Raw genomic sequence first — 57,671 nt, 5'->3', positions numbered from 1 at the left:
GTCCGATAAGTCCCGGTACCACCAGTTGGTTGGGTTTGCCTTTTCGGCCGCATAGCGTGGTTGGTAACACGTTTTGAATGCCGACAGAAGCGATGCGTACCTAGCTTTATTGTCACCTTCCAGTAGATGGAACGTACGGCTCAATTTGGATTTCGACGTATACATCCTATTGACAACAGCCGGACGAGTAACGCGCTTTGTTTCCTGTAAAAGCGCCTGCTCAACGCGGGCCTCGTCGGGTTCAATCCGCCAAAGAAACGAGTGGAGTTCAAGCAGTTGGCCATACTGGCTAACCTCATCCACTTGCTCAAACAATTCGAGCAGGTGGGTTGCCGCATAAAGACCCTGCCCAAATTGACAGATGGTTATTTCCTCTTCCAGGCTCATGATGCTGTTGTTGACGTGACCTTATTAAATGTACAGCATTTATTGATCTTTACGAAGCCTACCTTGTAACTACGGCCGATAAGGTACGTTCTTTAACAACTTAAGGTTTTTTAGCTCGCGGCTAACAACCACATTCTGGCGGGGTACAATCTCGCGGTCAATCCAGTTTTGAACGCGGGAAAGTGTGTAATTATATAGCCGACTATTGTCGGCTATGGTGACCCAATCGCCAAAAATGTATTCTTTACCTTCGTACCTAATCTTACCTTTCAAGACCAGATTCGCCTTCTCAGAAAGAGTATCAAGTTGTTTTACCGTCTCGTCGATGGTAGGGCGTAGGCCAGCTTGCATAAACGCACGGGCCCTTTGGCGCTCTTCAGCGGTCAACGTTTCCAAAAAAGCCTGGTATTCGTTTCAGACCTGAGCCCGTTCTATTCGATCGGCCTGTTGGTAGCGCTCTAAATAATGTTTAACCTGTTCCATAATTTAGCACGTGAGTAAGCCTGAAGCAATATCCGGATAACTTTAACCCTACTCAAACCGTTAGCCTACTACATTGTCCTGCTGTAGTTGTGCGACGCATTCCGCCTTTTCTCCGCGTGGCCGCCAACGCGTTCACTAACCTGAAAGCGAACGACCCGATTCGCATGGCCGGCGCTACGGCGTTTTTTGCGTTCTTCGCCCTGCCGGCCATCGTCATCATCCTGACGCAGGTGTACGGTGAACTGCTGACCGGCGATGAGCGGTGGGTGCGCTGGCAGCTGTTTCGTCAGCTGGCGGACGTTTTCGGGCGGCCCGGTGCCCGCCAGCTTCGGGATATTTCCCGGAGTCTCCAGCAGGCCCGTTCGTCCGGTCTCTCCACGGTGCTGAGCGTGGTTGTGCTGCTGCTGGCCTCCACCACCATGTTTGTCATCATCAAAAATTCGATCAATCAGCTCTGGAACGTCCGGGCAACCCCGCAACGACGCGTGTGGAATGCCCTGGCCGATCGGCTGACCGCGCTGGGGGTCATCGTACTTACGGGGTTACTGTTCACGGCGTCGCTCACGCTGCAGCGCGCACTGGCCGCGCTTGCCCGTGAGGGGATGGGCGCGGGTTTCGGACTTACCCTGATCCAGTCGGTGCAGGAGCATGGGGTATCGGTGCTCATCCTGACGGTCTGGTTCGCCTTTGTTTTCAGGTACCTGCCCGACGTCCGTATTGACTGGCGGGCGGTGTGGGTCGGTGCGCTGGTAACGGGCGTACTGGTCGAGATCGGCAAGTACGTGCTGGCGCACCTGCTGATCGATAGTGCCGTTGGTTCGCTGTACGGGTCGGCCGGAGCCATTACGCTGGTCCTGCTGTTCGTATTCTATTGTTCGCTCATCTTCTATTACGGAGCCAGTTTCACCCGCCAGTATGCCCACTGGAAAAAGCTGGACGCCAGCCCGAAAGCCCATTCGGCCACGTACCAGATCCGGGAGGTGGATGAATAACGCGCGCAGGGCAGCGAACCGGACTTAGTCTTTTCGGGTGCTCAGCAGCGCCCAGGCGATCAGGACCGGCTGGAAAAACAGCCGGATAAACCGCTTCCGATCCGTATCCAGCCCAAATCCATCCCGTTTGTTGACGTACTGGGATATGTTGCCGGGAAACACCGCCGTGAAGAAACCCGCCGTGGTCCGGCCGACCGCCGGCTGGTGCGCTTCGTCGATCAGCAGCAGGCTGGTGCCCAGCGCGATTTCGGCCAGCCCCGAGTAAACGACCGTATCATCCTTGTCGAGGGGCACCCAGTCGGGTACCTGCGCCTGGAATTCCTGCCGGGCCGTGGTTAAATGACTGATGCCGGCGTAGAGCAAGGCTCCGCCCAGGGTAATTCTGGCTACGTTCTTGACAAGCGTACTCATGAGGGTTGCAGATCTGCCGGCTATCCGTTCAGCGGCTTAGTGAGTAACTCAGTTACCCAGGCCGGGGTTTTGGCCCAATCGGTTCGTCGGGTCGCCCCTACAGCACCTGAACCTGCGATTTGTCGTAGAGCCGCTCCCAGTCCCGGCGCAGGATGGCGTAGAGGTATTCGTCTTCAAACGCCCCCTGGTCGTTCAGGCCGGACTCGCGCATGATGCCCTCCAGCTGGAAGCCGGCCGTTTTTTCGATCGACCGTTTCGACGAGAGGTTCGACACGAAGCAGCCGGTTTCGACCCGGTTCAGGCCCAGCAGCTCAAACGCCAGGTAAAACAGATGGGGTTTGCTACGGGGCGCAACGCCTTTGCCGCGCATGTGGGTCAACGTATCGGCACCGGTGTAGCCCGTGGCGGGTTTTACACTGTCGATACCCAGCAGGCTCAGGCCCGCCAGTTCGTCGTTCAGCATGGCGTAGAATCCGTACTTGATCCGTTGGCCGTCTTCATAATCCGGCAGGTAACTTTCGGTAATTTCCATCAGCATGATGTCAGAGTCGGGATACCCCCGAAACAGGTCGTACACCTGCGCTACGTTGTCGTCGTTGATGAGGTGCAGCGTGATGGAGTCGGCATACAGTGCGGTGAACATGGCAGTCAGATTTACGGAAAGAAGCGTACAGTTGTCGCTAAAGTACCGAACGGCCGGGTTCAAAGCTATACGGAGTTAACGAATTAATAACAGACTGATTCGCAATGAATTGCCAAAACGCGTCCATATTGAGCGGTCAACTACCCGTAAACCATCATTCATGGAAGCAAATCAGAAACCAACCATTGTCTTTGTGCATGGCCTGTGGGCCGATGGGTCCAGCTGGAATGCCGTGATCGAACCCCTGCAGGATGCCGGCTATACCGTCGTATCGGTGCAGAACCCCACCACCTCATTTGACGACGACGTAACGGCCACCCGGCGGGCACTGGCCCGGATCGAAGGGCCGGTCGTACTGGTCGGTCACTCGTGGGGCGGGTTCGTCATCACCGAAGCGGGCAACGATCCCAGGGTGAAGGCGCTGGTCTACGTAGCGGCTTTTGCGCCGGATGCCGGTGAGTCGCTCATCGATCTGTTGAGTAAAGTGCCTCAGAATGCGCTCGGAAGTCACTTTGACGTAGCAGACGGGTTCATCAAGCTGACCTTCGAGGGCGTACAGCAATCCTTCGCCGGTGATCTGTCGGAGCCCGAACAACGACTGATTTTTGCTACTCAGACCCCCGCATCGGAAACGGTGTTCGGGGCGAAAAACACCACCCAGGCCTGGAAGGACCGGCCGAGCTTTTACATTGTTGCAGGGCAGGACGGGGCCATTCCGCCGGACCTGGAGCGGATGATGGCCAGCCATATCGGCGCTAAAACGATTGAAATCGACAGCAGCCACGTACCGATGATTTCTCAGCCCGAAGAGGTGCTGGACGTGATTCTGGAAGCGGCTGAGATTGAGTAGCACCAGCCAGTCACCTGCACGTTGTTACGGCGGCCTGTGGATGCACAGGCCGTTCGCTTTTGCCCATGGTCGTCGGTAGGGTAGTGGCTGCGGGCCAAACCTTTGCCTTCCCGGCCTGTTTATCAACCAGCGGGCCCGACAAACCCCACGCTCTGCTCTGTGCGCACCCTCTGGACGTATCTCAAACCGTACCGCTGGCTGACGGCCGGTGCCCTGTCCCTGATCGGCACGGCGCAGGTGCTGGCGCTCATCGATCCCATCATCTTCGGGCGGCTGATCGATGAGTTTGCCACTACCCCCCGGCCTCAACCGGAACCCGAACAGGTTCGCGGGGTGCTGCGCCTGCTGGGCCTGGCCCTCGGCATAGCCCTGCTGTCGAACCTGGCCAAAGCCGGGGGCGATTACCTGACGCGGCTGGTCGTCCAGCACTTTGGCATGGATATCTTCAACGATGGCCTGAAACAGACCCTGCGGCTCTCCTACGGGCAGTTCGGCGAACAGAGCAGCGGGGTTACGCTGTCTGTTCTGCAGAAAATACGCACCGACACCGAAAAGTTTGTCAACGTGTTCGTCAACGTCCTGTTTTCGTCGGTGGTGGGGCTGGGGTTTCTCATCTTCTACGCCATCACCAAGCACTGGGCGCTGGTGCCGGTCTTTCTGATCGGGGGGCTGGTACTGGGCGGGCTGACGGGGCGGCTCAGTCAGGCCATTAAAACCACCCAGCGCCGGATCAACCGCGAAACGGCCCAGCTGGCGGGCGTCATCACGGAATCCCTGCGCAACATCGAACTCATCAAAAGCCTGGGCCTGACCTTCCCTGAAATCCGGCGACTGCGGGGGCAAACGGGGCGGATCTTCGAGCTGGAGATGCAGAAAGTCCGGCGGGTGCGGGTCCTGACGTTCTGGCAAAGTACGACCCTGAACCTGTTGAAACAGTCGGTGCTGTTTACGCTGCTCTGGCTGATCTTCCGGAAGGTGCTCAGCCCGGGCGAGCTGATTTCGATGCAGTTTATTTCCGTCGCCATCTTCAACCCGCTCCAGGAAATCGGCAACATTATGCTGGCCTACCGCGAGGTAGAAGCCGGCCTGCACAGCTTCGACGAGCTGATGGGCAAACCCATCGAGCGAAATCCTGAATCGCCCCAGGAGGTAGGCCCCATTGAGCGCATTCGCTTTGCCGACGTCGTGTTTCGCCATTCGCCCGACGGCCCCAATGCCCTCGACGGCGTATCGTTCGAAGCCGGGCTGGGCGATACGCTGGCGTTCGTGGGGCCGTCGGGATCGGGCAAATCAACCCTGGTCAAACTGCTGGTCGGGCTATACCGGCCCGTCGACGGACAGATCTACTACAACGACATCGCTACGGTCGATCTGCGGTTCAACCCGATGCGCCGGCAAATCGGTTTTGTTACGCAGGACACCCACCTGTTTTCGGGCACCATCCGCGATAACCTGCGGCTGGTGCAGCCCGATGCCACCGACGAGGACATGCTCGACGCGCTGCGCAAAGCCGCCTGCCTGACCCTGCTGGACCGATCCGGGCTGGGTCTGGATACGCCCATCGGCGAAGGCGGCATGAAAATGTCGGGCGGGGAAAAGCAGCGGCTGGCCATAGCCCGGGCGCTGGTTCGTCGGCCGCGGCTGCTGATCTTCGACGAAGCGACCTCGGCGCTGGACTCCCTGACCGAAGAGGCCATCACCGCCACCATGCGCCGGCTGTCGACCCAGCAGGAGCAGATTACCATCCTGATTGCTCACCGGCTGTCCACTATTCTGCACGCAACCACCATCTGCGTCCTGGAAAAAGGCCGGATTGTCGAGATGGGGCGGCACGAGGAACTGGTCAGCGCCCGGGGGCTTTATTACGCCATGTGGCGGCAGCAGATCGGCGAGCGACGAACGGACGTGACGAACCCGATTCAGGAAGGCTGAGACGAGCGCGTCGACCAAAAACTCAATTAATTTACTGGCGTAACTGACCTTTTTTGTCGCTCCCCGGTTTTTATATAGACAGATTACACAAAACCGCCGAGCGATGATACGACAACTGACCTGCCTGCTCGTGCTGTGGCTGGGTCTGGTTTCGACCTGCCGCCACGGCGAACCATCGGAATCAGACCCCGACCGCAGCCCCGCAATCACCGAAACGGACCCGGTACAGGACGGGTTCGACTACCCAACCGAAGCAGCCGCGCAACTAATCCGGTCGTGGGTGGATTCGACCACCCTGGCCATTGATGTTCCGAGGATCAATGAGCCCCGGGTGGCCCGCGATCTGTTTGCCTTCTACAGCGGCCAGGCTTTTAAGCCGGCCTGGAACCCCCTGACGGCCGGGGCGCTGCTGGACCAGATTGACCGGCTTGACGAGGAAGGCCTCAATCCCGATGCGTTTCCGCACGGGGCACTGCGCCGGCTGATCGATGCCGTAACCGGTCAGGAAGCCGATGCCGAAACCGGCGCCCGGCTGGATGTGCTGCTGTCGGCTACGTACCTCAAACTGGCGGATATGATTGCTACCGGCAAGGTAAAGCCCGGTAAGCTGTCGGCTTCCTGGCACATCAGGCCCGCAAAACCCGATACGTTGTACACCCATCTTCAGCAGGCCGTTACGGGGCAGGTCGCATCGTCGCTGGACGCGTTTCGGCCCCGCTTCGGGCAGTACGCAAAACTGCAGAAGCACCTGAAAACGTACCGGGCCATCCTGGATCAGGGCGGCTGGACACCCATTGACGCGGGTAAGCCGGTCATGCCCGGCGATTCGGGCCGGCGGGTGATCGCGATCCGGAACCGGCTTCACCAAACCGGCGACCTCGACCCGGCCCCCGACCAGTGGGAGCGTCCGGCGGTGTATGATTCAACGTTGCTGGCGGCCGTAAACCGCTACCAGACCCGGAATGGCCTGACGGTCGAACCGGCCATAACCGACCGGATGATCGCGGCCATGAATGTGCCGGTCGAAACCCGGCTGAAACAGATCATGCTTAACCTCGACCGGATCCGGTGGTTCTCGACCGGCGAGATGCCAGACCGGTACGTGCTGGTTAATATTCCGGCTTACCACCTTCACATCGTAGCCGGTGGCCAGACCATCCGGCAGATGAAGGTCGTGGTCGGGACGGCCATGAACGCAACGCCGATTTTCAGCGACGTGATCGAATACGCCGAATTCTCGCCGTACTGGAACGTACCGAACAGCATCGCAACGAACGAATTGTGGCCTGCCATCAGAAAAAGCCGCAGCTACCTGCGTCGCCACCACTACGAAATTCTCGATGGCTGGGGGCCCGACGCCCGGGTCGTGAGCCGCAGCCGGGTAAACTGGAACAACCTCGATGCGTACCGGATCCGGCAGAAGCCCGGCCCCTGGAACGCCCTGGGGCTGGTTAAGTTCATGTTTCCGAACGAATTCGCCGTGTACCTGCACGACACCCCCGCCGACCAGCTTTTTGAGCGGACCCACCGGGCGTTCAGTCATGGGTGCGTCCGGGTGGAAGACCCGGCCTGGATGGCCGATTGGCTGTTTCCGCAGTTTGACCGACAAACCGTGAAAGAGATGATGACCAACAACCGGCGGCAGGTCGTGCGGCTGGAGGAAAAACTGCCCGTGTATATCTTTTATCAGACGGCGTTTGAGGACGAAACCGGGCGGCTGAATTTCCGGGAGGATACGTATGGGCTTGATAAACGGCTTACCCCGGAGTTTGATACCCTGCTGTAAGGGAAACGGCAGTCGTTCGCTCCCTGCGAAAACCCCGCCGTCGCCTGACTGGGCGGGTGTCCCGTAAAGTTTTGCCGGCCGAAAGCAGGAGATAAGGGTCAATATAATCTTTAAGGGATAAAATTGCACGTTTTGTCTTACTTGCCTAGTGTCAACTCTCCCAGCGCCCGAAGTCCAGCTTGCCATAGTGATGCGGCAGCATTACAACATGCTGTATGACTACGGCCTGAAGCTGACCAACGGCGACGAGGATACCACAAAAGACTGCATCCAGGAAACGTTTCTGGCGTACTGGAACCATGCCGCCGACTGGGCAGCCATTCAATCGGTAAAAGCCTACCTGCTCGTTACGTTCCGCAACCGCATCATTGACCACCAGCGGCAGCAAAACCGGTTTGTGCCGACGGTGTTCTGGGCGGGTTCCAATGAAATGGCTTTGCAGCCCGACTTCGTGTTTTCGCCCGAAGACTTTCTCATTCAGGAAGCTACCCGAACCGAACGGTCGAACCTGCTGGCAAACGCGCTCAACGGCCTGACGCGCCGGCAGCGGGAAGCGGTATTTCTTCGCTTTTTTCAGGAAATGGACTACGCCGATATGGCGCAGGTGATGGGCGTCCGGGAGCGAACGGTGTACAACCTCGTTCACGAAGGCCTCAACGCGCTGCGGCAGCAGTTGCCCCCTGCCTGGTTGCTCCGACTGGCGGGCGGGCTGCTGGCTTCAGTATTTATTCAATAAAAAATGTCAAAAACCCGGTAAAAGTCTCGTTGGATTTCGTCTTGTCGAAAAAATGGCATGGAATCCGACGGCTTTACTCCCCTTGATTTGGTCGACAACCCCTCGTTTCGGGCGTTTGTCGACGGCAGCGATTCCGAAGCGGTTCGCTTCTGGACCGACTGGGTGGCCCGAAACCCCGATCGGCAACACGATGTCGCCGAAGCGACCCGCATCCTGAAGGCGCTGGGCGCGTATCATCCCCGCGGATTGACCCCCGATCAGATCGACGCTGAGATCCGGCAGTTGCAGGATAAACTCGGTACGCCCGTTGCCGGGGTTCGTCCGCTCTGGCGTCGGCCCTGGCTTTGGCAGGCAGCCGCTACACTCACCCTGGTGATGGGGCTGCTGAGCGGCTGGTCGTACCTCCGGCAGCAGACAGACCCGGCCACGGTTGCCAGCCGGACGACGAACGCGGCCCAACCGGCCCCCCAACTGCCGGCGCTGGAGGATACGACCGCCAACGCGGGGCCGCTGTCGTACCGGACGGGATTCGGCGAACGGCGGACGGTAACCTTACCCGATGGCTCGGTGGTCAGGCTCAACGCCAATTCGGAACTGGCGCTGGCCTCCGACTGGTCGCCGGGCAATAGGGAGGTGATTCTGACCGGCGAAGCGTTTTTTCAGGTGCAGAAACAGCAGCACGACGGCAAACGGATCAAATTCATCGTGCGGGCCGCCAACGTAGCGGTGGAGGTGCTGGGCACGACCTTCGACGTATCGACCCGTAACCGCAAAGTAAAGGTAGTCCTGAACGAAGGTAAGATTCGCCTGAACGTAGCGCAGCGCACCCTCGATCTGCAACCGGGGGATCTGGTGGAGGTAAACAACCGCCAGGCCATTACGCTGCGCAGCCGCATCGAACCCGAAGGCCACTCCGCCTGGACGGCTGATGAACTGGTTTTCGATGAAACCCCGCTGTCGGACATTGCCCAGCTGATCGAAAACAATTACGGCTACCGCGTCCAGTTTGCCGATCCCGCCCTGGGTCGTCGCCGGCTGACGGCCACCGTGCCCGATCCCAGCCTGGATGTGCTGCTGTCGTCGCTGGAAAAAGCCTTTTCCCTCACCATTACCCGTCAGGAGAAAACCCTGCTGATTCACTCTGCCCACGTATCCAAACCCTAATCTGAGACCTGTATGAACACGCATCTACGAGTAATTTTTCTTTGTTCGGCGATCAGCTGGACCTGGTTGGCGGGGGGGCTGGCGTCGGCTCAGGCCCAGCCGCTGCTGGCCAGAAACGCCCATCAGACCAGCCGGGATACGGCACCAGGCCGCGCCATACCCCTGCGGCAGGCGCTGAAAGACCTTGAAACCCGGCATAAAGTCCGTTTTGGCTACGATAGTCGCCTGCTGGACGGCAAACCGCTGGTAACCCCCGTTGTGGCCAGCGACGTCCCGTCGGCACTCGATGCACTGCTCACGCCCCTGAGTCTGACGTACGAGCTGATTGGCAGCCGACTGTATATTCTGCGCGAAAAAACAGCACCAGCGGCCCCTGATGCCCCCGTTCAGGATCGACGGATAACAGGCCTGGTGAAATCGACTGACAATGATCAGCCGTTGCCGGGCGTCAGCGTCACCATTAAAGGGACTTCGCGTGGCACCACCACCAACGCCGAAGGCCGCTACGTCCTGAGTGTACCCGAAGGAAACGTAACGCTGGTTTTCTCGTTCGTTGGCTACGCACCCCAGGAGGTCAGTGTCGGCAATCAGTCCACCATCAATCCGGTTCTGACCCCCGACAACCGCGCCCTGAACGAGGTGGTGGTGGTCGGCTATGGTACCCAGCAGCAGCGCGACCTGACCAGTGCCATCACCTCGCTGAAAAGTAAAGATTTACAAAACCAGCCCGTTACCAGTCCGGATGCGCTGCTGCAGGGAAAAGCCGCCGGCGTACAGGTCGTGCAGAACTCGGGAACCCCGGCCGGGGAAATTTTCATCCGCATTCGCGGAACGGCTTCGCTGCTGGGCGAAACGCGGCCGCTGTACGTAGTCGATGGCGTACCGCTCAACAACTTTGGCGGCACCGTGCTCGATGCGGGCGGACAGCGACAGTCCGCACTGGCCGACCTGAACCCGAACGATATTGAAAGTATCGATATCCTGAAAGATGCGGCCGCGGCCGCTATCTACGGAGCCCGGGGGAGCAACGGCGTTGTTCTGATTACCACGAAACGCGGCAAAGCAGGCAAACCCCGCTTCAGCTTCGACGCCTATTCGGGTGTGCAGCGCGTGGCCAACCGGCTCGATCTGCTCAACGGCGACCAGTTCGTTGAACTCCTGCGCGAATCGCTGACCAACCGGGGTCGCAATCCGCTGACCGAAACGCCATTCAACCAGGTTCAGCCAACGGGAATCAATACCGACTGGCAGAATGAAATCTTCCGGTCGGCGCCCATCAGTAACTACAACCTATCCGTAGCGGGGGGCACTGAGCGGACCAGTACCTTTGTGTCGCTGGGCTATTTCCGCCAGCAGGGAACCATCATCGGTCAGGACTACAAACGGTACAACCTGCGCGTAAACCTTGATTACCAGGCGACCGACAAGCTAAAATTCGGCACCAGCACCCTGCTCAGCAATGCCTTGCAGAACCGGGTGGCCAACGATTTCAGCGGCTTTTCGATTCTCGGCAATGCGCTCACCCGCAACCCGAACCTGCCCGTTCGCAACCCGGACGGTACCTACCCGCTTGATCCGCTGCTGAACGAAAACCCGGTCATGCTCGCGAACGATATTCTGGCTCAGAGTAATCAGAAGCGTGTCATTTCTAACCTGTTCGCCGACTATCAGATCCTGAAAAACCTGACCTTCCGCACCACCTTCGGTATCGACTTCCTCGACGACCGGCAGGAGCGGTTTGTACCCAGCTACGTGATTGCCCGTCAGAACCGCGCCGAAGCCCTGGCGGTTGACAGCGATCAGTTTACCTGGCTGAGCGACAACACCCTGACCTACCGACAGCAGTTCGGCGCGCATAATTTGTCGGTGCTGGCCGGTTTTGGGGTGCAGAAGTCCCAGTCCAATTTCCTGCAGGCCGGCGGGCAAACGGCGGGGTCGAATATCATCAGGACCATCGCCATCGCTGATCCGTACATCCCACAGCACTCCATTTCTGAATGGGCCCTGCTGTCGTATTTCGGGCGGGCCAGCTACAACTACAAAGACAAGTACCTGGCCGACGCCAGTTTCCGGGTTGATGGATCGAGCCGGTTCGGGGCCAACAAGCGGTACGGCGTTTTTCCGGCGCTGTCGGCAGGCTGGCGGATCTCGGAAGAGGAGTTTTTGAAAAATAACCGGCTCATCAGCGACCTGAAGCTACGGGCCGGCTATGGCGTTACGGGCAATCAGGAAGGGCTGGGCGGTAACTACCCGGCGCTGGCCCTGTACGGAACCGGCCGCAACTACGACGGCAACCCCGGCATTGGGCAGCAGAACATTTCGAATCCCGAACTGGGCTGGGAGTCAACGGCAGCCGCCAACGTCGGGCTTGACGTGTCTATCCTGAACAACCGAATTGGATTCACCGCCGAAGCGTACCTGAAACGGACCCGCGATCTGATTTTCGAGCGGCAGCTACCCTTTACGTCGGGCTTCGGGGGTATCGCCAATGCCAACATCGGCACGATGGACAACCGGGGGCTGGAGTTTACCCTCAACACGGTCAACGTGAACGGGGCGTTTAAATGGACTACCAACTTCAACATCTCCTTCAACCGCAACCGGATCACGTTCCTGCCAAACAACGGTGCCCTTGGTTCTGATTTCATCTTCAAACTGCCCGATGCCTACGGAGTGGAGGGACCGTACAGCATTTACCGCATCGGGCAGTCGGTGGGTAATTTCTACGGCTACCGCTACCTCGGCGTGTACGCCAGCGACGAGGATGTACCACGCATTTCCGACCCCGAAAACCGCACCACTGACCTCTACGAACGGGGGGTACGCGGAGGAGAAGCCGCGTTTCTGGACGTTAACAACGACGGATTTATTTCAAGGGATGCCGACCGGGTGATCATCGGCAATGCACTGCCCGTTCACATCGGGGGGATTACCAATACCTTCAGCTACAAAGGGTTTGAGTTGAGCGCGGTAGTCAACTGGTCGTACGGCAACGACATCTACAACATGACGCGGGGGGTGCTTACCGGCATGATTGAGGACCTGAACCAGAGCACCGAAGTGCTGCGTCGCTGGCGGAAACCGGGCGACATCACCGATGTTCCCAAAGCGCTATACGGCTCGTCGTCGGTCAGCGGGGCTTCGCCAACCGACGTGTCCGACCGCTACCTCGAAGACGGTTCCTTCCTGCGTTTCCGCAACATCACACTGAGCTACAATCTGCCACAGCCGCTGATTCAGCGAATCGGCCTGAGCGGTGCCCGCGTGTATGTCAGTGGGCAAAACCTGATTACGCTGACCAGGTACAGCGGATTTGACCCCGAGAGCCAGAATACCGGCGGAGGGCGCATTCCATCGTTGGGGGTTGATTACCTCACCCAGCCTCAGGCACGGGTGGTTACGGTCGGCTTAAGTGTAGGCTTTTAACTTCGATCTAAACCATGAAAACCATTCATAAACTTACTGTACTGTCGGCGCTGCTGAGCCTTTCGTCCTGCGGGGATATGCTCGAACTGACGCCACCTAGTTCTATTGTTGCCGAAAATTTCTGGAAAACAGCGGGTGACGCGGAGGCCGGGCTGATGAACGCCTACAACTCCATGCAGAACTCCATGACCCAGAATTTTATCATCGTGCCGCTCGTATTGGCCGATGATGCCCGCGCGAACAGTGGCGGCAATTTCACCCGCCACGAAAGCTTTGTCGCGACGCCGGTACACGGCAATGTTCTCGACCACTGGCGCGATGTGTACGCGGCTGTTCACGGAGCCAACGACGTACTGGCCAACGTCCCAAACATCAACGATCCGGCCCTGCAGAAAGACCGGGTGCTGGGCGAAGCGTACTTCATCCGGAGCTGGGCGTTTTTTCAGCTGACGAGGCTCTGGGGTAAAATTCCGCTGCCCCTTCAGCCGTCGAAATCAGCTACTCAGGATTTTCAGTTGAAGCGCAGCGAAGTAGCTGAGGTGTACGCCCAAATTATTAAGGACTTACAGGAAGCGGAAAAACTCTTACCCGCTGCGCATCCGGGCAACAACCGCGCCCGGCCTGCAAAAGGCTCGGCCCGTGCCTGGCTGGCCAAAGTGTACCTGCAGCGAAATGCCCAGGGCGACTACGCCCTGGCCCTGGCCGAGTGTGAGAAAGTAATGGCCGACGCCCAGTACCGGCTCGTACCGGGCGCCAACTTCGCGAGTATTTTTGCCGTAGGTAGTCAGAACACGACCGAAACCATCTTCGAAGCATCGTTCCGGCCCAACCGTTCGACCGAAGGCCACGACCTCGACAACGAAACGGTTCCCTTTTCCGGCGCAGGCTTCCGGATGCGTCCCGAAACGAAGATTATCAACGCGTTTCAGGCCAGCACCGGCGACCTCCGCGCTGCGGTAAGTTTAGGCACGCATAACAACAACCGCTACATCCGGAAATATGAGGCTGCTCCGCCCACGACCAACATCCGGGGCAATCAGACCACCAATATCGTGTACCTGCGACTGGCCGATATCATCCTGCTCCGTGCTGAATGCCTCAACGAACTCGGTCGCACCGCCGAGGCGATTCCGTTCCTGAACCAGATTCGGACGCGGGCGGGCCTGCAACCGACTACGGCCACCTCGCAGGCGCAGGTAAAGCAGGCCATTGAAGATGAGCGCTTTCTGGAACTGGCGTTTGAGCCGCACCGCTGGTATGATCTCGTCCGCTGGAACAAGGCCGTTGGCACGGTAGCCAACCTGACCGAAGCCAACCGCGCCCGTATTCTCTGGCCGATACCCTCCCGCGAACTGGACCTGAACCCGAATCTGGATCAGAACCCAAGCTACTAACGAACTAACCCCGCAAGGGACTACGCATCCCGATTAAACCCTTGCGGGGTTGGTATAAACCCAGTATGATGCAACGCAGAAATTTTCTCAAAACGAGCGCCCTTAGTGTAGGTTCACTGTATACAGGCCTGCCCGCGCTGGCTCACCCGGCCGACGTTCCTAAAGACATCAAAATCAAGAGTGTAAAGGGTTTTGTGTTTCAGGATGGCTACGACCGGGGTGTGTATGTCCGAATCGAAGCGACCGATGGCACCGTGGGTTGGGGCGAAAGCAGTGCCAACGGCATCCGGGCTGTGCAGGCCATTATTAACGACTTGCTGGCTCCGCAGGTGGTTGGGCAAAGCCCGTTCGATACCGAAATGCTCTGGGAGCAGATGTTCTGGAAGAATGTCGACCTGGGGTCGGGCGGGGTGCTGACTTATGCCATCGCCGGTGTTGACTGTGCCCTGTGGGATTTGAAAGGGAAACTCCTCGGTGTGCCCGTACACAACCTGATAGGCGGAAAATTCCGCGATCGTGTTCCGGCCTATGCAGGCTTCCGGCTCAGGGGCGGTGCCGTTCCGGTTCCCGAGGCCATCAAACAAGCCGTTAAACTGGCCGAGAAAGGCTTTAAACGGCTTAAAATCAGGGCGCAGATACGCGAGTACAACATTAATCCGAAAGACGATTTTTGCCTCAAATACTATACGGCCATTCGGAAAGAACTCCCCGACAGCGTGGATTTGTTTCTGGACCCCAATGAAGGGTACACGGGCTACCGGGCTATCGAAATTGGGAAAACGCTGGAGGGCATGGGTATGAAATTTTACGAAAGTCCTTGCCCCAACGAAAACCTCGAAGACCTCGCTACGGTGGTTGATGCGCTGACGATTCCGGTGATGGCGGGCGAAAAGTGCTACACGCGCTGGATGGTCGAAAGCCTTATTAAAATCGGAAAACCCGACATTATCAACACCGATTTTATCAAGTCGGGGGGCATTACTGAGGGGCTGAAAATCTGCCACGTGGCCGGGCTGTACCACAAGCAGATTGTTCCGCACAACACCAAACCGATGCAGGGCAGCGCGGCCACCATGCAGATTCTGGCCGCCATACCCAACTGCGGCCCGATGGTCGAATACATTGAGGCCGACCTGTACAAAACCATCTGTTCGGTATTTGACGAGGGCATTCAGTTTCAGGATGGCGACATGCTGCTGCCCAAAGGCAACGGACTGGGGCTGGTAATCAACGAGAAACGAGCCAAAGCGTTGTTTGGCTATTGAAGATACGTGCCCTGATCCCTGAATTAACCCGTGTTTGGCTGACACCGGGCAGGAGACGTAAACCGACCGCATTCGTGAGCTTCATGAACCCGTACCGACTTCTAGTTATAGTACTGTGCCTTGCTTTGAGCGGGGGTGTCGGTGTTCTGGCCGTCGCGGACCCGATCCGCTGGAATCTGACCGCCTACAAAGCCCAACCGGGCCTGACGGCCACGGTCCGGGCCGACACCCTGCTGGTGGCCTGGGTGGGTGGTGCAACGGTTGAGTACCGGGCCTATTTTGTGGTGGATCAGAGAACACCCAAACTGGCCAGACTGGCCGTTCGTAAACAAGGCGGCAGTTGGAAACTGCTGGCCACCCAACTGACGCCCGAATACCGGGTAGCCTCGGCCATCCGGCGCGTAACCCAGCAGCAAACCGAACCCCTCGAAAAATTGGGCGTACCGCTGACGGAAGCAACCCTGAACAAAATCAAGTGGGATGCCTTCTGGGACTCCCCGCTGCTTACCGGCGATGTGCCGCCCCTGTCCCACAAAACCTCCGTCCCGACGTTGGCCAGGTTTGCCAACCATCCGGGCATGCCCAGACTGGCGAGCGAGATCAAACGCGTAACAGCCACGTATCAGGTGACAGAGGGCGCGGTACGCACCAACGGCGCGAGGCTGGAAATACGGTTCGACGGCGTCCGGGCGGGCACCTTCAGCGGTTATCTGCAGTATGACATTTTCAAAGGGGCTGGCCTGATGCGGCAAACGCTGATGGCCAAAACCGAAGACCCGTCCGTGGCCTTCAAATACGACGCAGGCTTGTCGGGTATGCCCCTCCACCAATCAACGCGTCTGCTCTGGCGCGATCTGGCCCGTAACTGGCAACAGCTTCGGTTCGGAACCCCTCCCGACAAGGCACCCGTTACCGTCAAAAGCAGCAACCGGCTCATGGCGAGCGAAACCGCAGCCGGTTCGATAGCCGTGTTTCCACCCCCGCACAGTTTTTTCTGGGCCCGCGAAACCGAGCAGAATTTAGGCTATAGCTGGTACCGAACCGACTCGGCCCAAACGTTTTCGTTTGGTATCCGGCAGGCCGACTACGAGGAGGACCCGCATTTCACCCATAATTTCGCCTTGTACAGTGCCCGGCCCGGTACGTGGCAGCGGATGCCAATGTTCATCCTCCTCAGCCCGAATTCGGGAAAAGAGGTTATCGAACAGGCACTGGCCTACACCCACCACGATTTTTTCAAGCCGCTACCGGGTTACAAAGTGATGGGCTATCATTATCACGTTGGATTGGTGAAACGATTTACCGACACGGGCGGCTCCGGCCGGATCAACGACATTGAAGCGGTAAAAAGCGTCGGCATCAATTTGTTTGGTGTGATTGATGGCGTTCGGGGCGATGCCCGTAACGCAGTAGACGATTCATTTTTAGAGGCCCAGGCAGCCTATTATCAGACCGCCCGGCTCCATTCCGACAAGGATTTTCTGCTGATGCCACACGACGAAAACAGCACCAACGGCCGTAGTTATGAGTTGGGCGGGCATCACGATCTGCTGCTGTCCAAACCCGTTTTCTGGCGAAATACCCGAAAACCGGGTCAGCCGCTCGTGGAACAACATCTGACATACGGCCCGGTCTACAACCTGGGCAGCCCGGACGATCTGATGGCGATGACCGAACGGGAAAACGCGCTTATCTCGATGCCGCACCCCCGCACAAAAGGGTCAACCGGCTACCCCGATGCGATTAAAGATACGCCCCATTTCCTCCACGAACGGTATTTTGGGTTAGGCTACCGCTGGGGTATGGGCATTGATGCCTCCGAAAGCCGACTTGGCGAATACCGGTTTATTCCCTTGTGGGACGAGGTAAACAACTGGATGGCGGCTCGTGACCGGCCGTTAAAATACGCGATGGCTATTTCGGAGACACGGTCCGATTACGGGGACCGGGGCAAACCACCCTACGATGACATCTACGGCATGTCGCCGGTGAACTACCTAAAAATAGATCACGTGCCTACAGTCGATGATATGTCGCCGGTTATCAAAGCCTTGAAAGAAGGGGCATTTTTTGTTACATCCGGCGAGGTACTCATAACGTCGTTCGCCCTAACCGGCAGGGGTGAAAAGAGACTGCTGACTGCCGACGTTGAATGGACGTTTCCGCTCGATTTTATCGAACTGGTCTGGGGGGATGGCCTGCAAACGTACCGCAACGTGATACCAACAACAGACCTCCCCCCGTTCGGGAAAAAGCGGTTTACCATTCCGGTCGATGCGACCGGTAAGAAGTGGGTTCGGTTTGCCGCCTGGGATGTAGCCACTAACGGAGCGATGGTTCAGCCCCAACGGCTGGAGCCTGACACAACGACCAAATAATAACGAGAAGCGCGAATATGAAATACAGCTTAAGTAAAGCGGGCTGGTTAGGGCTGGCCGTTCAGGTGCTGGTAGCTCAACAGGCACAACGTGTTCGTACTGAACATTCTACTGAACAAACCCTTACGCACACTACCGGCCTGAAATTATCACTCCTGCAACAGTCACCTACTCGCAACGTAGTAGCCTTTTACGAAGGAGCGGATAAAGGTACGGGCAATACGTCATTGAATTTTGAGGGGCAAGACAGCTACAAATGGTCGGAGCACTCGCCCTATACTGCCGATGGCTGGGGGTATTTTACACCCGATGGTCGTGAAATTCCTTACATCAAACGCGACCGCGACCTGGGGCAAACGTTCCGGCACACCGGAAAAACACCCAAAACGCTCACCGCCATTACGGTCGCAACCGGTTACGGCACCAATGCCGTGCGCCCCAATACCTACGGGCGGGGCGTTTCGGTGCAGATTTTTGCAGTTTCGGGCCAGCCCCGACTGAATGACAACGGCTCTGGCACGGAGACCGAAGCCTATCATGGGTATCCGCACAACCGGCCGACAAACACAATATCGCCCGAACGCGACGACTATTTCGAGGGCGAAACGTATACGTCACTGGCTGTGTTTTCGGGCGCGACATTTCCGGACAAACGCGCTTTTGGCTTTGCCGGACCCGCACCGGCGGACCGGCCGGATCGTACCGACACCGAAGTCGTACCGTCCGATCACCCAAAGCTGAAAGGCCGGTTGCTCAGGTTTGAGTTACCCGACAGCCACCCGCTGGTGTTACAGCCGGGCCAGCAGTATGCCTTTCTGGTAATGCTCGATCAACAAGGTAACCAGTCTGGTTTTACGCTGGCTAACAACTACTACGGCAAGTACCCCGACGGTCACGGCATCCGGCGCGATGGGAATGGCGTATTTCCGCCCGTAGCGGCTGATCCAACGCGACCATTCACGGACACGGTCAACGCCAAAGCCTATGCGTCGGCTCATTTTCCGGCTAATCTGGCGCAGCGAACGGCCATTCCTCCCGGTACCAACGGCTATCCCGACGTTTGTACCTGGCGGGACTTGCTGTTTTACATCGAAGCGAAGTAGCTGGCCAGAATCAATCTATAATCATGAATCGACAAACTACATACGTTGCGTTACTCACGCTGTTGCCTGTCATTGCACTGGCACAGGAACCGATCTACAACCCCGACGTGCCGGAGGTTTTCCCAGTCTGGCACCGCGTGGCCGACTTTTCACCCGCGCTTCGCTCCGTAGAATCGGCCCGGATTTCGCCGGATGGTCGGGTGGCCGTATCCGTGTCCAAGTTCGGTCCGCGCGTGATGGTCTGGCGCGTGGCCGACGGAACGCTGTTGTGGGAGAAAGAACAGAACGCCGAGATTGAGTGCATCGCCTTCGCGCCCGATGGCAAACGGTTCGTGACCGGCGACGAAGACTTTCTGGTCAAGATCTGGGATACGCAAACCGGTAAGGTATTGAAACAAATAGCGGTAGACAGCGGGCTGGATGGCATTACCTGGTCGCACGATGGCAGGCTGATTGCCGCCGGTTCCGAAAAAGGCGATGTGCTGTTCTGGAATGCGGCCACGTTTGCGTTACAGGGGCAAATCAACGTAGGGTCAACGGTAAACTCGCTTGATTTTACGCGGGATGATAAACGGCTGGCCGTGGCTGGCAACGTTCAAACGCCGGACCCGCAAACCAAAAAAGTACAGTACGGCGGTTTTGTGCGGCTGATTGACGTACTGAAAAAGCAGGTGATCCGGAGCTACGAAGGGGCTACCGGCTCGGTAAAGTCGGTTCGGGTATCGGCGGATGGTAAACTGATTGCCAGTGGGGGCTTCGACAACGTAGCGCGGGTGCATGACCTCGAAACCGGTAAACTTCTGCATAGCTTCCCCGAACCGCTAAAACTGGAGGCCGTAGCGCTGACCAGCGACGGCAATTTTCTGGTGACGGGCGGGCACCAGCGTAAATTTACTTTCTACCGCCTGCGCGATGGGCAGAAGGTGTTTGAGCAGCCCAGCCCCCGCACCGAATACCTCGACTTTTCGGCGGATGGTCGCCTGTTACTTACCGCCCACGAAGACAGCGGTTTATTATCACTGTATCTGATGCAGTCAAACCTCAATCATCAGCCACCCGGTTTTTATCAGCAACTGGAAAAGAAGTACCTTAGGAACAAAGACCTGAAAGCCAACAAGTAAACCGTATACCTGACTATGAACCGCCTTACTTTTTTACAAACGCTGGTGGGTACCGCAGCCCTTGGCCTGACGGGAGCTACACCTCGGCTATCGGCTACACTGGAGCCGTTACCAACCTGGCCGCTGCCTGACCTGAAGAAAGCCATGCTGGGGCCGGTCATGATTCGCTCGGTTGAGTTGCTGAAAACGCAGAACCGGATGTTGCTGGTCGTAACGGCGGAGGACGGGGCTAAAGGTATCACCCAGTGCAACGACCGAATGCCAAACCTGACCTCTCTGCTAAAGGGGCTGGTGCTGCCACACTTTGTCGGTAAAGACGCCCGCGACCTACCGCAACTGGTGGATAATGCGTACCGGCTCAACAGCAACTACAAATACGCCGGTATGCCGCTCTGGAACTGCATCGGGTCCGTCGAGATTGCCACCTGGGATTTGCTGGGGCAACTGACTCGTAAGCCGGTATACGCGCTGCTTGGCAAACCAGTACGGACGGAATACGATGTGTATATCTCTGATTTCTACCGGGGTGGCGAACCGCCCGAAAAAGTAGTTGACCGGCTGGCGGAAAAGCTGGCCGCGACCGGGGCCAACGGCATAAAAATCAAAGTAGGCGGCCGGATGCTGAATACCCCGGAAGACGACCGGCGAACCCGGCAGTTTGTGCCGCTGGTCCGCAAAAAGCTGGGCGATGCAGCGATTATCTATGCCGACGGCAATGGCTCGTTTTCGCCGAAGGAGGGCATCGAAACCGGCAAGTTTCTGGAAAGCTATGGCGTAGCCATCTTCGAAGAACCGTGCAGCTTTGAGGATGAAGAAGGCATGCGGTCGGTGAATCAGGCACTATCAAAAATCATGCTGGCGGGTGGCGAGCAGGACAGCAGCCTGTATCGTTTCGAGCGGCTATCACGCACCGGCGTCTACGATCTCTACCAGCCCGACTTATATTACAACGGCGGCATTCTGCGGACGTTACAGGTATCCCGAATTGTAGGTCAGTACGGTAAACAGTTCGCGCCACACACTCCCAAAGCCGACCCGCTCATTGCGCCGTTCTGGCAGGTAGCCGCCCTGGCCCCAAATCTATACGGCCTGCAGGAGTTTGTGTACAATCCGGGTGATAACCCAGCTTCCTGGTATTCGCCGGATATCCGGGTAAACAACGGCAAGATGGCCATTCCAGATACCCCCGGCCTGGGTATTCGGTACGACGACGGTATCTGGAAAGGGGCCGAACGGATCGTCTGACGCGCATCCGCCCGACCCTTTGGGTGTTGTCAGAATATTTACTAAATGGATTAAGTATGGTAAAGGGGGCTTAGCTACCGGAGAGCCGCCGACGAAACGCCAGGGGGGTAATGCCTTCGTACTTTCGGAACAGCCGACTGAAATAGGACTGATCCAGCAGGCCCACTTCAGCGGCAATGTCGCTTACGGATAAGGCACTCTGGTGCAGGAGAACTTTAGCCTCCAGGAGAATGGCTTCATCGATCCAGCGGGTAGGGGATTTGCCCGTCACGGACCGGACGCATTTGTTGAGGTAGTTGGGGGTGATATGCAGCCGGTCGGCGTAGTCGCTGACCCGGTGCAGCGATTTGACGTTTTCAAAAAGTAACTCCCGGAACTGGTTCGCAATCGTTACCGCGTGAGTTTGGGGGACCGACGCCGGTTGCGTACCCAGGTTCAGTTCGCAGAGCAACGCCATCAAATTGGCCTGGAGAATGTCCGGGTATGTCAGCCCATGAGCGGCATACACGTGCAGTAGCCGCTGCAACACGTGCGCTACGTGGGTCGAGGAGGGGCCATCGAGCCGAATGTGCGGATTGCCCCAGACCCGCAGGAACGAAAACTCTCGCAGCAGTTCCGACCGGGCCACTTTACCGATCATAAAGTCGGGGTGAAAATTGCAGAGGTAGCCCCGGTTGGTTTCCTCCCGCTCAAACGAAAACACCTGTCCGGCCGGCACCACCACGCACTCGTTCTGACAAAATCGTACCGACTGACTGCCGATGGCGATGTTGCCTTCGCCCTCCGTGAGGTAGATCAGCGTGTGGTTGGTAACCCGGGTGGGCGGCACGGGAAGCCTGATCAACTGAATCAGTTGTTCGACCGGAACGATGAAGAACCGGCCAAAATCAGCGTGGAGGAGCGCCGTTGTGGCTTCGCCGGGCTGCATGAAACTGGTCCGGAACGATTCGCCCGAGTAGGTTTTGATGGGGGGTGATTCCATATTATACCAATCCCTGTCGTTCCATGGTGGCCTGCCAGTCCGCATCCATCGCCTGAAAGCGCAGGATGACCTGTTCCAGAAACGGCTCGTCGAGCAGCGCCTGTACGTCGTCGGGGCCGGTTACGTCCAGTTCGCTGACTTTAAACGTCTGTTCGTACGGCCCGGCTTCAATTTTGACAATATATTTGTTGTTCCAGGCATACAGCCCAATGGTTACCAGCGGGTGAGGGATTGTCTGCAGAAAACGCATCAACAACATGACTAAGTGGATCACAAAGATACTGGTTCTGGGGGTTGTTTCGGGTGTACTCGTCCAGTGTACGGACCGAACCGATGAAGCGGCCCAGTTTTTTTTAAAAGGCAACGACCAGCTCAAAAAACGGGAGTACCGGGAGGCCGTTCGTTACTACACCGAAGCGCTTGAAAAAAAGCCTGATTTTGCCGATGCGTTCAACAACCGGGGACTGGCTAAGTTCCGCAACGACGACCGCGAGGGGGCCCTTGCCGATTATACCCAGGCCATTCAGGCGGACCCGGATTTTGGGGCGGCTTACCTGAACCGCGCCGAAGCCCGGCTGGAAACCGGCGACGCGGCCGGCAGTTTAACCGACCTACAGCGAATCGAAGCTGAGTACCGCGACTCTACCTTCTACCAGACCCGCCTGGGGGATACCTACGTCCGACTGAATAACCCCGCGCAGGCGCAGGCCGCCTACGACCGGGCCCTGCAACTCGACCCGACCAACGTCGAAGCGCTGACCAACCGGGGGGCCTTGTACTACAACCAGAAAGCCTACGAGCAGGCCGAGGCCGATATCCGCCGGGCGCTGCAACTGAATCCAAAGCAGGATGCCGCCCTCAATAACCTGAGTCTGCTGCTGGCCCGCCGGGAACAGTACGCCGATGCGCTCACGTACGTGAATCAGGCCTTGGCCGTGCAGGCTGGACAGCCGTACTACGTCAACAACAAGGCCTACCTGCTGCTGATGCTCAACCGCGATGCTGAGGCCCTGCCTTTGCTGGAGCAGTCGCTCCGGCGCGACGATCAGAACGCCTGGGCGCACCGGAACCTGGGGCTGTATTACCTACGACAGAAACAACCGGCCAAAGCGCTGCCGGAACTGCGCCGGGCCGAGCAGCTGGACCCGTCGGTCGACCAGTTGTATTATTATATCGGTCAGGCTGAACAGGCAGCGGGCAATCAGACGGCCGCCTGCGAAGCCTGGCGTCGGGGCGACATCGCGGGTGACGAATCCGCCCGAAGTGCCCGTACTAAAAATTGCGGGTAAGTGCATGCCGGATACGTGACGTAAGACCAAAAACGCCCCGCCAGTGTAGGAACTTGGCGGGGCGTTTTTGTAAAGGGCGACGACTCGCTGGACGCTACTTCGCCGAAAACCTGTACAACGTTGTGGAGCGGTACGTTTGACCCGGCCGCAGAACTGTCGAGGGGAAGCTGGGCTGGTTGGGCGAATCCGGAAAATGCTGGGTTTCCAGACATAGCCCGAACCGCCGGACGTAAGGCACCCCTTCTTTGCCCTGCAGCTTCCCGTTGAGGTGGTTAGCCGTATAGAGCTGCACGGCCGGTTCCGTCGTAAACATCTCCATCCGCCGACCGGTGGTGGGTTCGTAGACGGTAGCGCCGAGCTTTAGCTTCGTCGACGGGTCGGCAAAGACCCAGCAGTGGTCATAGCCGTGGCCCAGCCGAATCTGCTCCTCCGAGGTATCGTTGATGCGCGCGCCAATGGCCGTGGGTTTGCGGAAGTCAAACGGCGTACCAGCGACCGACCGCAGTTCCCCGGTTGGGATTTGTCCCGGATCGGTCGGCAGAAACCGGTCGGCCGCAATCATCAGCTCGTGGTTCAGTACGTCCTGCTTCATGCCGCTCAGGTTGAAGTACGCGTGGTTGGTCAGGTTCAGTACGGTCGGTTTGTCCGTCGTCGCCTGGTAGTCGATGCGAAGGGCGTTGTCTTTCTGCAGCGTGTACGTAACCGTTACGGCCAGCGTACCGGGATAGCCTTCCTCGCCATCGGGTGAGGTGTACTGAAGTCGCAGCGCCGGTTCCGCCCCGTCGACGGGAGTGGCGTCCCACAATTTCTTGTCAAAGCCTTTCGGACCGCCGTGGATGTGATTCTTGCCGTTGTTGGTGGCCAGGGTATATGCCTGGCCGTCGAGGGTGAACCGGGCATTGGCGATGCGGTTACCGAACCGACCGATGATCGGACCCAGCGAGGGCGTTCCTTTCAGGTAATCGGCAAAGGTCGGCAGCCCCAGCACGACATTGTCGAATTGGCCGCTACGGTCGGGGGCCGTGCAGGCAACGATATAGCCGCCATAGTTTGTAAGCTTCACCTCCATGCCCGCGGCATTCCGAAGGGTAAACAGGTGGGCTTCCCGTCCGTCGGGAAAGGTGCCGAATACCTCACGCTGGATACGCTGGGCCATACCAACCGTACTGTAAAGAAAACTGATGAGAAAAAGCAGGCTGCCGTAGTGCATAGACTAGTAAGGGAAGTGGTGCCGGTACCAAACCGGCTACTGGACTAAAAGGGGAGGGGGCACAAATTCTAATTTGCCGTCGGTCAGAAAGACCAAACGAACCAGTATTTGTCAAACCTTCGTAGCTTTCCTGCCAAACAGCTTTTCTTGTCATGCACACGTATTACCGAACTGCCCTTCACACGGCAGCTATTTGCGTATCTTTCCTGTCAGTGGCCGCAGCGCAGCAGCCGGCCCCAGCCGGACGGGTTGACTCTGTCCGGGTGGTGGCCCCCGGGGCGACCCTTACCCAGGTCTCCAACCAGTTTACCTTTACCGAAGGCCCCACCGTCGATCGGGCGGGCAATGTGTACTTCACCGATCAGCCTAACGACAAAATCTGGAAGTACGACGCCAGCGGGACTCTGTCGCTGTTCATGGACAAAACCGGCCGGTCCAATGGGCTGTACATGGATAAGCAGGGCAACATCATCGCCTGCGCCGACGACAAAAATGAACTCTGGTCCATTAACCCCGCCAATAAATCAGTAACCGTACTGCTGACCGATTACCAGGGTAAGCGGCTGAACGGCCCGAATGACCTCTGGCTGGAACCGAAGGGTGGGATTTTCTTCACCGATCCGTACTACCAGCGGAACTACTGGACGCGTAAGGAGCCGGATCTGAAAAAGCAGAGCGTGTACTACCTACCCAAAGGCACGAAACAGCCGGTGGTGGTTGACAGTACCTTGCAGCAGCCGAACGGAATCGTGGGTACTCCCGACGGGAAGTTTCTGTACGTAGCGGACATCCGGGCCAATAAAACCTATAAATACCAGATCAATCCGGATGGCAGCCTGGCCAACCGCCAGCTTTTTGTTGAACAGGGGTCCGACGGCATGGCCCTCGATGCAGAGGGAAATCTCTACCTGACGGGGCGGGGGGTAACGGTATATGACCCCACGGGCAAAAAACTGGGCACCATCCCCGTACCGTCGCGCTGGGTAGGCAATCTCTGCTTCGGCGGAATGGATCGGCGGACCCTGTTCATCACCGCATCCGAGTCGGTGTATACCCTGCCGATGCGCGTAAAGGGTGTTGAGTAGGGTCGTATACATTAGCGACTATAACTATAGTTATAGTCGCTAATGTATACGACTTTTGTGCATACGTTAAACCAGGTATTGGGGTAGTTTTGCCGAAACGGAGATAATTCGTCGTTTGGGAGAAAACAGTCTCACAAACTCAGACCTGTTATTGAAAATGAGGTTTAGTTTCAGGAGATGATTATTTGAGACTCAGCATAGCTTTAACTGACCGTAACAGTTAAAGCTATGCAACCGTTTCGCAAAATGGGGATTTCATTAGACTGCCTGGCGGGGCGGTGAGAGCCTGAAACGAATAGGAACCGTAGATGAAGAAATCCTCTCTTTTAAACAATAAGCCTCAACTCGCGTTATCCAACCAAACGAATAACGGTTTTACGTATCCGTTGCTTCTGTTCGGTTGCCCAGTTGGGGTCAATTCCTTTGGACGAACCGCTCCTGCCGGATGGATGTAGAGATATTCCCTACTTAACCAAGCTAGCCCCTGCCCATTCAGCGTCGGCTCCCCTAGGCCAACTCGCAAACCGCTTTTAAGACCCATCCGGCCTAAAAGCGTCAATCGCCTAAGCCTCAACAGCTTACCAACAAAGTTCTATTCATGCTTAATAGGCTCTAGCGCCAATTGCAGCAACAGCATGAAGAAGTTCAGGTGAACCGCAACCAACGGGTAAGGTTCTAAAACTTAACGATATAAAAGCTAGCTCCCTGCTGATAAGCCAGGCGCACTGGGAAACGGTCCATTTTTTTAGCTTCGGTCGAATCCTCACTTTTTTAGTTTGCCTTTAACCTTTTTATTAAACATTATTAAACAAAAATAGTTCTCTGCCTAGTCTGCGGCTTGACAGGGGCGAGTGAATCTCACAACACGTGAATTGCCAAAAAGAGCCGCCTATACGGACCAGACGATACTGATGGATACCGCCATCAGAACAACAACGCGCGGCCTACAGCAGGGTAACCACTCCACTGTATGGCAACAAGGTGAATAGGCTTGTTCTCAACAGATACTGCAGATCTGTTAACCAGGCATACGATAGGCTGTTGTTGCTCAGTCTGAAGGGAAAAACGATACAGATCGTGTTGAGGGGCTTGCCCGGTCCACGCGACATTCCTTTCTGGGAACCTAAACGCTTCTTTCGATAAGTGGGGGTACTTATCATGGAAGAACCAGTTGATTTTGCGCCTTCTTCACCTACGGCTCAAGTAGGTATCTATCTCAATCTGACATTGTCGCTAATGAACTCGTTTGGGCGTTCTGGCAAGCGCTTAGGCTGGCCTCAAGGCGGCATGACAGCTTGACGTCTTCAGTATATCAGTTTAATCATGTTTATCGACAGGTAGCTATGATAGCAATGAATTTTCGCGGGCCCCGTCAAATCAGGGTAGACCGTAACAAGCCCGAACCGGAGATCAAGCATCCTTATGATGCGATTGTCCGGGTTACCCGATCCCTGATTTGCGGCTCAGACCTGCACCTGTATCACGGCCGAGTGCCCGATACACGGGTGGGCATGACCTTTGGCCATGAGTTTACCGGCGTAGTGGAAGCGGTAGGCTCAGGAGTGCAAAAACTGAAAGTGGGCGACCATGTGCTGGTGCCCTTTAATGTTGCCTGCGGCACCTGCCCGCACTGCAAGCAGGAACTCTATGGCAACTGCCATGAGTCCAATCCGGAAGCCACCGCCGTCGGCGGCTTCTTTGGCTATGCCCACACCGGCGGAGGCTATGATGGCGGACAAGCCGAATACGTTCGGGTACCGTATGCCGATGTTAGCCCCACTATAATCCCCAAAGGCATGGACCTGGAAAACGCCGTTCTGCTGACCGACGTAGTGCCCACGGGCTATCAGGCTGCCGAGCAGGGCGGCATTCAAAAAGGCGATACCGTGGTGGTGTTTGGTGCCGGCCCGATCGGGCTGATGGCGGCCCGCTTTGCCTGGTTTTTTGGTGCCGGACGCGTCATTGTTATTGACCATGTAGACTACCGCCTGGAGTTTGCCCGCAAGTTCTCTTTTGCCGAGGCTTACAACTTCCGTGAAATGAAAGACCCGGTGTTGTTCTTAAAAAAAGCCACCGATTACTTTGGCGCTGACGTGTGTATTGATGCGGTGGGCTGCGATGGTACCGGCGATGCGTTGCAATCCATTACCGGTAAAGCCTTGATGCTGCAGGCTGGCGATGCCACCGCCCTGCACTGGGCGATTAACTCCGTAAAAAAAGGCGGCATTGTTTCCATCATTGGCGTATACGGTCCTCCGTGGAACCTGGCTCCCATCGGCAGTCTCATGAACAAAGGGATTACCGTACGGGCCAACCAGGCCTCGGTGAAACGGCTACTGCCCAAGCTGATCGATCACATCATGAGCGGCCGAATCAATCCAAAAGAAATCATTACGCACCGGATGCCGCTGGAAGAAGTGTCGGATGCTTACCGCATGTTTTCCGGTAAGATGGACCACATCGTCAAACCATTATTAATTCCTCCACGCGCCAATGCGGCATAAAACCTTGGTTATGCAAAACGTATTAGAAGACACAATAGTCGAATTCCAGGACCGGGCGATTGCGGATCGAAACCTAGATGACCGCATCAAAGACATACCCGGCTGGGGCATGGATGCCGATCCGGATAACGATCCCACGTATCCGATGAAGCATTGGAACGGTGCGGACCACGAGCGGCTGGATTACGAAAAGGCACCCCAGCAGCCCCTCGACATAGAGGTCCTTCATTCGATAGAGCGACCCAGTGTTACCCGGGTCTTTGGCACCTCCTCACCGCCGTCGGGCCTAAGTGGGGCTGTGCGTCGCTTTGCCTTTAAGTATAGTGAAGCTACAGCTACGCACTGGATGGGGCTCATCCTGGCAGACCGGATAAACGTCATTGAGGGAAAGATCGATGACTTAGCTCACGGCATTCTGCCTAATCCCTGGATAGAAAGGGGATGGCGGGCTGAATGGAAGCACAACCGCCCTGCTTTTGTCCGACAGGCAGCGACGACGGCCCTGCTGATCACGGCCGGCATCATGCTGCTGAAAAGGAAAAACAAGCGTAAGTAGTTTATAGAAAGAGAGTAGCCTGGATTGTATCAACCCGAACGTTGGTAGTAACTCAACAACGTTTGGGTTGATCCATTTTTGATGCCTTTTATGCCAAAGGAAAGTGGATTTTAAACCCGTCTTATGTATAATCATCGGCCAACCGACCGTCTTGAATATTTCAGTGATGCTGTTTTAGCTATTGCGGCAACACTCCTGGCCACTGAACTGCCGAAACCCGAAACGGAGACAGGCTTGCTGCAAGCCATTGCCAGGGAATGGCCTTCATACGCTGCCTTCGCAGCATCTTTCCTGTTTATATGCATTGCCTGGTCCAACCATCACAACATGTTTAAATACATAAGGCAGACGGATCAGTACCTGCTCATCCTGAATATTTTGTTTTTGATTTTTGTGACGCTTCAGTCGTTTACCACCGGCTTGTTGGCACGGCATGTCGGCAAACCAGACGAGCGAATGGCAGCCTTGATCTATCATGCGACATTGGTGTTGATGACATTTTTTTATAACTGTACCTGGTGGTACGCCATTAAAAAGCCCGAACTCTTAGAAGAAGGTACCGATAGAAGACTCATTCGTCTGCTAACAAAGGAATATGCCATTGCCCCTGCGCTGCACCTGGTTGCTTTACTCATTTGTTTGTGGAGCGTACCATTCAGTATTGTGCCTGTTTTGCTGTTATATATCTATTTTGCCTTGCCACGGGCCAGTGAGAAAAAGGCAAAAAGTAAGTAAGAACACGCAGGGATAGGAGCCGTATTTATTCGCAACGCATTTAAAGTTACCGATCATGAATATACGCAACAAGCAACTTGAAGAAGTGTTTTCAGACGATACCTACCAATTAACCGGTGTGGCTATAGCAAAAGACGGTCGTTTGTTTACCTGTTATCCGTTATGGCCCGGACCACACCAGTACGGCGTTGTCGAAATTTTACCCAATAACGGGGTGAAACCTTATCCCAACGAAGAGTGGAACAGCTGGCAGGAAGGGGACAACGGAAAAAACAAATGGGTGTGTGTGCAGGCCGTGTATGTGGATGCGGAGAACTACCTGTGGGTGGTAGACCCGGCCTGCCCGAACATGGAGCAAGTTTATGACAATAGTTTTAAGCTTGTAAAATTTAACTTGGCCACTGATAGCATAGAAGACGTGTACCGGTTTGAGGGCGTACTAGACAATAAGAGCTATATCAACGATGTGCGGGTCGATACCCAGCGACAGGTAGCGTATTTAACTAATTCTAATGAAGGGGGAATCGTGGTGGTTAATTTGGAAACAGGAACCAGCCGGCAGGTATTGCGCCATCATCCATCGGTGAAACACGACCCTTCCTTTACCCTGATCGTAGACGGGAAGGAATTTAAAAAGCAGGGTAAGCCGGTACACCTCCAATCCGATGGCATTGCCTTAACCCCGGATGGTGAGTGGCTGTATTACAAACCCCTCACCGATACTAAACTCTACCGAATCCGAACGGAATTCTTGCGGAACGAAGCCTTGCCGGAAGAGCAACGGGAGGCTGCGGTGGAAGATTTGGGCAGGTTTGTGGTTACGGACGGGATGATTTTTGACAAAAATGGCAACCTCTACCTGGGCGATTACCAGAACTACAAACTGGTCCGACTAACGTCTGCGCACCAGCTGGAAGATGTCGTGACCGATGAAAGGCTGATCTGGCCCGATAGCTATTCCATGTCGACGGATGACTATTTGTACATCAGTTGCTCCCAGATCAACAAGCAACCCGATTACAACGAAGGCGAAAACAAACGAACCACACCCTATGCCATTTACCGAATGAAGTTGCCTGCTTAACAAACCTTATATCTCCCTCAAACTATGGCAAACAAAAAGCAGCCCGTGTCGCGTGTACTGGGCATGGGACCGATTGAACCGGACGCCAGCGGGTCAAGTCGAATTAATGTGGGCGATACCGAGCGAATCGGGTCGGTGGCTGGCGGAGCGTTGCTGGCCACCTATGGCCTTCGACGGGGCTCGTTTAGCGGGCTCTTACTAGCTACTCTGGGCGGATTTATGGTCTACCGGGGGGCGTCGGGGTATTGCCCCATGAACCAGGCGCTGGGGCGAAACACGGCCGAGCCAACGGTTCCAAATCAGGTAGTGGATTCGATTGAGATTACCAAAAGCCTGACAATTAATAAACCCCGCGAAGCCGTATACGCCTACTGGCGGCAATTGGAGAACCTGCCCCAATTTATGTTTCATCTGAGCGAGGTGCGGCAACTCGACAACAAACGGTCGCATTGGGTAGCGAAGCTATCGGATGGTCTCCTCGCTAAAACACTGGGAACGGTGGAGTGGGATGCCGAGATTCTGGAGGAGGTAGATAACGAGCGATTGGTCTGGAAATCCCTCGCCGATGCCCGGATTGACAACGCAGGGGAAGTCCGGTTTGTGGATGCGCCCAATGGTCAGGGTACGGAAGTTCACGCCGTTATCAAGTATCGTCCACCAGCCGGGCAACTGGGTGGTGCGATCATGAAACTGTTCAACCCGGCTTTTGAGGAGATGATCAAACAGGACCTGCGCCGGTTCAAGCAATTACTGGAAACTGGCGAAATCACGACCATCGAGGGGCAGCCGTCCGGTCGGAAACCTGAGCAACAATCCGATAAAAAACCAGTATCTGAATACGCCAAAATAGACGAAAAACATGAAAGCGCTATGTTATAACGGTGTTGGCGACCTGCGCACAGAGCGGGTTCCCGACCCAACTATCATCAACCCCAAAGATGCGATTCTGCGGGTTATTCTCTCATCGGTTTGCGGCTCCGATCTACACCTGCTCAATGGCTACGTGCCAACGATGCGCGAAGGCGACATCATTGGCCATGAGTTCATGGGCGAAGTGATCGAAATAGGCTCCGAGGTGAAGACCATCAAGAAAGGCGACCGGGTCGTGGTGTGTTCGATTCTGGGCTGTGGCGAGTGTCAATATTGCCAGAGTACTCAATGGTCGCTCTGCGACAACTCTAATCCACACGCGTGGATACCAGAAAAAGTCTACGGGGATTCGCCAGCCGGGATTTTCGGGTACTCACACGCCTTCGGCGGTTATGCCGGCTCCCACGCCGATTACATTCGCGTACCATATGCCGACCGGGGGTGCTTTGTCATTCCCGAAGGGTTACCCGACGAAGCGGCCGTTTTTGCTTCCGATGCGATGCCAACGGGCTTTATGGCTGCGGATCTGGCCGACATCCAGCCGGGTAACGTGGTGGCGATCTGGGGATGCGGAGGAGTGGGTCAAATGGCGATTCAAAGTGCTTTTTTGCTGGGCGCGTCCCGCGTGATTGCCATCGACCGGGAACCCGAACGACTGCGCATGGCCAAAGACATCAGTGGCGCGGAGGTACTTGATTTCTCGAAAGTTGATATTCAGGAAGCGTTGCGGGAGATGACCGGCGGGCGTGGTCCCGACCGTTGCATCGACTGTGTGGGCATGGAATCGGTCAGCGAAGGGCTGGATTATTATTACGATAAAGCCAAGCAGTTTGTCCGGCTGGAATCTGATCGGCCAATTGTGCTGCGGGAAGCCATCTTGGCTTGTCGGAAAGGCGGCACAGTTTCGATTATCGGCGTGTATGGCGGCTTAGTCGACAGCATTCCGATGGGTGCGGCCATGAACAAAGCCCTGACCTTCCGAATGGGCCAGCAACACGGGCAGCGCTACATTCCCCGGCTGCTGGAGCATCTGCAAAAAGGAGAGCTTAACTCAAGGTTTATGCTCACCCACAAAATGTCGCTCGATGAGGGCATGAAAGGCTACGATCTGTTCAATAAAAAAGAAACGATGCGGGTTGTTTTTGCGCCACAATAAGGGATTAGACGGCTGGTCAGGCGGGAGTAAGCCCGCGATAGCGCGTCAAGACGGCGGGTTTCCATCCGCCTGACCAGCCGTCGCGTCTAAACCAATGAAGCTGTTTACCGTTTTTAGGGAGACGAAGGAGTGTCCATGAATTTGATATATAACCAGTAGACTTTTCTGCGTGTGTAAGAGAGTCTGTTAACGTGTTGCCCAGCATTCAATACATACTACAATTGAAAAAGACGGGGATCCGTTAGGGCTTTTTAAGGCAGGTTGCCAAAAAACCAATCACATTCGGTATCCCTTTATGGCTCGACGAACAAACGCCAACGACCAGGACGACAAAGCAGCATCCGGATTTGTCCGCGTGTGGGGCGCTCGTGAGCACAACCTCAAAAATATCGACATCTCCATACCACGAAATCAGCTGGTGGTTTTCAGCGGGGTTTCCGGCTCGGGCAAGTCGTCCCTAGCCTTTGGCACCCTCTATGCCGAAGCACAGCGACGGTATCTTGAATCGGTTTCCCCCTATGCCAGACGGCTGATCGATCAGGTCGGCGTGCCGGATGTCGACGCCATTGACGGCCTGCCGCCCGCCGTCGCCCTTCAGCAGCAACGCGGCACGCCCAATGCCCGCTCGACGGTAGGTAGTCTGACGACCCTTTCGAGCCTGGTGCGCATGCTTTACTCGCGCGTGGGTACCTACCCCGCCCGCCAGACGATGCTCTATGCCGAGGATTTTTCCTTCAATACCCCGCAAGGGGCTTGTCCCCGCTGCCAGGGCATGGGCCGCGTACATACCATGACCGAAGAGTCGATGGTTCCGGATCCGTCGCTGACCATCCGCCAGCGGGCCATTGCCGCCTGGCCCACGGCCTGGGGCGGTCAGAACCTGCGCGACATTTTGGTCTCCCTGGGCTATGACATCGACACACCCTGGAAAGACTTGCCCCAAAAAGACCGACAGTGGATTCTCTTTACGGACGAGCAGCCGACGGTTCCTGTCTATGCGGGCCTCACCCCAGCCGAAACGCGTCAGGCGCAGCGACTGAAGATGGAACCAAGCTATCAGGGAACCTTCAGCAGCGCTAAGCGAAACCTCGAGCACACCCTTGCCAATACGGAAAGTGCAGCCATGCGCAAACGCGTGTTGCAGTTTATGATTAGTAGCCCCTGCCCGGTATGCCACGGCAAGCGCTTAAAGCCCGAAGCACTTTCGGTTACCTTCGCCGGCTACGACATCGCCGATCTCTCGCACCTCTCCCTGGACCAACTGGCAAACATTATCAGGCCGACCGCGAATGGCAAGTTTGACGCCGACATGAATCCGTCCACGTCGCTGGTGAGTCGCCAGGCGGCAAAAGCCGCGCTGGGTAAGCGCGTGCAGGCAGGTGGCTCAGCGCACAAGGGCGCCCCTGATGTACGCCGTACGGATGATCTCTCGCCTGAAAAGCGCATCGCTGCCCAGCGCCTGTGCGGTGATCTGCTGGATCGCCTGACAACGCTCATCGAGCTGGGCCTGGGTTACCTGTCGCTTGACCGTAGTACGCCCACCTGCTCATCCGGTGAGTTGCAGCGGCTGCGGCTGGCCACTCAACTCTCCTCCCAGCTCTTTGGGGTCATCTATGTGCTCGACGAGCCGACAGCCGGGCTGCATCCGGCCGATGGCCACGCGCTCTTCGACGCACTGGACAGGCTCAAAGCGTCGGGTAACTCGCTTTTTGTGGTCGAACACGACGTTGAGATGATGCGTCGTGCCGATTGGCTGGTTGATGTTGGCCCTGAAGCGGGCAGTGCGGGAGGGCGCATTCTCTACAGTGGCGAACCACAAGGCCTCAGGCAGGTCAGCGAGTCTCGCACCCGGCCCTACCTGTTTGAGGAAACAGCCCGGCTGGCGTCCCCCAACCGTTCCCCTCAAGGCTGGCTACGTCTGGAAGGAGTCCGACGAAATAATCTCCAGGGTGTGACTGTTTCGTTTCCGCTGGGTTGCTTTACCGCCGTGACCGGTGTCTCGGGGTCGGGTAAATCCAGCCTGGTTAGCCAGTCTCTGCTGGATCTGGTGGCCGAGCACCTGGGCATGAGACGGGAAGAGGCTGAGGAAGATACGCTGGAGAAGCCCTCTGCTGAAAAAACCATCGGTCGATTGGGGGGCGATGTCAATGCCATACAGCGACTGATTGAGGTGGATCAAAAACCAATCGGACGAACCCCACGCTCCAACCTGGCCACCTATACCGGGCTTTTTGATCAAGTCCGAAAACTCTTCGCTGCAACGCCGGAGGCCCGTCGGAGACACTTCGATGCCGGGCGTTTTTCCTTCAACGTCGCCAAAGGGCGGTGCCCCACCTGTGAGGGAGAAGGCCAGGTCAGCATCGAGCTGCTGTTCATGCCCAGCGTGTATGCCCCCTGTCCGACCTGTCACGGCACTCGCTATAACGAAAAGACGCTGGAGATTAACTGGAACGGCAAATCCATCGCGGATGTGCTGGGCATGACGGTCGACGAAGCCTGCCTGTTCTTTGCTCAGGAAGCGTTGGTGTTGCGGTCTCTGGACACGCTACGGGACATTGGCCTGGGTTATCTTAAACTCGGGCAAAGCGCGACTGAGCTTTCCGGCGGAGAGGCCCAGCGCATTAAGCTCTCCACCGAACTGCAACGTACCCAACGAGGCACCACCCTCTACGTGTTAGACGAGCCGACCACTGGTCTGCATCCGCGTGATGTCGACCGTCTTTTGGTTCAGTTGAACCGCCTGGTTGATGCAGGCAACACCGTAATCGTCGTCGAGCATGATATGCGTACGGTCGCCCAGTGTGATTGGGTTATCGACGTGGGACCCGGAGCCGGGAATCACGGCGGCACGATCGTTGCGGCAGGCACACCCGCCGAAATCACCGCGTGTCAGGCAAGCCGCACGGCTCCTTTCCTGGCGAACATCCTGAAACCCGAGCTAAGTCTCCCCCAATCAACATAACAATAAGTCTATTTACTGTATCACATGTATTGAATGCATGACAAAACATGTGACCAAAGTGCACGCTTGTTAACTACTACGTATTACAAACTTTTACACTCATATATCATGGAAAAACTGTCATTACTAGCTCGTGTTCAAGCAAAACCTGGCCAAGAAGCTACTGTCGAGAATTTTCTGAAAGAAGCGCTGGCCATGGCTCAACAGGAAGAGGGCACCCTTCGTTGGTATGCCTTCAAGATCAATGAGAATACGTTTGGTATTTTCGACACATTTGCCACCGAAGACGACCGGCAAGCTCACCTGAACGGGGAGATTGCGAAGGCGTTGCTGGCCAATGCTGATGGGCTACTGAGTGTGCCCCCTTTGATCGAACAGCTTGAATTACTTGCCGTCAAGTAACTGTTATAATCGGGTAGTGACTTTCGCGCTTTGGCAAGCACAGTACGAAAGTCGCTACCCGGTCACTGATCATGCAACATTTATTGTATCCTCAAAATACCCTCTTTTGAAGAGATGGTTGTTTAACAACTTGGAGAACAAAGCAATGGAGAAAGGCTTTTTCAATCTGTCGCAGCAGCGATCCGCTTTCGGTACCGCTTCACACTCGACATACTGATTCCGGTTAGACTCACGGTTTCCGCCATTGATAAGCCCCGTTCCAACGCTTTCTTGACCTTGGCAAATTTCTCGGCATCCAGCCCAGCCGGGCGGCCAATGTGTTTACCCTTTGCCTTCGCCAACAGTTGACCTGCTCGTGTCTTCTCCAGTAGGCTTTCTCGGTCATACTCGGCCAGAGCGGCAAAAATTTGCAAGACGAGTTTACCCGATGGCGTGCTGCTGTCAACGCCCAGATCTAAGGCCTTGAAGTGGATACCCTTCTGGGCAAACTCGCCTAACAGATTAATCAAATGATCCCGGCTCCGTCCCAGCCGAAAGAATCGGGCGACCATCACCGTATCACCTGGTCTTAACTTTTCCAGTAAGGTGTCTAAAGCTGGGCGGCTGATGCTGATACCGGTGATCTTATCTTCCATAATCTCATCACAACCCGCCCGACTGAGGGCATCGAGTTGGGTATCTAAGTTCTGATCGAAGGTAGAGATCCGGGCGTAGCCAAAAATCTTATTCATTAGCTCAACAAGTTAGTGTCACAAAGATAAATCCCTATTTATTTTGGGCCCTACTTTCTGACCTCTATTTTTGGTTGATGTACGCCAGCGAACGGACAAGTTCGGGACAGGTTCAGAAAGGTATAACTTATTGATCCCTGTACTCATCGCTTTTCACTCATGCCCCGTCGTGATTTTCTCTCCTCGGAGGAACGAATTCGCTTTGACACGCCCCCGCAGCTTAGCAGCACCGAGCGGCTAATCATGACCGATTGGCCACTGTGGGCCGAAGAATACCTTCGGCAAATACATACCCCAACTAACAAGGTCGGATTCCTGCTTCAACTGGGTTACTTCCGGGTGGTCACCCGCTTTTTTGTGCCCGACCGGTATCCGGCTGTCGATGTCGAGTGGGTAGCTCACTCCTTGCAACTTTCGGTTGACCAGATTCGACTCGAAGACTACACCCATAACCGAAGCTTGTACCGTCACCGGGCCATTATTTTAACGAACTTAGGCTACCAAGCCTTCGAGGAGACGCACCGAACGGCGCTGGGTGAGGAAGCCCGTCGGCTCACCCATCTGCAAACCCGGCCTGCCCTGATCTTGGACGCACTGGTGGACTTTTTGCGCGCCCGGCGGGTTGAGGTGCCCGTCTATAACACGCTGTTCGACGTCGTCACGGGAGCCCTGCAAGCCTGGGACGCTCACTTGCAAGCGATCATCGAAGCGCATTTAACACCCGTTGAGAAGGCGGTGTTAGATGAATTGCTGGATAACTCGGCCGCTTCGCCACGCGCCGGGGGCGGTCATCGGTATCCGCTGACCGAGTTGAAGCGCATTAACCAGTCCATGCAGCCTAAACAGATTGCCGAGCGACTTGCCCAGTTTCGCCACCTACAAGCCTTGTTCACCCAGCTTCAGCCCTTGATTCGCCGACTCGAACTGGCTGACGACACCATTCGCTACTACGCCCAGTACGTCCTCGATAACCGCAGCGCCCGAATGGTCGGGCGGGTCCACGAGCGCTACCTACGGCTGATCGCCTTTATTATTCATCAGTACCTGAGTGTCGGCGATGCCCTGATTCTGACCTTACTGAAAGCCGTGGCGGGCGTGTTGAACGATTGTCAGGAACAACTCAAAGAGCAGTACTTCCAAAGTCGCCATGGAACGGCGGGCTTGGTGGGACAGGTTGGTCGCCGGTCCCAGGTGCACATCGACGCCCTGACGGAAATTGATCAGACGCTGAACAAAATAAATTGGACCAGTGACCAGAAGATCGAACACATCCGTCAGGTGCTGGGCAAGAAACGACTGGCGAGCGAGCAGCTCGCGGCTGACCAGCAACGGGTGGCTGAACTACAAGCGATTAACCAGCCGGTGCACGAACGAACCGACTACTATGCAGCCCTGGAAAAAGCGTCGTACCGGCTTCAACTGCGCGTGTCGGGCATTGTGCAGGCCCTGGCGTTTGATGCCCAAACCTCGCACCCGCATCTGCTGAAAGCGCTGCTGTACTTCCAGGAACGCGGGGGTGAACTAAGCTCACCCGGTTTACCGGTCGACTTTTTGGATATGGCTGAGCGCCAGCACGTCTTCACGGCAGGCGGTAAACTGCGTGTTTCGCTCTACAAAGTGCTTTTATTTTGGGCCGTGCGCGACGCCATCCGCTGTATCCGGTCAGCCGGGTCATCGCCCTACGGGACGTCCTGCTTCAGGTTGATCGTCTGACGGGCTTTCTGGGCAAGTTTCGGCACCAGAACTTTCTCCACAAGCCCAGTCGTCCCGATACGCGGCTGCTGCTGGCGGCCCTGATTGGTTACGGTGAAAACATCGGCATTCGAAAGATGGCGCTGATCTCGCGGTCGATCTCGTCCAACGCCTTAGAAACGGTGGCTACTCACTACTTTTCGCCCGAGATGATCTTAGAGGCCAGCGATTGCATCGTGGCCCACAGCAACACGCTGCCCCTGACGGATTTGTTCCGGCGTCAGGAAGGCCTGATCATGACCGGCAGCGACGGGCAGAAGTATGACGTGTCGGCCCCGTCGCTCCGGGCGTCGGCTTCGTTCAAATACTTTGGTAACGGGGAAGGCATCAGCATCTATTCGGGGTTAGACGAAGCGGGTCAGCTCATCTATACGGTCGTTATTAATGCGGCCGAGCGCGAATCGCCCTACGTGCTGGACGTAATCCTGCATAATCCGGTTATTCAAACGGACGCTCACGCGACGGATATGCACGGCTTTTCGGAGGTCAACTTCGCCCTGACGAGTCTGCTGGGCGTTGAGTTTCGACCCCGCTTTGCTAGTATTCATCGCCAGCAACTTTACAGCATTGACGCCGTTTCAACCTACAAAGAGCAGGGGTATCGCATTGTGCCCACCGCCCGCATTGATTACGAAAACCTCATCGAGCAGGGCGACAATCTGCTCTGTTTTCTGGCCACGATGCGGTTGGGTTACACCCAGCCTTCGACGCTGTTGAAACGGCTCAACTCGTACGCTCGTCAGCACCCGCTCTACCGGGCGCTGAAAGACCTGGGCCGACTCTACAAAACGGACTACATCCTGCGCTACGTGCATGATCCCGATCTGCGGGCCAGCGTGGAAGGCATGCTAACCCGCGTCGAGCACAGCAACAAGTTTAGCAGCGCCGTCACGTTGGGTAACAATCAGGCGTTTAGGTGGGCCACCGAACGGGAACGAACGATTGCGGCCGGCTGCAAGATGGTCATTATGAATGCCATCAACTTCTATAATTTGCTTTATCTATCGGAAAAGCTACGCCAATGTATCAGCGAAGCCGACCGGCATGAATTGCTGGGGACGATTCTGAAGTCTTCCACACACACCTGGCATCATATCAACTTGGGCGGAGAATATGATTTCTCTGACTCGACCCAACCGGCGGATCTTTTCGATCTAAAGGCGCTGATGAACTTACCCCTGTCCCGAAACATGCGACTAGTTAGAAAAGTCAAATGACGAATTATCTCCGTTTCGGCAAAACTACCCTATTGGCTGTTATGGGTAACCAAATCAACGTAGAATTAGTAGCTCATAATTTTCGGTGGAACTTACTGGCTAAAGAGGAAGGTAGCTTATTAGCCAATGTATTAGGGGATCAATTGATCACTGTCCATCACATAGGATCGACCGCAATCCCAACAATAGCAGCCAAACCAATCCTGGATTTGATACCTGTGGTGAGAAGCCTGGAAGAGTTTGATCGGTACAGAACAAGGATGGAGGGGATTGGCTATCAGTGGCGAGGAGAGTATGGGCTAGTGGGGCGTCGATACTGCACGAAGGCCGATCCGGCTACTGGGCGCAAATTGATTCACCTGCATTTTTATAGTATAGGTTCACCGGAGATTGACCGTCATGTAGCGTTTCGAGATTATTTGCTCGACCGGCCAGATGTAGCTCAAGCCTACCTTCGGGAGAAAACCCGCTGTCAGCAACTTCATGCCAACGATTCGCAGTCGTATAGCCAGTGCAAAAGTGAATGGATAAAGCGAGTAGAAGCCGAAGCGTTAACACACTTTGATTTGAAATAAGTGTACTTGATTACGTATTACTCAGCTAGTAGGGAAGCCAGCCGTTGTTTATAGTTGGCGAACTCCGACTGGTTGGCCAGTTTATCGGTCGTAACCTCCAGCAGTTTGGCCCGGTCGCCCGGTTGGAAGAAGTCGGGCAGGCGGGAAGCCAGTTCAGCCTTCGTGCTGCAAACCATATACATAAGCCCGGCGTCGTCGGCCGTGTTCCGGGCGGTGTAGCCGTGCGGAGTTTCAAAGTACGTTTCCAGCTCGGGTTGGCGGCCCGGCCCGTCGATCATCCGGAAAATATGCCCACTGTCGTTGTTGAGCAGTACAATGCGTAAATTTGGCGGGACCGGGGCCGACCAGAAGGCGTTTCGGTCGTAGAAAAACGCTACGTCGCCGATCAGGAGTGTAACCAGCTGATCGGTGGCCAGAGCCGCTCCCATGGCCGTGCTCAGACAACCGTCGATCCCACTAACGCCCCGGTTTGCCGCCACCGCGATCTGCTGGCGTTCTTCAATCCCGCAAAGGTTAGCGTATCGTACGGGCATGCTATTGGCCAGGTGCAGCACCGAGCTGGTCGGGAGGTGGTCCAGTACCTGCTGCGTCGCACTCCAGTCGGTCAGCGGGCTGTCCGTATCCGACACGGTCTGGTGGACGAGTCGGGCGGCCTGCCGATCGGCGGTCTGCCAATGATGCAGGAACGTCCGTGAATCCTCTTCATCGTCGCCCTGCAGAAAATGCTGGTAGTCCAGATCCGCGAATAGCTTTTGCAGAAAGGGCGTGGGCTCCCCCGGAATCAGACGGGTCAGCGCCTGAAACGGATCAACGACCCGGTCGACGCCCGGCTGTACGTGCCAGTGCTGCCGGGGTGGGTACTGCCGGAAGAAGGTTTTCAGGGAACGGGTCAGAAAGGACCCGCCGAAGGTCAGCAGCAGGTCCGGCCGAAACGCTTCGGCCTGCTCCGGGGACATTCCGGCTAAAAATGTATCGGTTCGGGTAATGAACGAGTCATTGCGGGGGAGGTTACTGATGATTTCACCCACGACCGGAACCCCCCATTCGTCGCTGATCTGCCGCAGAATGGTCAGCAGCGCCGGATCGCGGGGCAACTGCCCTACGGCAATCAGTTTACGGTCGGCCCGTTCCCAGTCGTCCTGCAGCTGGTGCCAGGTTTCGGCGGCCAGTTGCGCAGAAGCCGGCAGTACCTCCACAATCCGGGGGCGTTCGTACCGAAACGGCTCGTCCGAAGCCGGATAAAACGGTTCGCGCAGGGGTACGTTAATGTGAACCGGGCCCTTTGGTAAAAGCTGGCTCAGGTTTACTGCTTCGTTTACCGACCGGTCAATGGCCCAGCGCGCATCCGCATGGGTGTTATCGGCGGGGAGATCATAGCTTCGTTTGACGTGGGTCCCGTACAGACCAGGCTGGTCGATGGTCTGCCCGTCGCGCTGGTGCAGCCATTCGTGGGGTCGGTCGGCGGTGAGCAGCAACAGCGGGACTTCCTGAAAAAAGGCTTCCACCACCGCCGGGGCGAGGTTGTACACGGCGCTGCCCGATGTGCAGATGACGGCAACGGTCCGACCGCTTTGCTGCGCCATGCCTAGGGCTACGAACCCGGCGGCCCGCTCGTCGGCCATCACCCGGACGCGCAGCCGGCCGTGGCGGGCCACCGCGAGGGTCAGGGGAGCCGAGCGCGAACCCGGCGAAACGACCACATCGGTGATTCCTTTCTGAAACAGCAGTTCGGCGAGGTTGACGATGGGCTGAAGGATGGGCATACGGCAGTGTACAGGAATTGTGGGCGCAAGTATAACCAAAATGTCTGCTCACTGTTCCCCTCGTTGCAGGCCGTACCCGTGGCGCCTGCCGGAATTTTTGTTTCTTTGTCGACAGGAACCGGTCAACGATACGGTAGTCGATAAACGAACCGGTCAAATTCAGCGTTACTAACAAAACTCAAGCGACGACCGCATGAACCGCATTACGTTCGAGAACGAAAAAGAAGTCCGGGTGAAAGCGCTGGCGGGGGCTATGGCCATTAACCTGCTGGTGCTGGCCATTCTGCTGCTGGTCCACCTGTCGAATTCCGTGCCCCAGCCGCCACCTATCCAGTTTGTGGAAGTGAATTTCGGTACCGATGCCATTGGGAGTGGCCGCATCCAGACCCTCAACCGGCCAAACCCATCCCCCCGGGCCGAAGACGTAAAAAAAGCGGAGGACCGGCCGAATCCCAAAGTGACGACCACCCCGCGGGTCGAACGGACGCCGGTGGCCCCGGTGCCTAAGGTGGTAGAGGCCAAAACGAGCAAAACCATTGCCGAAAAACCCGACATCGCCAGTAAGGTCGAAAGTCCGGTGAGTGTGCCGGAAAAGGCCGAACCGAAAAAAGTCGAGGCTACGGCCCCAAAACCTACCCCGGCGCCCCCCCGTGCGGAACCGGTCAAAAAAGTAGAAACCGTTGATCCGAATGCGCTTTATAAACGGTCGTCGGGGGGCGGTGGCTCCAATGGAACCGTCGGCCGGGCGTCGGGTACGGGCGGCAATAACAACGGCGACGACGCCAGTGGGGTCGGCGATAAAGGCAATCCGGACGGTAAGCTGGATGCGAAAGAATACTACGGTAAACCCGGTGGGGCCAGTTCGGGGGTGGCGCTGAACGTATCCGGCTGGGTATTCGGGAATAACAATCTGAGCCGCGACGATTCCGACGAAGACGGAAAGATTGTGTACCGGGTGCAGGTCGACGGCGACGGCAATATCGTAACGGCCCGGCCCGTGCAGCAGACGGTCAGCCCCGCCGTGGAGAGTTTTTACCGGCGGCAGGTGCTCCGCTTTAAGCTACGGCCGAAAGGATCGGCTACCCCCGCCGGTGTGGCAACCGGTACGCTGACGATTAATATCAGCGCCAGGTAGACGTATGAACTATAGTGAATCACTCGCGTATTTATATAGTCGATTGCCGGTCTTTCACCGGATTGGTGCGAAGGCGCTCAAACCTGGACTGGCCAATATTGAACGGCTGAGTGCGGCTCTGGGCAATCCGCACCAGCTGTTCCGCTCGATACACGTAGCGGGAACGAATGGTAAGGGGAGTACCTCCCACATGCTTGCCAGCATTTACCAGTCGGCTGGCTACCGGGTGGGGTTGTACACGTCTCCGCACCTGAAATCCTTTACCGAGCGGATCCGGTTGAACGGAACCCCCATTGCGGAAGCCGACGTCGCCGAATTCGTAACCACGTACCAATCCCTGATCGAAGCCGTGGAGCCGTCGTTCTTCGAAGTAACGGTGGCCATGGCCTTCGACTATTTTGCCAGACAGCAGGTCGACCTGGCTGTTATCGAAGTGGGCCTGGGTGGCCGGCTCGATTCGACCAATATCATTACGCCTGAGCTGTCGGTTATTACCAACATCAGTTTCGACCACCAGGACGTACTGGGGGACACGCTGCCGCAGATTGCGGGTGAGAAAGCGGGGATTATCAAACCGGGGGTGCCGGTGGTGATCAGCGAAACCCAGGCGGAAACAAAATCCGTATTTCAAACGGTAGCGGATCAGCAGCAGGCGCGCATCACCTTCGCCGATCAGGTTTATACCGTCGTGGACGATGGACTGGTGGATGGAGTTCGGCAGGTACGCGTTACCAGCGTAACCGGGCAAGCGGACGCCTTTGTCCTGGATTTGACCGGCCCGTATCAGGTACGGAATCTCCCGGGCGTATTAGGTACGGTGGACCAGTTACAGACGCAATGGCCCGTTGGTCGGGATGCGGTGGCCGCCGGGCTGGCCGCCGTGGTTAAACAAACCGGTTTACAGGGCCGTTTCCAACGGCTGAATGAACGCCCGATCGTCCTGGCCGATACGGCCCACAACCAGGCCGGGATACAGGCGGTCCTTACGGCGGTTGATTCCATACCGCACCGGACGGTACACCTGGTCATCGGTATGGTAGCGGATAAGGACCGTTCTGCCGTACTGCGGCTGCTACCTTCGTCGGCCCGCTATTATTTCTGCCAGGCCCAAACCCCCCGATCCCTGCCTGCGGACGTATTGCAGCGGGAGGCCGCAGAACTGGGGTTGGCAGGGGAGGCATTTATCGACGTAAACGAGGCCCTCGATGCAGCGATACGTACCGCGACTACCGACGACCTAATCCTGATTACAGGGAGTAATTACATTATTGCCGAATTAACTGACAAGATCTAGTGACCCGCCGAAAGCAACACCGATTTTTACAAAACCAGGAAAGTGCCAACGTAATTGAGCTTGGTAAACCATTTTACAAAACGTGCAAAGGCCGCTGGCGCGACGAGTATTTCCAGAATCAACAGCCTATTGTACTTGAACTGGCCTGCGGAAAAGGAGAATATACGGTAGGACTGGGCCAGGCGTTCCCCGAAAAAAACTTCATCGGGATCGACATCAAAGGTGACCGGATTGCCCGGGGTTCGCAGGCGGCCATCGAACGGGGTTTAACAAACGTAGCGTTCTTGCGGACCGACATCCAGTATCTGCTCGAGTTTTTCGAGGAGGGGGAGGTGAATGAAATCTGGATTACGTTTCCCGATCCGCAGCCCCGGCCGAAGCAGGAGAAACACCGGCTGACGTATCCTTCATTTTTAAATCTGTACAAACAAATTCTCGTGCCTCAGGGGACGCTTCATCTGAAGACGGATAATCCTGAACTGTTTGCCTATAGTTTACAAACGCTGCCGGCGCACGGCTTCACTGATTTACAATATACAACTGATTTATATAAGTCTTCATTAAACTCAATTCACTTTGGTATAAAGACAAAGTACGAACAATTGTTTTTTGACAAAGGATTTACAATTAACTATTTACAATGCAAAAGGATGTAGTTTACAAAACCACACCCTTTTGTGACATTTATAAATGTAAACCAATGTACAATTGAAAATAAAATGTTATCGGTTTACAAATCAACTCTTTTTACTTAAATAACATGGTCATCAGGTCGGCCACGCGGCTTGAATACCCGTACTCGTTATCGTACCAGCCAACGACTTTCGCCAGGTTTCCATTGACCGTTGTCAATTTAGCGTCGAAGATGCAGGAGTGAGGATTGCCAACGATGTCGGCCGAAACAATCGGATCAACACAGTATTCCAGAATACCCTGCAGCGACGATTCCGATGCCTGCTTGATTGCGTTGTTGATTTCCTCTACGCTGGCTTCCCGCTTCAGGATAACCGTCAGGTCAGTCAGCGACCCGTCCGGTGTCGGAACACGCATGGCGTTGCCGTCCAGTTTGCCCTTCAATTGCGGCAATACTAAACCGACTGCTTTGGCGGCTCCTGTGGACGTTGGTACAATAGACAGAGCAGCGGCCCGCGCCCGGCGCAGATCGGAGTGGGGAGCATCCTGCAGGTTCTGATCAGCCGTGTACGCGTGGATTGTCGTCATGTAGCCTTTTTCAATGCCGAACACATCGTCAAGTACTTTAGCCATTGGCGCTAAACAGTTCGTTGTACACGAAGCGTTCGATACGATAGTTTCGTCGCCGGTCAGAGTATCGTCATTCACGCCGAGTACGACCGTAGGAATGTTTCCTTTAGCAGGCGCCGAGATAACGACTTTCTTACAGCCGGCCTGCAGGTGCATACCCGCACCGGCTTCATCAACAAACCGACCCGTCGATTCCAGTACTACGTCTATATTAAGCTGAGCCCAGGGCAGGTTCTTAGGATCCCGTTCAGCATAGGCATGAATTTTCACTCCATTAACCGTCAGACTTTCATTATCTGATTCAACCGTGCCGGGAAAACGGCCATGAACAGAGTCGTATTTAAGTAAGTGAGCTAATGTTGCATTGTCGGTGAGGTCATTTATAGCAACAACCTCAATGTTTTCCTTTTCTAATAACCGTCTGAAGGATAAGCGGCCAATTCGGCCAAATCCATTAATAGCAACACGAATTTTTTCCATGTACTTAATAAGTGGTTTGATTCGGGCCCAAATATACGGATTAATAAAGGAGTGAGATAGTTTTAGTAATAAGTATAGGGTATTTAGCAAAACATACTATTTTAGCATTCATAATTAGTAATTAGTAGCTAATTTGCTATAAAATACTAAATAATTTAGCAAATACTACTAATTTTACTACTAAATACTAATGTGTATTTTATGTTATTACTAAATATTGTGAATAGGATAGGGTAGGAGAGTATTAATTTATAATTACTAAAAAAAGGATCGTATTACTAATATATATCGATTTGTGATGCTATTATTCCTTAGCTTTTAATCCACTCAATCCTTACATTCTTTTTATAGTCTACACTTATTCCACCTAGCAGGCTATTCTACGCTAGTCAGTAACCTTTTTACAGTCTTTCTCAAGAGGACGTATTTGTTATTTCGACCCAGGAGGAAATCTTCGCGGATAACCACTCTTCGAGCTACAGACGATTCCTCTTGATGTCGAAATGATAAAAACACGCTCAGAAGTAAATCGTAAATAGCTTCATTAATTAGTATGATGTCAAGTCAATCTTCGCCTTGTCTGAACCTCACCAATACATCCTATCAATTAGGAAGCTATGACATGAGAAGAATTAAGGTTCATTCGGACGTAGATCTCCTGCTTCTGACAGTATCCTCCTAGTCTCTTTCACGAAAATGATCTTTCTCTAATTTAGTACTGGTCCGGATCGAATAGACTTGACTTTGCATTTTCATTCCTATAACTAGTACTACACAATCATTCCCTTCCAACCCACCATACGGACATTCGGCTTGATGGTTTTCTTTTGGTTTATGCAGCCTTATACATTGGCTCGACTTTTGCCTTACCTATTCGTACCTGGGTGTATCTCAGCAGCCGTCAGGCGTGCCTTGACAATGCGTCTACAACGATGTGTCATTATCTACCCAGCTTTGTAGCCAACTGTTCCGGCTTCCCCACCCAGGAATAGATTGGACTTGAGAACCCGGCTGCGCAGAATGACTGGTTAAGGGGGGCATTCTTTTTTACAGACCAAGGATTCGAAACGAATATATTTTATTTATATAAGTCCCTTAATTACCTTTGCATGAGCAGTAATCGCTCATAAACAGCTTCTCTAATTACTGCCAAACATTATTTTGTTTAACCTCGTAACACCCATGATTACCAGGGTGTTATTGCTTTTTAAGTGAATTATTTCTTTAAGCTATGCAGGATGCTATTGACCGAATCTGGCAAGACAGATCGTTATTGAACGACCCCGAGAACCGTACGTTGATTGATACTATAATCAACAAATTGGATAGGGGAGAACTCCGGGTTGCCACCCCGCCCGCAGCCGACGACGAACCCTGGACGGTAAACGAGTGGGTGAAAAAAGCCATTCTCCTCTACTTTGTCAGTCAACCGATGCAACCCGAGGAGGTGGGCATTTTTTCCTTCCACGACAAGATTCCACTCAAGACAAATTTTGTAGAAGCAAAGGTTCGGGCCGTTCCGCCGGCCGTAGCCCGCTACGGATCATTCCAGGCACCGGGGGTTATACTGATGCCGTCGTATGTGAACATTGGTGCCTACGTAGATGAACGGACTATGGTCGATACCTGGGCGACCGTCGGCAGCTGCGCCCAGATTGGAAAGGATGTGCATCTCAGTGGGGGCGTAGGAATCGGGGGCGTTCTGGAGCCCCCTCAGGCCGCACCGGTTATTGTGGAAGATGGCGCCTTTATCGGATCACGCTGCATTGTCGTTGAAGGCGCTCACATCGGCAAACGCGCCGTGTTGGGAGCCGGAGTAACCATTACGGGTTCGTCAAAAATCATTGACGTCACCGGCGACGAACCCATCGAGTATAAAGGGTATGTTCCTGCTAATTCCGTTGTCATCCCTGGCAGCTACACTAAACAATTCCCGGCCGGCTCCTTTCAGGTACCGTGTGCCATCATCATTGGGAAAAGAAAAGAATCGACGGATTTAAAAACATCCCTGAACGACGCCCTCCGCGAGAACAACGTATCTGTTTAACTCTGTAATAATATAGTTTTATCACAAAGTTCAATTGATGGAAAGAAGTTTACAATATCGTTTACAATTGAACTTTGTGATAATTTACATCATGTGCTATTTGATTTAAATTAATAATCTATATTTGTATACATTCTTTAGGACTATCTCTGATTAACTTTATTAAATAGTATGACTATTAATGACAAGATTAAACAGATACTGATTGACAAAAATCTGTCTCCTTCTTATTTCGCCGACGAAATCGGCGTCCAGCGATCCAGTATCTCCCACATTCTTTCGGGCCGGAATCGCCCCAGCTTCGACATTATTCAGAAGATAATCCGGCGGTTTCCTGAGTTAGGGTATGAATGGATTATGGAAGATGAAGCGATGGGAGGTGCCCAGGCCGGGTACAGTCGTCCGGCTAATCGCCCGACTGAGGAGCGTTCAGAACGGCCCGTTGCCTTTCGGACCACTGGTCAGGCATCGGTTCCGACTCTGGTTCGCAGCCAACGTAGTGAAATCGCTCCAACCCCCGCCGACATTCAACCCCCATTCCCCCATGAAACGTCCGCCCCTGCGCCGTCTGCATCCGGCGAGAAGCGAGTGGAGCGAATTCTGATCTTTTATACGGATGGTACGTTTCGGGAATACTCACCCAGTTTATCTTAATTTAGACTGATTAAATATAATAAATTTTACATTATTCACTCCTAATCGAGTGAAGTGCTACTTGAATTACTCGGCTATTAATCGGATTTGACTTTATAAAAAACGGCCTGTATGGGTCAATTTGGCCGTTTTTACTACGATCTTCCTAACCCGCTGTAAAGCAATACTTTAGTGTTCCACGTGGATAACTTGTGGATAATGCTGTGGACTACGCCGTAAAACCATGATTAAAGCCAGGTAATCATCCTATAAGGCACCCCTTATTCTGAACGGAGTGCCTGTACAGGAGCAGCCGTAACAACTCGGTACACCAGGACGCTGATTAGTCCGGTAGCCAGCAAGAGCATCCCTACCAGTGTGCTGAAGAATACCCCCGGCGTAACCGGAATGTGATAGGCGTAGTTGGCATCCAGGACGGCAGACAGCGCGTAGTACGCCAACGGCAGGAAGATACCACCCGCTACGGCAATCAGCACCAAGAACTCCCGGTTCAGCAGGCCGGCAATAGTCAGGTCTGATGCACCCAGGACTTTCCGGATTCCGATCTCCTTAGTTTTACGGGCAATGTTCAGCGATACCAGCGCAAACAGTCCCATGGTCGACATAATCAATGTGAGTAAGGCCACGTACGTAAATACGTCCTTTACCCGGCGCGACTCATCGAAGCTGATCGCATACACATCCTCCTGCCGCGACAGGTCAAAGGGAACATCCGGTATGGCTTGCTGCCAGGCCGCTTTCATCCGCTCCGTCACCGCTTCGACCTCATCCGAACGCACCTTTATCGTTAACACCCGATTTTCCTCGGGTACATTCAACCGCAACACACAGGGCGCAATCTTTACGAAGAAGTAGCGGTAGTTAAAGTCATCGACTACACCCACCACCCGGTATAGTTTATCCTGCATACGTAGCTGTCGGCCAACCGCCGTTGTCCAGCCCATCGCTTTGACCAACGCTTTGTTCACGAGAATGGCCTGGGCAGCATCGGCAGGGGAGTCGGGCACAAAACTACGTCCCTCCTGAATCCGTATACCCAGCGTACTGAGGTAGTCGGCACTCACGCGCAGCAGATCGGCGGTTGTTTTGGTAACGCCTTCCTCCAGGGTTACGATTTGATCGGCTGATCGGCCAATCTGGTCCTGCGAACCCGCCACCCGCGTTACCCCGGCCAGTCGGACGGCCGCGTCGCGGAGCCGGGTAAACCCCTGCGCATCGGGCGTACGAAGCACCAGCAGATCGGAGGGGGTATACCCAATGTCCATCCGGCGCAGAAACTGCGCGTTGCGGGTCATCAGCAGGGCCGACGAAATCGTAAACATAGCCAGGCCAAACTGAAGCCCTAGCAACGTCCGCATCAGTCCGTTCCGGCTGACAATCCGCTGCCGACCGCTCAATACCGTGATGGGGCTGAAGCTACTCACGTACAGCGACGGGTAAACCCCCGATAAAAGCGCAATGAGCAGGATCAGTCCCAGCAGGAATACGATCAGCTGCCAGTTGCCGCTCAGACTAAACTCCAGCTGGTAATAGTCAATGAGTCGGCTGAACGTAGGCAGGAACAGCGTTTTGGCCAGCACCAGGCCAGTCACCAGGGCCAGGCTACCCATCAATACATTCTCACCGATAAACTGATAGATGAGCTGCCGGCGCGTACTGCCCAGTACTTTTCGCACCCCAATTTCCCGAAAGCGGGTCGTCGACGTGGCCAGGGTATAATTCATGAAATTGAAACAGGCCATGATCAGCACCAGACCGGCCAGCACGCCCAGCACAATCAGACCGGTAGGGGATGTCCCTCCGCTTAACGAATGCCGGGTCTTATAGGAGCTAAGCGAAATCTCGGTTACGTTTTCCAGGTAGAACGACCGAATAGGCGCCTGGTCATTGATGGCGTTGTGCAGCCTGGTATACGATGGCAGGGCCCTGGCTACCGCACCGGCGTCAGTTGGTTTAGCCAGTTGAATGAACGTTGCCTGTACGGTCCGCTTCCAGTCGTTGCCGGACCAGCCCAGGGCGTTACCAACTTTATAATGTACCAGCAGGTCGAAGCTGAAACTGGCTGTGTTGGGAAACGGAGCCGCCACGGCCGTCACGGTAAAGGTTCGGCGCGTATTGCCGTTGAAGAGTACCGTCAGCGATTTGCCGACGGCGGGTTTATCCCCGAAGTATTTTCGGGCCATCGCATCGGATAAAACGATGCCCGATACATCTCGCAGGGGATCAGCCTGGCCGGCCTGCAACGGAAAACTGAACATCCTGAAAAACTCCGGATCGGCCAGACGTATAAATTCGTGGAATACAGTTGAACCGTATTTAACAACGGCGTTGGCGCCATCGTAGCGAACCACGCGGGTTATCTGTGGCAAGTCCTTCTGGAGGGCCGGCCCGAGCGCATCCGGGGAGCCAGCCCACAATTCGGCCTGACCGTTTGTCGTCCGCACGTGATTGATGGTAAACAGGCTCGGCGCGTTCTTATGAAAAGCATCCAGCGAGTAATGATGCTGAATCAAAAGATAGACAACGATGCAGCAGGCAATGCCCGTTGCAATCCCGAATAGATTAAACCCGGCAAAGAGCGATTGTCTGGTCAGCTGTCGAAGCGCAACCGTAAAGAAATGGCGTAGCATAGTCGTTCAGAAGGGAGCGGTTGAGTAACACCCCCCAAATAGTTTGCCAGTCCGCAGAATCGGCGTTTTCTGGTCGGATTCGCAATCGGCTGTTCACTCCTCGTCCGCTGCCGGACAGATCCTCGTCCACTTGCGGACAGGTGGGTTAGCCCATCCCTTCAGCTTCTACCAGGCAGGCTGTCGGTACGTTGGTCAGGTCCGGGTACCAAGCCTAGTAAGCTATTCCTGGGCCATACAATTTGTTGTATAATTTATATTATGTTAAGTAAAGTTTTCAGAAGAAAGGCAGTCACCTTTCGATGACTGCCTCCTCTCGTAGATCCCGTTCCTTATTTGCTTTCTACGCAGACGATTTTATTCTGCTCGTATTGCTTCAGTACGTTCTGCAGCGTATTCAGGTTTTCGGTCAGGTCAGCTTCTTCCTTCACCGCTTTTGCTTTCAGGAAGTACGGCTCCGCCTGCTTGAACTTACCGCATACCTGGCCATCGATTTGCTTACCATTCTTCTGATAATCGGCCATGCTCATCTGGTCAACGGTTTTCTTCAGCTCAACCGCTTCGTTGAAATAGAAAACGCCCAGGTTGAAGTTGGCGTCGTAGTTATTCGGCTCAATGGCTAATACTTTATCGTAGTATTCTTTGGCCTGCGACCGCTGCTCTTCAAACTGCTTCTTCAGATCAGCTAACTGACCAGCACCACCCGAGGCTGGCGTAGCAGCCGCCTGCTTCGCTTCCGTCTCGGCCTGAGCTACGCTTGCTTTCAGCTCCTTCTGCTTGTTCTGCACGTCCGTTAGCTGACGACGGAGTTCAGCGGCATTCTTCGGCTGCTTCTTCAGCGCTGCGCTCAGACGGGCAATCTCCGACGTATACACATCCAGGGTCGCTTTGTCGTCGGCCAGCTTCTTCTGAACATCCCCACCTTTCCGGGATTCGCCTTCTGCCTTCCGGATCTGCTCGCTTAACTTACCGGCTGCGTTATCATACAGGATACCGAGGTTCAGCAGGTTCTGCACGTTGTTCGGATCTTTGGCAACCAGTTCCTTCATGCTGGCAATGGCCTGCTCGGTCTGACCCGACGACAGCATGATGTTGACTTTTTCGGCCTGCAGGTCCTTGTTACCCGGCAGGGCAACCAGTCCTTTATCCAGAGCCGCCATCGCCTTGTCGGTTTCTTTATCGTTGCGGTACAGCGTAGCCAGTGAATAGTACACGCTGGGGTCCTTACCCCCGTTGGCAGCGTAGCGCTCGAACGCTTCCTTGGCCAGGGTATTGTCCTGGTTCTGCTGGGCAGCAATACCGGTGAACAGCGCAGCCGTCGTATCCTTCGGCATAATGTCGCCGGCCATGCGCATCAGTTTCACGGCCTCACCGAATTCCTTGGCCTGGTATTTTGCGGCTCCGGCGTTCATCAGGGTTGCGTACATGCTCTGGCCTTTCAGGGCTTCGTCGGCTTCCTTGGCCAGACGGCCCGGACCACCTTTCTTGTCCTTATCCAGCTCCACGACTTTTTTGTACGAATCATACGCCACCATAGCCGCATTCGGATCCATTTCAGGGGCCTGAGCCGCTATGTTCTGGTACGTCTTGGCCCGGTCCAGCCACGTATTCGCTTTGGCGGCCGTTTTTTCTTCCGTAATGGCTTTGTCGCTTTTTTCCTTATCCTTTTTAAGGGATTCTTTCATGGCAGCGTCCAGCGCATTGGCGCCCTGAGCGCTTTGCCCCTGCTGGTTCTGCCCCTGATTCTGAGCGTATACCCCCGCCGATAGTAAACAAACCAGCAGCGCTAAAGCAGTTTTTTTCATGAGTAAGTGGTTATGTTTTTTGTTTTCAAGAACGAAATTACGGAATCCATCCGTATAAGCATGACAGTGCCTAAATTGTTTGAGCCGTTCATGATGTCGGTCAGCCACCACGAACGGCTCAACGCCGGTCCCTATAAAGACCTATTCGTCAAGAGATTGGGGCTCAGCAACGACCGCGGGACCCTCCTCCCCTTCTTCTTTCTCAATTTTTGTTACGGACGAAATTTCGTCGCCTTCGTTCAGGCGAATCAGCCGAACGCCCTGGGTATTGCGGCCAATTACGCTCACGTTACTGACGGCCATCCGGATGGCGATCCCCGATTTGTTGATGATCATCAGGTCGTCGTTATCCGTTACGTCAAGTACGGCCACCAGTTTACCAACCTTATCGGTCACCTTCAGCGTACCAACGCCTTTAGCGCCCCGGTTGGTTACCCGGTATTCGTCGATATCAGACCGCTTGCCGTACCCTTTCTCCGAAACGACCAGCAGCTGCGGATTATCCGAGCCGATGCACACCATACCAATAACGTGGTCGGTCGAATCCTCGTCGTCGAGGGTAATGGCCCGCACCCCGGCGGCCGTACGACCCATCGGACGCACCCGGCTTTCGTGGAAACGCACCGCCTTACCGGCGCTGGACGCAATGACGATTTCGTTGTCGCCGTTGGTCAGACACACCGCCAGCAGTTGATCATCCTCATCGATGGTGATGGCGATGATGCCGTTCTGCCGGGGCCGCGAATACGCTTCGAGCAGGGTCTTCTTGATGGTGCCCTGGCGGGTACACATCACGACGTAGTTATTGTTGATGTAATCGTCGTTGTCGAGGCTCTTCACATTGATCACCGCCCGAACGGTATCGTCCGACTCAATGTTGATGAAGTTCGCCAATGGCCGCCCTTTTGCCGTTCGGCTTCCTTCCGGCAGCTTGTATACCGGCAGCCAGTACAACCGGCCCTTCTGGGTAAAAATCAGCAGGGTGTTGTGCATGGTGGCCGTAAAGAGGTGCTCGGTAAAGTCCTCGTCTTTGGTCACCACGGCTTTGGCCCCTACACCACCCCGCCCCTGCGTACGATACTCGCTCAGCGGAGTCCGCTTTACGTAGCCTTCGTGGGAGATGGTAATGAGCATTTCCTCGTCCGCAATCAGCGACAGATCGTCGATATCGCCGTCGCCGAGGGGGTTGATCTGCGTCCGGCGCAGATCCCCGTAGCGGGCCCGAACATCGATCAGTTCGTCTTTGATTACCTGCCGCTTGCGCTCTTCGCTGGCGAGGATCGCCTTCAGGTCGGCAATCTGCTTCATGAGTTCGTCGAACTCAGCCTGGAGTTTATCCCGCTCCAGTCCCGTCAGGCGCTGCAGACGCATTTCCAGAATCGCCTTGGCCTGCACCTCGCTCAGTTCAAAGCGGGTCATCAGACCGTTCTTGGCTACTTCCGGATCGCGTGACCCCCGGATCAGTTCGATCACCGCATCGATGTTGTCAAGCGCGATGAGCAGACCTTCGAGGATATGCGCCCGCTTCTCGGCTTCGCGAAGTTCGTACTGCGTCCGCCGGGTAACAACCTCGAACCGGTGCTCAACGTAGTAGCGAATCATGTCTTTCAGATTCAGCACCATCGGGCGGCCTTTCACCAGCGCGACGTTGTTGATCCCGAAGGACGATTGCAGCGACGTATGCTTATACAGATTGTTCAGAACCACGTTGGGAATGGCGTCCTTCTTGAGGTCGTATACCACCCGCAGTCCGTCACGGTCCGACTCGTCGCGGAACGCCGAGATGCCCTCAATCTTCTTTTCGTTGATCAGATCGGCCGTCTTTTCGAGCATTACCGCTTTGTTGACCATGTACGGAATCTCCGTGACGATGATCTGGGTTTTGCCCCGATTTTCCTCGATGGTCGCGTTGGCCCGGATCACCACCCGGCCCCGACCCGTACGGAAGGCTGACTTCACCCCTTCCATACCGTAGATGGTTCCCCCCGTCGGGAAGTCCGGCGCCTTGACGTACTCCATCAGTTCCTCCACCGTAACGTCGGTGTTATCCAGGTACGCCACGATCCCGTCGACTACCTCCGAGAGGTTGTGAGGAGCCATGTTGGTAGCCATACCCACGGCAATCCCCGACGAGCCGTTGAGCAGCAGGTTCGGCAGTTTGGCGGGCATCACCGACGGCTCTTCCAGCGAGTCGTCGAAGTTGGGCTGAAAATCGACCGTTTCTTTGTAGATGTCGGTCAGTATTTCCTCGGCGATGCGCTTCAGACGGGCCTCGGTATACCGCATGGCCGCCGGCGAATCGCCGTCGATGGAGCCGAAGTTCCCCTGACCGTCGACCAGCGGATACCGCAGCGACCAATCCTGGGCCATCCGGACCATGGTATCATAGACCGACGCATCGCCGTGCGGGTGGTACTTACCAAGCACCTCCCCGACGATACGGGCGGATTTTTTATATGGTTTGTTGTAGTTCACCCCCAGCTCGGCCATACCGAAGAGCACCCGGCGGTGCACAGGCTTCAGACCGTCGCGAACATCGGGCAAGGCACGCGAGATAATTACCGACATCGAGTAATCGATGTAGGCACCACGCATCTCGTCCTCAATGTTAATGGGAATGATATTGCTGGGGGATTCCAGATCGGGCGTTTCGTCCGTCATATAACAAGGGGTTTCGCAAAAATTTACTATTTCAGCGCATACATGACGTATACGCCGGGCTATAGACAAATATACAAATTTTCCGGCAAAAATAAAAATAACGGCTGTCATCCCACGCGTTCGCTTTCTACTCCCCTCCTGCCCTGCCGTCCAGACCTGTATTATGGTGTATTTCGTTCATATTATAAACTGATCGGTTTCCTTGGGCAAGTACAATTTGCAGCTCCGTTGCAGAATTAAATAATTGCCAAAAAGTTGTCTATACAAGATTCCTTGCTTACTTTCATGGCGTCATGACCAGGCTACGTCACTACCAACAGATCCATCACACGCTGAAACAGGAGATTCAGCAGGGCGTTTATCCAACCGGCAGTCTGCTTCCGTCGGAAAACGAGCTGTGCGCGACGTTCCAAACCACCCGGATGACCGTTCGGCAGGCGCTGAACGAACTCGTGCGGGATGGGTTCATCGAACGGCGGCACGGCAAGGGCAGCCTCGTGACCTCTACCCGACCGTCGCTGGGCTTACTGTCGTTCCGGGGGTTTTCGGACGTAGTGGGTAACACCAGCCACCAGGTACGGACTACGTTCCTGAATCCACCCGCGCCGGCCGACTGGCCGGCTCCGTTTGTTTATCCGCTATCGGCCGACGAGCAGCAGGCCGGCTGCATCGCCATAAACCGCCTGCGCTACGCCGACGACGTACCGGTGATGCTGGAACACACCTTCGTACCGATTCAGAACGCGACAGCATCGCTGCTGACGGAGCCGTTTCTGGACGGTTCGCTGTTTCGGACCCTGAGCGTGCGGCACCAGATCGACATCCGCAACCTGGAACAGAGTCTGCGCGCCGTAGCCGCCCGTCCGGAACAGGCCACGATTTTCGGTTGCAGACGCAATACCCCCCTGCTCTACATCGAACGGCGGTACCTGACCAGCCTGCCGGATTTCTACGTGTACAGTCTGCTCTACTGCCATACCGAGCAGTACGCCATCAGTAATATTCTGTAATCATCCCGACTCTTTTTTCTTCGTACTCATGAGCCAGACCCTTGTCCGCGAGATTGCCAAACTGATTGACCACTCGCTTCTTCACCCCACGCTGACCGACGCCGAACTGCGCGACGGCTGCGAACTCGCCAGACGCTACGACGTCGCGTCCGTCTGCATCAAACCGTACGCCGTCCGGATGGCGGCCGAACTGCTGGCCGGTTCCGACGTCCTGGTTGGTACGGTCATTGGGTTCCCCCACGGCAACAGTACCATCGACGTAAAGGTCGCCGAAACCGAACAAGCCTGCCGGGACGGGGCCGTTGAGATTGATATGGTCGTCAACATCGGCAAGGTCCTCGGCAACGACTGGGACTACGTTCAGGCGGAAATCCAGGCCGTTAAAGACGCCTGCACCCAACACGGGGCCATTCTGAAGGTCATTTTTGAAAACGACTACCTCCCGGACGATGCCTACAAGATCCGGCTGTGCGACATCTGCACGGCCGTTAAAGCGGAGTTTGTCA

At 55.4% G+C, this 57,671-nt stretch carries 46 protein-coding genes (2 of these 46 cut by a window edge); 33 read left to right on the top strand and 13 right to left on the bottom strand.

What is annotated here, in order from left to right; genetic code table 11:
* A protein-coding gene (locus DYU11_RS11090) for a DUF5958 family protein (protein WP_119667744.1) crosses the window boundary here: on the bottom strand, nucleotides 1-387 show its 5' portion. It extends 381 nt beyond the left edge of the window; 387 of the gene's 768 nt are visible here — the first part of the coding sequence; it begins with the start codon at nucleotides 385-387; its stop codon lies off the left edge, out of view.
* 69 nt (nucleotides 388-456) lie between these two features.
* Complete coding sequence (locus tag DYU11_RS11085; RefSeq protein WP_119667743.1) at nucleotides 457-783, bottom strand: hypothetical protein; 327 nt, start codon at nucleotides 781-783, stop codon at nucleotides 457-459.
* A gap of 176 nt (nucleotides 784-959) precedes the next feature.
* Here DYU11_RS11085 and DYU11_RS11080 point away from each other — a divergent pair, with 176 nt between their 5' ends.
* Complete coding sequence (locus DYU11_RS11080; protein WP_119667742.1) at nucleotides 960-1,862, top strand: YihY/virulence factor BrkB family protein; 903 nt, start codon at nucleotides 960-962, stop codon at nucleotides 1,860-1,862.
* 24 nt (nucleotides 1,863-1,886) lie between these two features.
* Here the strand turns inward: DYU11_RS11080 and DYU11_RS11075 are convergent, their stop codons facing one another.
* Both DYU11_RS11075 and DYU11_RS11070 read right to left on the bottom strand, forming a co-directional pair.
* Nucleotides 1,887-2,273 carry a DoxX family protein gene (locus DYU11_RS11075; protein ID WP_119667741.1) on the bottom strand — a complete coding sequence of 129 codons (387 nt, stop codon included), beginning with the start codon at nucleotides 2,271-2,273 and terminating at the stop codon, nucleotides 1,887-1,889.
* Between the two features lie 97 nt (nucleotides 2,274-2,370).
* Nucleotides 2,371-2,916, bottom strand: coding sequence for a GNAT family N-acetyltransferase (locus DYU11_RS11070; protein ID WP_119668300.1), 546 nt, complete (start codon nucleotides 2,914-2,916; stop codon nucleotides 2,371-2,373).
* 160 nt (nucleotides 2,917-3,076) lie between these two features.
* On the opposite strand from DYU11_RS11070, the gene DYU11_RS11065 reads away from it, so the two are divergent.
* The 12 genes from DYU11_RS11065 (at nucleotide 3,077) to DYU11_RS11010 (ending at nucleotide 21,316) form a co-directional block, all read left to right on the top strand.
* Nucleotides 3,077-3,766, top strand: coding sequence for an alpha/beta fold hydrolase (locus DYU11_RS11065; protein WP_119667740.1), 690 nt, complete (start codon nucleotides 3,077-3,079; stop codon nucleotides 3,764-3,766).
* Nucleotides 3,767-3,925: 159 nt separating this feature from the next.
* Nucleotides 3,926-5,698 carry an ABC transporter ATP-binding protein gene (locus tag DYU11_RS11060; RefSeq protein WP_119667739.1) on the top strand — a complete coding sequence of 591 codons (1,773 nt, stop codon included), beginning with the start codon at nucleotides 3,926-3,928 and terminating at the stop codon, nucleotides 5,696-5,698.
* A 103-nt stretch (nucleotides 5,699-5,801) separates the two neighbouring features.
* Nucleotides 5,802-7,484: a L,D-transpeptidase family protein gene (locus tag DYU11_RS11055; protein ID WP_119667738.1), complete on the top strand. Its 1,683-nt coding sequence runs from the start codon at nucleotides 5,802-5,804 to the stop codon at nucleotides 7,482-7,484.
* 148 nt (nucleotides 7,485-7,632) lie between these two features.
* Nucleotides 7,633-8,220, top strand: a complete 588-nt coding sequence (locus DYU11_RS11050; RefSeq protein ID WP_147367918.1) for an RNA polymerase sigma factor — start codon at nucleotides 7,633-7,635, stop codon at nucleotides 8,218-8,220.
* Between the two features lie 57 nt (nucleotides 8,221-8,277).
* Nucleotides 8,278-9,384, top strand: a complete 1,107-nt coding sequence (locus DYU11_RS11045; RefSeq protein ID WP_119667736.1) for a FecR family protein — start codon at nucleotides 8,278-8,280, stop codon at nucleotides 9,382-9,384.
* A 12-nt stretch (nucleotides 9,385-9,396) separates the two neighbouring features.
* Nucleotides 9,397-12,810 carry a SusC/RagA family TonB-linked outer membrane protein gene (locus DYU11_RS11040; RefSeq protein WP_119667735.1) on the top strand — a complete coding sequence of 1,138 codons (3,414 nt, stop codon included), beginning with the start codon at nucleotides 9,397-9,399 and terminating at the stop codon, nucleotides 12,808-12,810.
* Nucleotides 12,811-12,824: 14 nt separating this feature from the next.
* Nucleotides 12,825-14,204 carry a RagB/SusD family nutrient uptake outer membrane protein gene (locus tag DYU11_RS11035; RefSeq protein ID WP_119667734.1) on the top strand — a complete coding sequence of 460 codons (1,380 nt, stop codon included), beginning with the start codon at nucleotides 12,825-12,827 and terminating at the stop codon, nucleotides 14,202-14,204.
* Nucleotides 14,205-14,269: 65 nt separating this feature from the next.
* Nucleotides 14,270-15,469: a mandelate racemase/muconate lactonizing enzyme family protein gene (locus tag DYU11_RS11030; protein ID WP_229365769.1), complete on the top strand. Its 1,200-nt coding sequence runs from the start codon at nucleotides 14,270-14,272 to the stop codon at nucleotides 15,467-15,469.
* 83 nt (nucleotides 15,470-15,552) lie between these two features.
* Nucleotides 15,553-17,847: a CehA/McbA family metallohydrolase domain-containing protein gene (locus DYU11_RS11025; RefSeq protein WP_119667733.1), complete on the top strand. Its 2,295-nt coding sequence runs from the start codon at nucleotides 15,553-15,555 to the stop codon at nucleotides 17,845-17,847.
* A gap of 17 nt (nucleotides 17,848-17,864) precedes the next feature.
* The gene (locus DYU11_RS11020) at nucleotides 17,865-18,950 is read left to right on the top strand and encodes a hypothetical protein (protein ID WP_119667732.1); all 1,086 of its coding nucleotides are present in this window, start codon (nucleotides 17,865-17,867) and stop codon (nucleotides 18,948-18,950) included.
* Nucleotides 18,951-18,973: 23 nt separating this feature from the next.
* Nucleotides 18,974-20,071 (top strand): WD40 repeat domain-containing protein, encoded by a 1,098-nt coding sequence (locus DYU11_RS11015; protein WP_119667731.1) that lies wholly within the window; start codon nucleotides 18,974-18,976, stop codon nucleotides 20,069-20,071.
* Between the two features lie 15 nt (nucleotides 20,072-20,086).
* Nucleotides 20,087-21,316 carry a mandelate racemase/muconate lactonizing enzyme family protein gene (locus DYU11_RS11010; protein ID WP_119667730.1) on the top strand — a complete coding sequence of 410 codons (1,230 nt, stop codon included), beginning with the start codon at nucleotides 20,087-20,089 and terminating at the stop codon, nucleotides 21,314-21,316.
* Between the two features lie 70 nt (nucleotides 21,317-21,386).
* Here the strand turns inward: DYU11_RS11010 and DYU11_RS11005 are convergent, their stop codons facing one another.
* Both DYU11_RS11005 and DYU11_RS11000 read right to left on the bottom strand, forming a co-directional pair.
* Complete coding sequence (locus tag DYU11_RS11005; RefSeq protein WP_158600268.1) at nucleotides 21,387-22,298, bottom strand: AraC family transcriptional regulator; 912 nt, start codon at nucleotides 22,296-22,298, stop codon at nucleotides 21,387-21,389.
* Between the two features lies 1 nt (nucleotide 22,299).
* Entirely contained in the window at nucleotides 22,300-22,548 is a 249-nt protein-coding gene (locus DYU11_RS11000; RefSeq protein WP_119668298.1) for a hypothetical protein, read from the bottom strand.
* Between the two features lie 7 nt (nucleotides 22,549-22,555).
* On the opposite strand from DYU11_RS11000, the gene DYU11_RS10995 reads away from it, so the two are divergent.
* Nucleotides 22,556-23,587, top strand: coding sequence for a tetratricopeptide repeat protein (locus tag DYU11_RS10995; RefSeq protein WP_229365767.1), 1,032 nt, complete (start codon nucleotides 22,556-22,558; stop codon nucleotides 23,585-23,587).
* Nucleotides 23,588-23,681: 94 nt separating this feature from the next.
* On the opposite strand, the gene DYU11_RS10990 is transcribed toward DYU11_RS10995, so the two are convergent.
* A complete protein-coding gene (locus DYU11_RS10990; protein ID WP_229365821.1) occupies nucleotides 23,682-24,743 on the bottom strand; it encodes an aldose epimerase family protein in 1,062 nt (353 codons plus the stop codon).
* 206 nt (nucleotides 24,744-24,949) lie between these two features.
* Here DYU11_RS10990 and DYU11_RS10985 point away from each other — a divergent pair, with 206 nt between their 5' ends.
* The 9 genes from DYU11_RS10985 to DYU11_RS10945 all read left to right on the top strand — a co-directional run bounded on the left by DYU11_RS10985 (nucleotide 24,950) and on the right by DYU11_RS10945 (nucleotide 36,151).
* Entirely contained in the window at nucleotides 24,950-25,882 is a 933-nt protein-coding gene (locus DYU11_RS10985; protein WP_119667726.1) for an SMP-30/gluconolactonase/LRE family protein, read from the top strand.
* 1,343 nt (nucleotides 25,883-27,225) lie between these two features.
* The gene (locus DYU11_RS10980; RefSeq protein WP_119667725.1) at nucleotides 27,226-28,386 is read left to right on the top strand and encodes a zinc-dependent alcohol dehydrogenase; all 1,161 of its coding nucleotides are present in this window, start codon (nucleotides 27,226-27,228) and stop codon (nucleotides 28,384-28,386) included.
* A 10-nt stretch (nucleotides 28,387-28,396) separates the two neighbouring features.
* Complete coding sequence (locus DYU11_RS10975) at nucleotides 28,397-28,942, top strand: hypothetical protein (RefSeq protein ID WP_119668297.1); 546 nt, start codon at nucleotides 28,397-28,399, stop codon at nucleotides 28,940-28,942.
* Nucleotides 28,943-29,065: 123 nt separating this feature from the next.
* Nucleotides 29,066-29,677 carry a TMEM175 family protein gene (locus tag DYU11_RS10970; RefSeq protein WP_119667724.1) on the top strand — a complete coding sequence of 204 codons (612 nt, stop codon included), beginning with the start codon at nucleotides 29,066-29,068 and terminating at the stop codon, nucleotides 29,675-29,677.
* Nucleotides 29,678-29,732: 55 nt separating this feature from the next.
* Nucleotides 29,733-30,761 (top strand): L-dopachrome tautomerase-related protein, encoded by a 1,029-nt coding sequence (locus tag DYU11_RS10965; RefSeq protein ID WP_119667723.1) that lies wholly within the window; start codon nucleotides 29,733-29,735, stop codon nucleotides 30,759-30,761.
* A gap of 24 nt (nucleotides 30,762-30,785) precedes the next feature.
* On the top strand, nucleotides 30,786-31,640 hold the full coding sequence (locus DYU11_RS10960; RefSeq protein WP_119667722.1) for an SRPBCC family protein: 855 nt from the start codon (nucleotides 30,786-30,788) through the stop codon (nucleotides 31,638-31,640).
* The gene (locus tag DYU11_RS10955) at nucleotides 31,621-32,787 is read left to right on the top strand and encodes a zinc-dependent alcohol dehydrogenase (RefSeq protein WP_119667721.1); all 1,167 of its coding nucleotides are present in this window, start codon (nucleotides 31,621-31,623) and stop codon (nucleotides 32,785-32,787) included. The genes DYU11_RS10960 and DYU11_RS10955 overlap by 20 nt, the downstream gene beginning before the upstream one ends.
* A 295-nt stretch (nucleotides 32,788-33,082) precedes the next feature.
* Complete coding sequence (locus DYU11_RS10950) at nucleotides 33,083-35,749, top strand: excinuclease ABC subunit UvrA (RefSeq protein WP_119667720.1); 2,667 nt, start codon at nucleotides 33,083-33,085, stop codon at nucleotides 35,747-35,749.
* Between the two features lie 108 nt (nucleotides 35,750-35,857).
* Nucleotides 35,858-36,151, top strand: a complete 294-nt coding sequence (locus DYU11_RS10945) for a putative quinol monooxygenase (protein WP_119667719.1) — start codon at nucleotides 35,858-35,860, stop codon at nucleotides 36,149-36,151.
* A gap of 161 nt (nucleotides 36,152-36,312) precedes the next feature.
* Here DYU11_RS10945 and DYU11_RS10940 read toward each other — a convergent pair whose 3' ends face one another.
* Nucleotides 36,313-36,882, bottom strand: a complete 570-nt coding sequence (locus DYU11_RS10940; RefSeq protein ID WP_119667718.1) for a recombinase family protein — start codon at nucleotides 36,880-36,882, stop codon at nucleotides 36,313-36,315.
* Between the two features lie 159 nt (nucleotides 36,883-37,041).
* Between DYU11_RS10940 and DYU11_RS33625 the strand changes: the two genes are divergently transcribed.
* From DYU11_RS33625 to DYU11_RS10930, 3 genes are read left to right on the top strand one after another with little or no spacing between them, the layout of a single operon-like run.
* Nucleotides 37,042-38,595, top strand: a complete 1,554-nt coding sequence (locus tag DYU11_RS33625; RefSeq protein WP_229365766.1) for a DUF4158 domain-containing protein — start codon at nucleotides 37,042-37,044, stop codon at nucleotides 38,593-38,595.
* Nucleotides 38,511-39,851 (top strand): Tn3 family transposase, encoded by a 1,341-nt coding sequence (locus tag DYU11_RS33620; RefSeq protein WP_229365765.1) that lies wholly within the window; start codon nucleotides 38,511-38,513, stop codon nucleotides 39,849-39,851. The genes DYU11_RS33625 and DYU11_RS33620 overlap by 85 nt, the downstream gene beginning before the upstream one ends.
* On the top strand, nucleotides 39,848-40,426 hold the full coding sequence (locus DYU11_RS10930) for a GrpB family protein (protein ID WP_199736708.1): 579 nt from the start codon (nucleotides 39,848-39,850) through the stop codon (nucleotides 40,424-40,426). Before DYU11_RS33620 ends, DYU11_RS10930 begins: the two co-directional genes overlap by 4 nt.
* A gap of 17 nt (nucleotides 40,427-40,443) precedes the next feature.
* Here DYU11_RS10930 and menD read toward each other — a convergent pair whose 3' ends face one another.
* Nucleotides 40,444-42,189, bottom strand: coding sequence for a 2-succinyl-5-enolpyruvyl-6-hydroxy-3-cyclohexene-1-carboxylic-acid synthase (gene menD / locus DYU11_RS10925; RefSeq protein ID WP_119667717.1), 1,746 nt, complete (start codon nucleotides 42,187-42,189; stop codon nucleotides 40,444-40,446).
* Nucleotides 42,190-42,382: 193 nt separating this feature from the next.
* On the opposite strand from menD, the gene DYU11_RS10920 reads away from it, so the two are divergent.
* The 3 genes from DYU11_RS10920 to trmB are packed head-to-tail and all read left to right on the top strand — an operon-like array spanning nucleotide 42,383 to nucleotide 45,274.
* Nucleotides 42,383-43,324: a hypothetical protein gene (locus tag DYU11_RS10920; protein ID WP_119667716.1), complete on the top strand. Its 942-nt coding sequence runs from the start codon at nucleotides 42,383-42,385 to the stop codon at nucleotides 43,322-43,324.
* Between the two features lie 4 nt (nucleotides 43,325-43,328).
* On the top strand, nucleotides 43,329-44,618 hold the full coding sequence (locus DYU11_RS10915; RefSeq protein WP_119667715.1) for a bifunctional folylpolyglutamate synthase/dihydrofolate synthase: 1,290 nt from the start codon (nucleotides 43,329-43,331) through the stop codon (nucleotides 44,616-44,618).
* Nucleotides 44,618-45,274, top strand: a complete 657-nt coding sequence (trmB, locus tag DYU11_RS10910) for a tRNA (guanosine(46)-N7)-methyltransferase TrmB (RefSeq protein ID WP_119667714.1) — start codon at nucleotides 44,618-44,620, stop codon at nucleotides 45,272-45,274. The genes DYU11_RS10915 and trmB overlap by 1 nt, the downstream gene beginning before the upstream one ends.
* Before the next feature lie 91 nt (nucleotides 45,275-45,365).
* On the opposite strand, the gene gap is transcribed toward trmB, so the two are convergent.
* Nucleotides 45,366-46,361, bottom strand: a complete 996-nt coding sequence (gene gap / locus DYU11_RS10905) for a type I glyceraldehyde-3-phosphate dehydrogenase (RefSeq protein ID WP_119667713.1) — start codon at nucleotides 46,359-46,361, stop codon at nucleotides 45,366-45,368.
* Between the two features lie 1,231 nt (nucleotides 46,362-47,592).
* Between gap and DYU11_RS10900 the strand changes: the two genes are divergently transcribed.
* Complete coding sequence (locus tag DYU11_RS10900) at nucleotides 47,593-48,408, top strand: 2,3,4,5-tetrahydropyridine-2,6-dicarboxylate N-succinyltransferase (RefSeq protein WP_119667712.1); 816 nt, start codon at nucleotides 47,593-47,595, stop codon at nucleotides 48,406-48,408.
* Between the two features lie 171 nt (nucleotides 48,409-48,579).
* Nucleotides 48,580-49,062: a helix-turn-helix transcriptional regulator gene (locus tag DYU11_RS10895; protein WP_119667711.1), complete on the top strand. Its 483-nt coding sequence runs from the start codon at nucleotides 48,580-48,582 to the stop codon at nucleotides 49,060-49,062.
* Between the two features lie 260 nt (nucleotides 49,063-49,322).
* On the opposite strand, the gene DYU11_RS10890 is transcribed toward DYU11_RS10895, so the two are convergent.
* The 3 genes from DYU11_RS10890 to gyrA form a co-directional block, all read right to left on the bottom strand.
* Nucleotides 49,323-51,692, bottom strand: a complete 2,370-nt coding sequence (locus DYU11_RS10890; RefSeq protein WP_119667710.1) for an ABC transporter permease — start codon at nucleotides 51,690-51,692, stop codon at nucleotides 49,323-49,325.
* Between the two features lie 329 nt (nucleotides 51,693-52,021).
* Nucleotides 52,022-53,494, bottom strand: a complete 1,473-nt coding sequence (locus tag DYU11_RS10885) for a tetratricopeptide repeat protein (protein ID WP_119667709.1) — start codon at nucleotides 53,492-53,494, stop codon at nucleotides 52,022-52,024.
* 141 nt (nucleotides 53,495-53,635) lie between these two features.
* Nucleotides 53,636-56,155, bottom strand: a complete 2,520-nt coding sequence (gyrA, locus tag DYU11_RS10880) for a DNA gyrase subunit A (protein WP_119667708.1) — start codon at nucleotides 56,153-56,155, stop codon at nucleotides 53,636-53,638.
* A 293-nt stretch (nucleotides 56,156-56,448) separates the two neighbouring features.
* Here gyrA and DYU11_RS10875 point away from each other — a divergent pair, with 293 nt between their 5' ends.
* Nucleotides 56,449-57,165, top strand: coding sequence for a GntR family transcriptional regulator (locus DYU11_RS10875; RefSeq protein ID WP_119667707.1), 717 nt, complete (start codon nucleotides 56,449-56,451; stop codon nucleotides 57,163-57,165).
* Nucleotides 57,166-57,193: 28 nt separating this feature from the next.
* Nucleotides 57,194-57,671, top strand: the 5' portion of a protein-coding gene (deoC, locus tag DYU11_RS10870; protein ID WP_119667706.1) for a deoxyribose-phosphate aldolase. It continues 290 nt past the right edge of the window; only the first 478 of its 768 coding nucleotides appear in the window; its start codon is at nucleotides 57,194-57,196; the stop codon falls past the right edge of the window.

The organism is Fibrisoma montanum, assembly GCF_003583365.1.
GTDB classification, from domain to species: Bacteria; Bacteroidota; Bacteroidia; order Cytophagales; family Spirosomataceae; genus Fibrisoma; species Fibrisoma montanum.
This window is presented reverse-complemented; position numbering and strand designations above follow the sequence as displayed.

What these genes read in the sequence shown, in the direction of transcription:
- DYU11_RS11075 (WP_119667741.1), bottom strand. Translation starts at nt 2,273, where the DNA reads ATGAGTACGCTTGTCAAGAACGTAGCCAGAATTACCCTGGGCGGAGCC.
- DYU11_RS11070 (WP_119668300.1), bottom strand. Translation starts at nt 2,916, where the DNA reads ATGTTCACCGCACTGTATGCCGACTCCATCACGCTGCACCTCATCAAC.
- DYU11_RS11065 (WP_119667740.1), top strand. Translation starts at nt 3,077, where the DNA reads ATGGAAGCAAATCAGAAACCAACCATTGTCTTTGTGCATGGCCTGTGG.
- DYU11_RS11055 (WP_119667738.1), top strand. Translation starts at nt 5,802, where the DNA reads ATGATACGACAACTGACCTGCCTGCTCGTGCTGTGGCTGGGTCTGGTT.
- DYU11_RS11045 (WP_119667736.1), top strand. Translation starts at nt 8,278, where the DNA reads ATGGAATCCGACGGCTTTACTCCCCTTGATTTGGTCGACAACCCCTCG.
- DYU11_RS11040 (WP_119667735.1), top strand. Translation starts at nt 9,397, where the DNA reads ATGAACACGCATCTACGAGTAATTTTTCTTTGTTCGGCGATCAGCTGG.
- DYU11_RS11035 (WP_119667734.1), top strand. Translation starts at nt 12,825, where the DNA reads ATGAAAACCATTCATAAACTTACTGTACTGTCGGCGCTGCTGAGCCTT.
- DYU11_RS11030 (WP_229365769.1), top strand. Translation starts at nt 14,270, where the DNA reads ATGATGCAACGCAGAAATTTTCTCAAAACGAGCGCCCTTAGTGTAGGT.
- DYU11_RS11025 (WP_119667733.1), top strand. Translation starts at nt 15,553, where the DNA reads ATGAACCCGTACCGACTTCTAGTTATAGTACTGTGCCTTGCTTTGAGC.
- DYU11_RS11020 (WP_119667732.1), top strand. Translation starts at nt 17,865, where the DNA reads ATGAAATACAGCTTAAGTAAAGCGGGCTGGTTAGGGCTGGCCGTTCAG.
- DYU11_RS11015 (WP_119667731.1), top strand. Translation starts at nt 18,974, where the DNA reads ATGAATCGACAAACTACATACGTTGCGTTACTCACGCTGTTGCCTGTC.
- DYU11_RS11010 (WP_119667730.1), top strand. Translation starts at nt 20,087, where the DNA reads ATGAACCGCCTTACTTTTTTACAAACGCTGGTGGGTACCGCAGCCCTT.
- DYU11_RS11005 (WP_158600268.1), bottom strand. Translation starts at nt 22,298, where the DNA reads ATGGAATCACCCCCCATCAAAACCTACTCGGGCGAATCGTTCCGGACC.
- DYU11_RS11000 (WP_119668298.1), bottom strand. Translation starts at nt 22,548, where the DNA reads ATGCGTTTTCTGCAGACAATCCCTCACCCGCTGGTAACCATTGGGCTG.
- DYU11_RS10995 (WP_229365767.1), top strand. Translation starts at nt 22,556, where the DNA reads ATGACTAAGTGGATCACAAAGATACTGGTTCTGGGGGTTGTTTCGGGT.
- DYU11_RS10990 (WP_229365821.1), bottom strand. Translation starts at nt 24,743, where the DNA reads ATGGCCCAGCGTATCCAGCGTGAGGTATTCGGCACCTTTCCCGACGGA.
- DYU11_RS10985 (WP_119667726.1), top strand. Translation starts at nt 24,950, where the DNA reads ATGCACACGTATTACCGAACTGCCCTTCACACGGCAGCTATTTGCGTA.
- DYU11_RS10980 (WP_119667725.1), top strand. Translation starts at nt 27,226, where the DNA reads ATGATAGCAATGAATTTTCGCGGGCCCCGTCAAATCAGGGTAGACCGT.
- DYU11_RS10975 (WP_119668297.1), top strand. Translation starts at nt 28,397, where the DNA reads ATGCAAAACGTATTAGAAGACACAATAGTCGAATTCCAGGACCGGGCG.
- DYU11_RS10970 (WP_119667724.1), top strand. Translation starts at nt 29,066, where the DNA reads ATGTATAATCATCGGCCAACCGACCGTCTTGAATATTTCAGTGATGCT.
- DYU11_RS10965 (WP_119667723.1), top strand. Translation starts at nt 29,733, where the DNA reads ATGAATATACGCAACAAGCAACTTGAAGAAGTGTTTTCAGACGATACC.
- DYU11_RS10960 (WP_119667722.1), top strand. Translation starts at nt 30,786, where the DNA reads ATGGCAAACAAAAAGCAGCCCGTGTCGCGTGTACTGGGCATGGGACCG.
- DYU11_RS10955 (WP_119667721.1), top strand. Translation starts at nt 31,621, where the DNA reads ATGAAAGCGCTATGTTATAACGGTGTTGGCGACCTGCGCACAGAGCGG.
- DYU11_RS10950 (WP_119667720.1), top strand. Translation starts at nt 33,083, where the DNA reads ATGGCTCGACGAACAAACGCCAACGACCAGGACGACAAAGCAGCATCC.
- DYU11_RS10945 (WP_119667719.1), top strand. Translation starts at nt 35,858, where the DNA reads ATGGAAAAACTGTCATTACTAGCTCGTGTTCAAGCAAAACCTGGCCAA.
- DYU11_RS10940 (WP_119667718.1), bottom strand. Translation starts at nt 36,882, where the DNA reads ATGAATAAGATTTTTGGCTACGCCCGGATCTCTACCTTCGATCAGAAC.
- DYU11_RS33625 (WP_229365766.1), top strand. Translation starts at nt 37,042, where the DNA reads ATGCCCCGTCGTGATTTTCTCTCCTCGGAGGAACGAATTCGCTTTGAC.
- DYU11_RS10930 (WP_199736708.1), top strand. Translation starts at nt 39,848, where the DNA reads ATGACGAATTATCTCCGTTTCGGCAAAACTACCCTATTGGCTGTTATG.
- menD (WP_119667717.1), bottom strand. Translation starts at nt 42,189, where the DNA reads ATGCCCATCCTTCAGCCCATCGTCAACCTCGCCGAACTGCTGTTTCAG.
- DYU11_RS10920 (WP_119667716.1), top strand. Translation starts at nt 42,383, where the DNA reads ATGAACCGCATTACGTTCGAGAACGAAAAAGAAGTCCGGGTGAAAGCG.
- DYU11_RS10915 (WP_119667715.1), top strand. Translation starts at nt 43,329, where the DNA reads ATGAACTATAGTGAATCACTCGCGTATTTATATAGTCGATTGCCGGTC.
- gap (WP_119667713.1), bottom strand. Translation starts at nt 46,361, where the DNA reads ATGGAAAAAATTCGTGTTGCTATTAATGGATTTGGCCGAATTGGCCGC.
- DYU11_RS10900 (WP_119667712.1), top strand. Translation starts at nt 47,593, where the DNA reads ATGCAGGATGCTATTGACCGAATCTGGCAAGACAGATCGTTATTGAAC.
- DYU11_RS10895 (WP_119667711.1), top strand. Translation starts at nt 48,580, where the DNA reads ATGACTATTAATGACAAGATTAAACAGATACTGATTGACAAAAATCTG.
- DYU11_RS10890 (WP_119667710.1), bottom strand. Translation starts at nt 51,692, where the DNA reads ATGCTACGCCATTTCTTTACGGTTGCGCTTCGACAGCTGACCAGACAA.
- DYU11_RS10885 (WP_119667709.1), bottom strand. Translation starts at nt 53,494, where the DNA reads ATGAAAAAAACTGCTTTAGCGCTGCTGGTTTGTTTACTATCGGCGGGG.
- gyrA (WP_119667708.1), bottom strand. Translation starts at nt 56,155, where the DNA reads ATGACGGACGAAACGCCCGATCTGGAATCCCCCAGCAATATCATTCCC.
- DYU11_RS10875 (WP_119667707.1), top strand. Translation starts at nt 56,449, where the DNA reads ATGACCAGGCTACGTCACTACCAACAGATCCATCACACGCTGAAACAG.